Annotated in this window: 39 protein-coding genes (1 of these 39 cut by a window edge); 15 read left to right on the top strand and 24 right to left on the bottom strand. The window is 69.3% G+C overall.

What is annotated here, in order from left to right:
• Nucleotides 1–69: 69 nt before the first annotated feature.
• The 4 genes from SBI80_RS21730 to SBI80_RS21715 are packed head-to-tail and all read right to left on the bottom strand — an operon-like array spanning nt 70 to nt 26613.
• The gene (locus tag SBI80_RS21730) at nt 70–22839 is read right to left on the bottom strand and encodes a non-ribosomal peptide synthase/polyketide synthase (protein WP_318976897.1); all 22770 of its coding nucleotides are present in this window, start codon (nt 22837–22839) and stop codon (nt 70–72) included.
• Nucleotides 22836–24617, bottom strand: a complete 1782-nt coding sequence (locus tag SBI80_RS21725) for an ABC transporter ATP-binding protein (protein WP_318976896.1) — start codon at nt 24615–24617, stop codon at nt 22836–22838. The genes SBI80_RS21730 and SBI80_RS21725 overlap by 4 nt, the downstream gene beginning before the upstream one ends.
• On the bottom strand, nt 24614–26347 hold the full coding sequence (locus SBI80_RS21720) for an ABC transporter ATP-binding protein (RefSeq protein WP_318976895.1): 1734 nt from the start codon (nt 26345–26347) through the stop codon (nt 24614–24616). The genes SBI80_RS21725 and SBI80_RS21720 overlap by 4 nt, the downstream gene beginning before the upstream one ends.
• Before the next feature lie 11 nt (nt 26348–26358).
• Complete coding sequence (locus tag SBI80_RS21715; RefSeq protein WP_318976894.1) at nt 26359–26613, bottom strand: MbtH family protein; 255 nt, start codon at nt 26611–26613, stop codon at nt 26359–26361.
• Nucleotides 26614–26739: 126 nt separating this feature from the next.
• On the opposite strand from SBI80_RS21715, the gene SBI80_RS21710 reads away from it, so the two are divergent.
• On the top strand, nt 26740–27684 hold the full coding sequence (locus tag SBI80_RS21710) for a methionyl-tRNA formyltransferase (RefSeq protein ID WP_318976893.1): 945 nt from the start codon (nt 26740–26742) through the stop codon (nt 27682–27684).
• Here the strand turns inward: SBI80_RS21710 and SBI80_RS21705 are convergent.
• From SBI80_RS21705 to SBI80_RS21680, 6 genes are read right to left on the bottom strand one after another with little or no spacing between them, the layout of a single operon-like run.
• Nucleotides 27681–29006 carry a lysine N(6)-hydroxylase/L-ornithine N(5)-oxygenase family protein gene (locus SBI80_RS21705; RefSeq protein WP_318976892.1) on the bottom strand — a complete coding sequence of 442 codons (1326 nt, stop codon included), beginning with the start codon at nt 29004–29006 and terminating at the stop codon, nt 27681–27683. The genes SBI80_RS21710 and SBI80_RS21705 overlap by 4 nt on opposite strands.
• Complete coding sequence (panD, locus tag SBI80_RS21700; RefSeq protein WP_318976891.1) at nt 29003–29410, bottom strand: aspartate 1-decarboxylase; 408 nt, start codon at nt 29408–29410, stop codon at nt 29003–29005. The genes SBI80_RS21705 and panD overlap by 4 nt, the downstream gene beginning before the upstream one ends.
• A 58-nt stretch (nt 29411–29468) precedes the next feature.
• Nucleotides 29469–30341, bottom strand: coding sequence for an ABC transporter ATP-binding protein (locus SBI80_RS21695; protein WP_318976890.1), 873 nt, complete (start codon nt 30339–30341; stop codon nt 29469–29471).
• An 11-nt stretch (nt 30342–30352) separates the two neighbouring features.
• Nucleotides 30353–31411, bottom strand: a complete 1059-nt coding sequence (locus tag SBI80_RS21690; protein WP_318976889.1) for a FecCD family ABC transporter permease — start codon at nt 31409–31411, stop codon at nt 30353–30355.
• A complete protein-coding gene (locus SBI80_RS21685; protein ID WP_413232780.1) occupies nt 31408–32430 on the bottom strand; it encodes an iron chelate uptake ABC transporter family permease subunit in 1023 nt (340 codons plus the stop codon). The genes SBI80_RS21690 and SBI80_RS21685 overlap by 4 nt, the downstream gene beginning before the upstream one ends.
• Before the next feature lie 40 nt (nt 32431–32470).
• On the bottom strand, nt 32471–33292 hold the full coding sequence (locus SBI80_RS21680) for a siderophore-interacting protein (protein ID WP_318976887.1): 822 nt from the start codon (nt 33290–33292) through the stop codon (nt 32471–32473).
• 81 nt (nt 33293–33373) lie between these two features.
• Here SBI80_RS21680 and SBI80_RS21675 point away from each other — a divergent pair, with 81 nt between their 5' ends.
• The 5 genes from SBI80_RS21675 to SBI80_RS21655 all read left to right on the top strand — a co-directional run bounded on the left by SBI80_RS21675 (nt 33374) and on the right by SBI80_RS21655 (nt 36993).
• Complete coding sequence (locus SBI80_RS21675) at nt 33374–34306, top strand: TIGR03619 family F420-dependent LLM class oxidoreductase (protein ID WP_318976886.1); 933 nt, start codon at nt 33374–33376, stop codon at nt 34304–34306.
• Between the two features lie 44 nt (nt 34307–34350).
• Nucleotides 34351–35271 (top strand): NADP-dependent oxidoreductase, encoded by a 921-nt coding sequence (locus tag SBI80_RS21670; protein ID WP_318976885.1) that lies wholly within the window; start codon nt 34351–34353, stop codon nt 35269–35271.
• A gap of 155 nt (nt 35272–35426) precedes the next feature.
• On the top strand, nt 35427–35726 hold the full coding sequence (locus tag SBI80_RS21665; protein WP_318976884.1) for a hypothetical protein: 300 nt from the start codon (nt 35427–35429) through the stop codon (nt 35724–35726).
• Between the two features lie 52 nt (nt 35727–35778).
• Nucleotides 35779–36135 (top strand): heme-binding protein, encoded by a 357-nt coding sequence (locus SBI80_RS21660; RefSeq protein WP_318976883.1) that lies wholly within the window; start codon nt 35779–35781, stop codon nt 36133–36135.
• Nucleotides 36136–36216: 81 nt separating this feature from the next.
• A complete protein-coding gene (locus SBI80_RS21655) occupies nt 36217–36993 on the top strand; it encodes a class I SAM-dependent methyltransferase (RefSeq protein ID WP_318976882.1) in 777 nt (258 codons plus the stop codon).
• Here SBI80_RS21655 and SBI80_RS21650 read toward each other — a convergent pair.
• From SBI80_RS21650 to SBI80_RS21640, 3 genes are all read right to left on the bottom strand, one after another.
• Entirely contained in the window at nt 36990–37127 is a 138-nt protein-coding gene (locus SBI80_RS21650; protein ID WP_318976881.1) for a hypothetical protein, read from the bottom strand. The genes SBI80_RS21655 and SBI80_RS21650 overlap by 4 nt on opposite strands.
• A 73-nt stretch (nt 37128–37200) precedes the next feature.
• Nucleotides 37201–37659: a hypothetical protein gene (locus SBI80_RS21645; RefSeq protein WP_318976880.1), complete on the bottom strand. Its 459-nt coding sequence runs from the start codon at nt 37657–37659 to the stop codon at nt 37201–37203.
• Between the two features lie 32 nt (nt 37660–37691).
• The gene (locus SBI80_RS21640) at nt 37692–38402 is read right to left on the bottom strand and encodes a potassium channel family protein (RefSeq protein ID WP_318977030.1); all 711 of its coding nucleotides are present in this window, start codon (nt 38400–38402) and stop codon (nt 37692–37694) included.
• Between the two features lie 92 nt (nt 38403–38494).
• On the opposite strand from SBI80_RS21640, the gene SBI80_RS21635 reads away from it, so the two are divergent.
• Nucleotides 38495–39991: a potassium/proton antiporter gene (locus SBI80_RS21635; RefSeq protein WP_318976879.1), complete on the top strand. Its 1497-nt coding sequence runs from the start codon at nt 38495–38497 to the stop codon at nt 39989–39991.
• A 78-nt stretch (nt 39992–40069) separates the two neighbouring features.
• Here SBI80_RS21635 and SBI80_RS21630 read toward each other — a convergent pair whose 3' ends face one another.
• The gene (locus SBI80_RS21630; protein ID WP_318976878.1) at nt 40070–40852 is read right to left on the bottom strand and encodes a CDP-diacylglycerol diphosphatase; all 783 of its coding nucleotides are present in this window, start codon (nt 40850–40852) and stop codon (nt 40070–40072) included.
• Nucleotides 40853–41012: 160 nt separating this feature from the next.
• On the opposite strand from SBI80_RS21630, the gene SBI80_RS21625 reads away from it, so the two are divergent.
• Nucleotides 41013–42305, top strand: coding sequence for a cytochrome P450 (locus SBI80_RS21625; RefSeq protein WP_318976877.1), 1293 nt, complete (start codon nt 41013–41015; stop codon nt 42303–42305).
• Here the strand turns inward: SBI80_RS21625 and SBI80_RS21620 are convergent.
• Entirely contained in the window at nt 42280–42897 is a 618-nt protein-coding gene (locus SBI80_RS21620; protein WP_318976876.1) for a DJ-1/PfpI family protein, read from the bottom strand. The genes SBI80_RS21625 and SBI80_RS21620 overlap by 26 nt on opposite strands.
• A 62-nt stretch (nt 42898–42959) precedes the next feature.
• Between SBI80_RS21620 and SBI80_RS21615 the strand changes: the two genes are divergently transcribed.
• Entirely contained in the window at nt 42960–44423 is a 1464-nt protein-coding gene (locus SBI80_RS21615; protein WP_318976875.1) for an aminotransferase-like domain-containing protein, read from the top strand.
• On the opposite strand, the gene SBI80_RS21610 is transcribed toward SBI80_RS21615, so the two are convergent.
• The 6 genes from SBI80_RS21610 to SBI80_RS21585 all read right to left on the bottom strand — a co-directional run bounded on the left by SBI80_RS21610 (nt 44363) and on the right by SBI80_RS21585 (nt 51073).
• A complete protein-coding gene (locus SBI80_RS21610) occupies nt 44363–45064 on the bottom strand; it encodes a TetR/AcrR family transcriptional regulator (RefSeq protein WP_318976874.1) in 702 nt (233 codons plus the stop codon). The genes SBI80_RS21615 and SBI80_RS21610 overlap by 61 nt on opposite strands.
• A 104-nt stretch (nt 45065–45168) precedes the next feature.
• A complete protein-coding gene (locus SBI80_RS21605; RefSeq protein ID WP_318976873.1) occupies nt 45169–45843 on the bottom strand; it encodes a creatininase family protein in 675 nt (224 codons plus the stop codon).
• Nucleotides 45843–47228: a type III glutamate--ammonia ligase gene (glnT, locus tag SBI80_RS21600; protein ID WP_318976872.1), complete on the bottom strand. Its 1386-nt coding sequence runs from the start codon at nt 47226–47228 to the stop codon at nt 45843–45845. The genes SBI80_RS21605 and glnT overlap by 1 nt, the downstream gene beginning before the upstream one ends.
• 13 nt (nt 47229–47241) lie before the next feature.
• Nucleotides 47242–48405, bottom strand: coding sequence for an aromatic ring-hydroxylating oxygenase subunit alpha (locus SBI80_RS21595; RefSeq protein WP_318976871.1), 1164 nt, complete (start codon nt 48403–48405; stop codon nt 47242–47244).
• 31 nt (nt 48406–48436) lie between these two features.
• Nucleotides 48437–49840, bottom strand: coding sequence for a purine-cytosine permease family protein (locus SBI80_RS21590; RefSeq protein ID WP_318976870.1), 1404 nt, complete (start codon nt 49838–49840; stop codon nt 48437–48439).
• A gap of 204 nt (nt 49841–50044) precedes the next feature.
• A complete protein-coding gene (locus tag SBI80_RS21585) occupies nt 50045–51073 on the bottom strand; it encodes an alcohol dehydrogenase catalytic domain-containing protein (protein ID WP_318976869.1) in 1029 nt (342 codons plus the stop codon).
• A 103-nt stretch (nt 51074–51176) separates the two neighbouring features.
• Between SBI80_RS21585 and SBI80_RS21580 the strand changes: the two genes are divergently transcribed.
• Nucleotides 51177–52643 (top strand): protein adenylyltransferase SelO, encoded by a 1467-nt coding sequence (locus tag SBI80_RS21580; RefSeq protein ID WP_318976868.1) that lies wholly within the window; start codon nt 51177–51179, stop codon nt 52641–52643.
• A gap of 53 nt (nt 52644–52696) precedes the next feature.
• Nucleotides 52697–53413, top strand: coding sequence for a cutinase family protein (locus SBI80_RS21575; protein ID WP_318976867.1), 717 nt, complete (start codon nt 52697–52699; stop codon nt 53411–53413).
• On the opposite strand, the gene SBI80_RS21570 is transcribed toward SBI80_RS21575, so the two are convergent.
• The 3 genes from SBI80_RS21570 to SBI80_RS21560 are packed head-to-tail and all read right to left on the bottom strand — an operon-like array spanning nt 53410 to nt 55481.
• On the bottom strand, nt 53410–54414 hold the full coding sequence (locus tag SBI80_RS21570; protein WP_318976866.1) for an acetamidase/formamidase family protein: 1005 nt from the start codon (nt 54412–54414) through the stop codon (nt 53410–53412). The genes SBI80_RS21575 and SBI80_RS21570 overlap by 4 nt on opposite strands.
• A 13-nt stretch (nt 54415–54427) precedes the next feature.
• Nucleotides 54428–55237, bottom strand: a complete 810-nt coding sequence (locus SBI80_RS21565) for a CbtA family protein (RefSeq protein ID WP_318976865.1) — start codon at nt 55235–55237, stop codon at nt 54428–54430.
• 13 nt (nt 55238–55250) lie between these two features.
• Complete coding sequence (locus SBI80_RS21560) at nt 55251–55481, bottom strand: CbtB domain-containing protein (RefSeq protein ID WP_318976864.1); 231 nt, start codon at nt 55479–55481, stop codon at nt 55251–55253.
• A gap of 280 nt (nt 55482–55761) precedes the next feature.
• Here SBI80_RS21560 and nthB point away from each other — a divergent pair, with 280 nt between their 5' ends.
• The 4 genes in view from nthB to SBI80_RS21540 are tightly spaced (at most 18 nt apart) and all read left to right on the top strand, a layout consistent with a single transcriptional unit that may run on beyond the window.
• Nucleotides 55762–56460, top strand: a complete 699-nt coding sequence (gene nthB, locus SBI80_RS21555) for a nitrile hydratase subunit beta (RefSeq protein ID WP_318976863.1) — start codon at nt 55762–55764, stop codon at nt 56458–56460.
• A gap of 18 nt (nt 56461–56478) precedes the next feature.
• Nucleotides 56479–57075, top strand: a complete 597-nt coding sequence (gene nthA, locus SBI80_RS21550; protein WP_318976862.1) for a nitrile hydratase subunit alpha — start codon at nt 56479–56481, stop codon at nt 57073–57075.
• Nucleotides 57075–57485 carry a nitrile hydratase accessory protein gene (locus SBI80_RS21545; protein WP_318976861.1) on the top strand — a complete coding sequence of 137 codons (411 nt, stop codon included), beginning with the start codon at nt 57075–57077 and terminating at the stop codon, nt 57483–57485. The genes nthA and SBI80_RS21545 overlap by 1 nt, the downstream gene beginning before the upstream one ends.
• Before the next feature lie 15 nt (nt 57486–57500).
• Nucleotides 57501–57671, top strand: partial view of a DUF1097 domain-containing protein gene (locus tag SBI80_RS21540; protein WP_318976860.1) — the 5' portion only. Its footprint extends 348 nt past the window's final position; the window shows 171 of its 519 coding nt (coding positions 1–171); the start codon lies at nt 57501–57503; its stop codon lies beyond the right edge, outside the window.

Genomic DNA, 57671 nt, shown 5'->3' with positions numbered 1-57671 from the left:
CTGCGCGAGCAGACGCAACGGGCCCTCATTCCGCGCGAATGAGGGCCCCTTGCGTCTGCTCGCCTCGGGTTAGCGGGACAGCTCGGCGGCGATGAGCGGGCCGAGCTGATCCAGTACCTCGGCGTCCATCAGCTCGGAGTGCCGGCACGGCAGCGTCACGACCCTCAGCTCGCCGCCCACGTGCTCGCGCCAGCCCTGTGAGGCCACCCCCTCGAGATCCATCTCCAAGATCGCGGCGTCGACGAAGAACACGTCGCCGTGGTAGCGGCCGTAGTCCGCACTGGCCGTCAATCTCTCTGCGGCGACGTAGTTCTCGACGACCCGGCCGATCTGGACGTCGTCGAGGATGGCGATCGCGTCGCCGCTGGCGCGCACCAGCGCCACGGCGTCCTCGATGGTGGTCCTGGCCCCCGCCTCGACGGGGAAGCCCATCTCGCGCAGCAAGCCGCCCAGCACCGCGGCGGGGTCGAAGTCTTCGTCCGGGTCGACGTCGGTGCGCGCGTCGAGCATCCCGACGAAGGTCACGTCCCGGCCGCGACGGGTCAGCTCGTCGGCGACGAGCAGGGCCAGCGACCCCCCGAAGGACCAGCCCAGCAGCCGGATCGGGCCGTTCGGCGCGACCTCGTCGACCAGGTCGGCGTACGTCGTGGCGAGCTCGGCGATGGTCGCGGGCAGCGCTGAACCGGAAAACCTGGGCGACTGCAGACCGTATAGCGGAACATTTTGCGGCAGATGACGTTTCAGCCCAGCGAACTGCCAGCTGAGACCGCTGGCAGGAGGCAGGCAGAACAGCGGCGGTTCGGTCCCCTCCGCGCGCAGTGGCAGCAGCGGCGCCAAACCGGCGCCGGCCGACTCGTCCCCGTGGCCGGCCAGCACGGTCTCGACAGCGGCCACCGTTGGCGCCGCCATCAGATCCGCGACCCCGACGTCGACGCCGAACGCGCGCCGCAGCACCGAGGCCAGCCGCACCAGCAGCAGGGAATGGCCACCGAGGGTGAAGAAGTCGTCGTCGATGCTCGTCACCCGGACGCCGAGCACCTCGGAGAACAGCTCGGCGAGCCGCTGCTGGCGCGGTGTCACGGCGGGCCTGCCCGTGCCCCCGGTCGTCTCGGGGTCGGGCAGGGCCCGGCGGTTCAGCTTGCCGCTGGGAGTCAGTGGGAACTCGGCGAGCTCGACGTAGGCCGACGGCACCATGTGGATCGGGAGCGCAGCCGATGCGTGCTGCCGCAACTCCTCGGCCGACGCGGCCTCGGCGCCCGGCGCGGGCAGGTAGTACGCGACCAGCCGGTCGGCGCGCACGACGACCCGCGCCGACGACACCGACGGATGCCGGGCCAGCACGGTCTCGATCTCACCGGGCTCGATCCGCACGCCACGCAGCTTGATCTGTTCGTCGGTGCGGCCGAGGTACTCCAGTTGCCCGTCGGCCCGCCAGCGCACCAGGTCTCCGGTGCGGTACATGCGCGCAGCCGCCTCGAACGGACTGGCGACGAAGCGTTGCGCCGTGAGGCCGTGGCGGTGCAGATAGCCGTCGGCCAGCTGCACACCTGCCAGATACAGCTCGCCGGGCGCTCCGATGGGTACCGGGTCGAGGTACCCGTCGAGCACGTAGACCCGGACGTTCCACCCGGGCACGCCCAGTGCGACGGGGCCGCCGTCGGCCGTCCAGCCGAGGACGTCCACTGCAGCCTCGGTGGGCCCATAGAGGTTGTGCAGCGGCACGCCGACGGTCTCGGCGAACCGCGCGGCGACGTCGGTGGGCAACGCCTCCCCGCCGACGGTGACCCTGGTCAGCGAGGCACAGTCGGCCGCTGCTGGTTCCTCCAGGAACGGCTCGAGCATCGACGGCACGAAGTCCACGGCTGTAATGCCCTGCGAGACCATGGTTTCGGCGAGGTAGCGAGGGTCGCGGTGACCACCCGGCCTGGCCACCACCAGCGTCGCCCCGACGGCCAGCGGCCAGAACACCTCCCACACCGACGTGTCGAAGCTGATCGGGGTCTTCACCAGCATGCGGTCCTCGGGCCCCAGCGGATAGGCGTGTTGCAGCCAGGCGATGCGGTTGACGATTCCGGCGTGCGGCACCGCGACACCCTTGGGTCGACCCGTCGTGCCCGAGGTGTAGAGCACGTAGGCCCAGCCCGACGGGTCGACCGCCCCCAGCCGTGCCGTCCCCTGCCCGTGGCGCACCGTCCGCACCCAGTTCGCGTCGTCGAGCACTACGGCGGGACTGGCATCGGATGTCATGTACTGCAGGCGATCCGGTGGATAATCCGGGTCCAACGGCAGGAACGCCGCGCCGGACTTCGCCACCGCGACCAGGGCCACGACCAACTCGACCGAGCGTGGCAGGGATACCCCGACGATGGCCCCCGGTCCTGCGCAGGCTGCGACGAGTTCGGCGGCGACCCGGTCCGACCAGACGTCCAGTTCAGCGTAATCGAGCGCATCGCCGTCGAAGACCACCGCGAGGGCGTTCGGCGTTCGCGCGGCCTGCCGTGCCACCAGGGCCCCCAGCCCGACGTCGTCGACGTCGTGGGTGGTGGCGTTGCGCTCGATTAGCAATGCCTCGCGCTCGCCGTCGCTCAGCACGTCGACCGCCCCGATCGCGGTGGCACCATCGGTGGCGATGCGGCCGAGCAGGGTGATCAGCCGGTGCGTCAAGGACCGCACCGTCGATGCGTCGAACAGGTCGGCGCCGTACTCCGCCATGATCGTCGCCCCACCCGTGCGATCGTCGACGAGGGTGAAGCTGAGATCGAACATGGCTGCAGTCGAATCGGTTTCGCGCCATTGGGTGGGCAGACCGAGCATCTCGGCCTCGTCACCATCGCGCAGCTGGTAGCCGACGAAGACACCGAACAGCGGGTTGCGGCCCGCCACCCGCGGCGGGTTCAGCGCCTCGACCAGCCGCTCGAACGGTAGATCCTGATGCGCGAATGCGGAGAGGTCGGCCTCCCGCACGCGTGCCAGCAGTTCGTCGAAGGACGGGTTGCCCGACGCGTCGACCCGCAGCACGACGGTGTTGACGAAGAAGCCGATCAGTTCGTCGAGGGCGGAATCGTCCCGCCCCGCGACCGGGGTGCCGACGACGATGTCGTCACCGGCACCCATCCGGTGCAGCAGCGTGGCCACCCCGGCGTGCAGCAGCATCAGCATGCTGACCTGACGATGGGCCGCCAGGGTGCGCAGCGCCTCGGCGGTGTCGGCAGGCACCGCGACGGCCATGGTGCCGCCGGCACCGCTGGGCCGCAGCGGCCGCGGACGGTCGGTGGGCAACGTCAGCTCGTCAGGCGCGCCGGCGAGCGCTTCGCGCCAGAACGCCAGCCGCGCCTCCTCGATCTCGGCCAGCCGATCACGCTGCCACAGCGCGTAATCCGGGTACTGCACCGGCAATTCGGGCAGTGCCGCGCGCTCACCGCGCCGGCGCGCCGCGTACGCCCGGTTGAGGTCGGCGACCAACGGTGCGTCCGACCACTCGTCGGTGGCGATGTGGTGCAGGATGATCGCCACCGTGTGAACTTCGGGCGCGACCCGAATCACGCTGACGCGCAACGGAATCTCGGTGCTCAGCTCGAACCGGCGCCACGCCGCCTCGTCGACCCTGGCCTGGACCTGATCCTCGTGGCAGTCCACCACCTGCAGCGGGACCGGGGTGCCGACGGGCAGGATCCGCTGGAACGGCACGCCGTCGTGCTCGTCGAACACCGTCCGCAGTGCTTCGTGCCGGTCCACGACGTCGCCGAGTGCCGCGCCGAGGGCAGCCACGTCGAGCGGGCCGCGCACCTCGAACACCAGAGGATAGTTGTAGGCCACCGCCGCGTCACCGAATTGGTCGAGGATCAGCAACCGCTCCTGGGCGGGCGAGGTCGGGATCCGAGTCGGGCGCGTCACCGCGGCCAGTTCCGCTCGCGGGCCGGCCCCGGACGGCCGGTGCTCACCGAGGATCGCCGCGAGCGCCGCGACGGTCGGTGCGTCGAAGACGTCGCGCAGCGACATCTCCACGCCGAGCACGGACCGCACCAGCCCGATCAGCCGAATGCTCAGCAGCGAATGCCCTCCGAGATCGAAGAAGTCATCGTCGGCGCCGACGCCGTCCACCCCAAGGACCTGGCCGAAGAGTCGGCACAGTACTTCCTCGGTCGGGGTCTGCGGGGGTCGGCCACTGGCGCGCCGTACGACCGGATCGACCTCGGGCAGCGCCCTGACGTTCAGCTTGCCGTTGTCGGTCAGCGGGAGCTCGGCGAGCACCGCGATCGCCGACGGCACCATGTACCCGGGCAGGACGTTCTTGAGCTGAGCGCGGACTTGCCCGACGAGAGCGTCCTCGTCGAACGTGTCACCGACTGCGACCCCCGCCGCGACGACGTAGCCGACGAGGCGGTGCGATCCGGAGGCGTTCGGGTCGGGCTTGGCGATCACCGCGGCCCGGGCCACCCCCGGGTGTGCGGCCAGCGCGGCCTCGATGTCCCCGAGTTCGACGCGATAGCCGCGAATCTTCACTTGATCGTCGGTGCGGCCCAGGAAGTCCAGGTTGCCCGCCCGGTCCTCGGTGGCCCGCCGGCGGGCCACCAGGTCGCCGGTGCGATACATCCTGCCGCCCGGCTCGTCGGGGTTGGCCACGAAACGGCCTGCACTCAGGGCGGGTTGACCCAAATAGCCGCGGGCCAGCCCGGCCCCGGCGATGTACAGCTCACCCGCGACACCGTCGGGCACCGGGCGCAGCCAAGCATCCAGGACGTGGGCGCGGGTGTTCCAGATCGGCACGCCGACCGTGGAGGTGGCGCTGTCGTCGGTGCCGCCACCGAGGGTGTTGATGGTGTACTCGGTCGGACCGTAGAGGTTGTAACCGTAGCTGGTCTCGCTGTCGCGCAGGCGATCCCACACCGCCGTCGAGACGGCTTCCCCGCCGAGCAACACGAGGACTGGCGGATGACCAGAGCCAGTGTCGAGCAACCCCTGGTCGAACAGCAGCTGGGCATAGCTCGGTGTCACGTTCACGACGTCGATCCGATGCTGGTGGCAGTACGCCACCAGCGCGGTCGCGTCCCGCCGCAGGTCCTCGTCGCACACGTGCACCTCGTGGCCCTCGATCAGCCACAGCAGTTCCTCCCACGACATGTCGAAGGAGAACGACACCGTGTGCGCGATGCGCAGTCGCCGGCCACCGGCCTTGGCGATGGCAGGGGCGAAGATGGCCTCGCGGTGATTCAGGTGCATGTTCGTCAGACCGCGGTGCGGGGTGACGACACCCTTGGGCTTGCCCGTTGATCCGGACGTGTAGATCACGTAGGCCGGATGGTCCAGAGAGGGCGCATAGCCGTCCCAGTCCAACCGGCTGGCCACCAATTCCCTTCGCGCCGAGGCAGCGTCGAGCACGACGGCCGCGCACGATTCGGGTGTCAGCAGGCCGATGCGCGTGGCCACCGCCGAGGTGGTCAGCAGACAGACGGGAGCGGCATCGGCGAGCATGACGGCCAGCCGCTCGTCGGGGTAGTCGAGTTCCAGCGCAAGGTAGGCCGCACCGGCCCGCAACACCGCGAATAGTGCCACGACCGCGTCGATGGAACGCGGAATCGCCAGCGCCACGGTCTGTTCCGGCCCGATGCCACGGTGGCGCAGTACCCAGGCCAGCTGGTTGACGCGAGCGTCCAACAGCCCGTAGTCGATGCGTTCACCACCGCACACCAGGGCCGTCTCACTCGGGGTACGCGCGCTGCGTTCGGCCAGCAGATCCATCACGGTGGCCTCGGGCAACGGGTGGCGGGTCGCCTCGGCGCGGGCGACCAGCTCGGCCTGCTCCTCGTGGAGCTGCATCGGAACGGCGGCCAGGACGTCCTCGCCGTGCTCGCCGATGTGCAGCAACACCCGCTGCAACCGGTGCAGCAGCCGCTGCGCGTGGGGCCGTTGAACCACGTCGGGCCGGTACTCCAGCTTCACCCAGAGCCGCCGCCCTGGTGAGGCCACCCAGGTGAGCGGGTAGTGCGACGCGTCGACGGAATCATGGCCGACGATGCCGTATTCGGACTCCATGTCGGTGAAGGTGTCGTCGTCCAGGAAGTTCTGCAGCACGTAGAGGCTGTCGAAGAGCGGCCCGTTGACGCCCGCGGCGCGTTGAATCTCGCCCAGGCCCAGGTATTCGTGGTCCATCAGCTCGAGCCGCTCGGACTGGACTGCGCGCATGGTGTCGGTGACCGTGCGGTCGGGCCGCAACCGCACGCGTGTCGGGACCGTGTTCAGGAACAGCCCGACGACGTCCTCGATGCCGTCGAGTTCGGTCGGACGGCCGGCCACCGTCGAGCCGAAGACCACGTCGTCAGTGCCGGATTCGTACCCGAGCACCATGGCCAGCGCGGTGCTGACCGCCGCGTTCAGGGTGACGCCGGCGGCCCGGGTGACGCCCACCAGCGCAGCGGTCTGGGACTCGGTCAAGGTGAAGTCCAGTCGCAGCGCCAGGGTGGGTTCGGTGCCGACGGCGGCAGGCACCAGAAGCGTCGGTGCGGGCAGTTCGGCCAGTGCCGCGGCCCACCGATCGGCGGCGGCTTGGCCGTCCCGATCGGCCAGCCACCGCAGGTAGTCGGTGAACCGGGCCCGTGGTACGGGGCGATCGGCGACGGATCGCCCGGTCGCCGCGGCATATTCGGCGAAGAGGTCGTTCAGCAGCCCTTCCCGGGACCAGCCGTCGAGCAGCAGGAAGTGGTAGCTGAGAATGAGCCGGTCGCGGTCGGTCGCGCGGATGATCGTCATTCGTGTCAGCGGTGGAGAACCGAGGTCGAAGGTGCGCAGGCGATCGGCAGCGGTCAGCTCGGCGATGCGATCCGCGAGGTGCTCGGGGGCCACGTCGGTGAGGTCGACGAGTTCGGGCTCGCAAACCGGATCGACCATGATCGCAGCCACCGGGCCCGGCAGGTCGTCGGCGAGGAACGCCGAGCGCAGCACGGGATGTCGTCGCATCACCGCCGAGTAGGCGGTCCGCAGCGCGGTGGCGTCGATGGGTTCGGTGAAGTCGAACACGTTCTGGACGATGTAGACCGCCGCCTGCGCGTACCGCGCCTGGAAGTAGACACCCTCCTGCAACGGTGAAAGTGGCCAGATATCCTCGACCGCAGTCGAACTCGTAGCCTCGATTTGATCGATCTGAGCCTGGGTCAGCTGCACCAGCGGCAGGTCCGACGGCGTCAGCCCGCCGCGCGGAAAAGCTCCTCCGCCGGCGTCGTCGGCCAGCCGGCTCAGCTCGCGCAACACGGTCGACCACTGCTTTGCCAACGACTCGGCTGCGTCGGGAGTCATCTCCCCGTCGGCGTAGGTGAGCGTGGCGCGCAGCACCGGACCATCGGCGGTGTCCTCGCAGAACGCGTTGACCTCCAGCAGATATGGCGTGCCCAGATCGGGGTTGGGCGCAGCGCGCAGCGCGTCGGCCTCCGGTGCGGTGGTCCAATCGCCGGTGTCGCCGGCCGACCCCCTGCCGAGGTAGTTGAACAACAATTGCGGGGCGGGCAGCCGGCCGAGCGCGGCGGCCGTGCGCGGATTGCAGTAGCGCAACTGACCGAAGCCAAGACCCGATACCGCCCGGAGCCTCTCCTTGACCTCCTTGAGCACGGCAACGTGATCCGTTCCGGCGCGCGACGGCAGCCGTACGGGTGCGATGGCGGTGAACCAGCCCACGGTGCGGGACAGGTCGACCTCCTCGCCCCAGCCGTCGCGGCCATGACGCTCCAGGTCGAGCACCAGCGGCCGGTCGGGGATCCCCCGCGCGTCCCGCCAGCGCCCGACTGCGAGATACAGCCCCGCCAAGAGTGTTTCGGTGACGTCGGCATTGGCCATCGCGGGCACCGTGGTCAGCAGCGGCAGCGTCTCGGCGGCCGTGAGGCGCAGCTCGTGGTCGCGGGTGGCCCCGACTGTCAGCCCGACGGTGTCGGCTCCTGGATCGAGTTCGCCGCCCGGTGCCAGCGTCGACGTCCAGTGCTCGAACTCGGCGAGGCGTGCCGCCTGCTGGGCGCCTTCGTTGACGATCCTGGCGTGCGAGCGAATCGACGTCGCGACGGCGGGCAGCACCGGGGTGCGGCCACCCCGGACCTGCTCGAACGCCTCGGCGAGGTCGTCGAGCACGATGCGCCAGGACACGCCGTCGATGGCGAGGTGGTGCACGGTGAGCAGCAACCGGCCCCGTCGCTGCGGGCCGCGGTCGAACCACACCGCAGCCACCAGGGTGCCGCTGTCCGGGCGCAACCGGTCGGCTGCCGCGTCGGACTGCGCGGCGATCGCCGCCCGCAACCCGTCCTCGTCGAAACCTTCGGCGTCGACCCGCAGGATCGAGACACGCTCGGCAGCAGCCGTTTCCAATGACCACAGCATCGGCACCGGCCGGTGCAACCGCAGCCCGAACGCGTCGTGCCGATGGGTGACCGCGTTCAGCGCCGCCTCGAGCTCGGCCAGCGTCGCGCCGGTCGGGGTGACCGTCACCTCGGACTGGTTGAGTCGATCGATGGTGCCGCCGAGCTCGGCCAAACGCTGCACGATCGGCGTCAGCATGACCTCGCCGAGGTCGGGTCCGGAGTCGTCGGCATCGGCGACGGGCGGTGCCGCCGGGACGGCCGCCTCGGCCAGCGCCCCGGGCGTACGGCAGACGAACACCTGCTGCGGCGTGATCTGCACGCCCTTCTTGCGCGCGCGGTTCACCAGCTGGATGGCCACGATGCTGTCCCCACCCATGGTGAAGAAGTCGTCGTCGACACCCACTGCGGCACCGAGGATCTCCGAGCACAGCGCGGCCAGCAGCTCGGCGGCGGTTCCCGGCGCGGCCGGCACGGGTGCCGCCGGATCGGGTGCCGCCGGATCGGGTGCCGCTGGGCGGTCGGCGGGCGCGGGCAGCGCCGCACGGTTCAGCTTGCCGTTCACCGTCAGCGGCAGGGCATCGAGCGCCACCAGCGCGGAGGGCACCATGTAGCTCGGCAGCCGTTCGGTGAGGCGGTTCCGGACGTCGGTGACGTCGACGGCATCGCGTCCGACGAGGTACCCGATCAGCCTGGCGCGGCCGGTCTCGTCGTGGTGGACCGCCGCCGCGGCATTGACCACGCCGGGCTGTGCCGACAGCGCCGACTCCACTTCGCCGAGCTCGATGCGGTAGCCGCGCACCTTGACCTGCTGGTCGGAGCGCCCGACGTACACCAGCTCCCCGCTTTCGGTCCACATCGCGGTGTCCCCGCTGCGGTACAGCCGCTCGCCGGCCGCGTCGAACGGGTTGGCCACGAACCGGGTCGCCGTGAGGCCGGAAAGCCCGACGTACCCGCGGGCGAGTTGTCCTCCGGCGACGTACATCTCACCGACCACACCAACCGGCACCGGTTGCAATGCTGCGTCGAGGAGGTGGATCCGCAGACCGGGAATCGGTCCGCCGATGCCTCTCTCGGGTGTTGCGGACTGCATCCGTCGATGCGACACGTGCACGCAGGTCTCGGTGATGCCGTACATGTTGACCAGCTGCGGCGACCGGGCGTCGTGACGTCGGTACCACTCGGCGAGGCGGCTCGGATCCAGGGCCTCACCGCCGAAGACCACGTAGCGCAACGCCATCGGCAACCGAAGCCGCCGATCGGCCTCGATCAGAGGGTAGAAGGCCGAGGGGGTCTGGTTGAGCACCGTGACCCCCTCGGTGGACAGCAGTTCGACGAAGCGGTCGGGGTCGCGGGCCACCACGGTGTCGACGACCACCAGGCGCCCACCGCGCAGCAGCGGCCCCCACAATTCCCACACCGAGAAGTCGAACGCCGCGGAGTGGAACATCGTCCACACGTCGTCGGGGCCGACGTCGAATAGCGTCGACGTGCCGTCGAAGAGTGCTGCCACGTTGCGGTGGGTGATGGTGACGCCCTTGGGCACACCCGTCGAACCGGAGGTGTAGATCACGTAGGCGGCGTGGTCGGGTTCGAGGCGGGGCGGCGTGACAGGACCGTCGACTCGGTGGCCGGCCGCCTCGGCCAGCACGATCGTCGACGTCGCGGTCGTCACGGCATCGGCTGGCAGCCGGTCGGCGCGGTCGACGAGGACGCACACCGGGTCCGAGTCGGTGACGATGTGGTGCAGCCGGGCCGCCGGCGAGTCGACGTCCAGCGGGACGTACGTGCCACCCGCCTTGACCACGGCCACCAGGCCGACGACGAGATCCAGTGAACGGGGCAGTGCCACGGCCACTCTGGACTCCGGGCCCACTCCGAGCTCGATCAGGGTGGCGGCGACGGCGGTGGCCCGCTCGTCGAGTTCGCCATAGGTCATTCGCGCGCCGCCGCAGGTGACCGCGACGTCGTCGGTGTGCCGGCGGGCGATGCCGGTGAACCACGCGGCCAGGGTGCGATCGGGACCAACCCGGGTCTCGGCGTCGGACCCGAGTCGGCGTTCGGCATCGGTGCGCACGTCGATGTCGCAGATCGGCGCGTCGGGCCGCTCGGCGAATGCGGTCAGGATCCGTTCGACGTGTTCGGCGTACCGGTCGGCGCTGGCTGCGGTGACCTTGCCTGCGTCGTACTTGATCTCTACCGTCAGCCGGTCGTCGAGGTAGGCGACCAGGGACACCGGATAGTGCGGAGCGTCGGTGCCGGTGAAGCCTTGGAAGGCAAGGGCACGAGCGTCATTCGGTCGCTCGTCGGCGACGGTTGGGAAGTTCTCGACGACCACCATGGTGTCGAACAGATCGCGCGCACCAGCCAGTCGGGACGTCTCGGTCAGGCCAACGTATTGCGCGTCGAGGACCGCACTCTGGGTGTCCTGCAGCTCTGCCATCGCCGTCTCGATCGGGGTGTCGTGGTCCCACGACATCGGCACCGGGATCGTGTTGATCAGCAGCCCGACGATCGACTCGGTGCCCGCGAGTGCACCACCGCGCCCGGAGACCGTGGACCCGAACACCACCCGGCGGCGGCCCAGCAGCCGGCCGAGGAGCAACCCCCACGCGCCGTGCAGCACCGCACCCGCCGTGACGCCGCGCGAGCGCGCCGTCTCGACCAACGCGCGGGTGAGTTCCGGCGTCAGGTGCCGCACCGAACTGCGGTGTTCCCCGACGGTGTCGGGTTCTGGAGTTCCGCTCTCCGGCGGCGGGACCAGCGTCGTGGCTTCGACGTCGGCCAGCACCCCCGACCACGCCTGGCGGGCAGCCTCGGTGCTGGTGGCAAGGACCGCTTCGACGTGGTCGCGCAGCGTCGCGGCGAGCGGCGCTGGCGCCGGTCCGATGCCGAGCCGGGCGTGGTAGTACGCCACGACGTCACCGAAGATCACGGGGTAGGACCATCCGTCGGCGACGATGTGGTGCAAGGTTTGGATCAGCCTGTGCTCACCCGCGCCGACGGACACCAGCACGTAGCGCACCAGCGGCGCGGTGGCCAAGTCGAATGGCCGCGAGAGCTGTTCGCGGGCAATGTCCTCGACACTACGATCGGCCGCGTCGACGTAGGTGAACTCGACGGGCACGGCAGCCCAGATGATCTGGGCGAGCCGGCCGTCGTGGAGCTCGCGGAAGCTGGCACGCAACGCCTGGTGGCGCGTGACGACGTCGATCACGCTGGCGCGCAACGCATCGACGTCGACCGGGCCGGTCAGCACGGCGATCTGCTGTACGCGGTAGGTGTCGGTGTGTCCTTCGAGTCCCTGGCCGAAGGTGCCGTGGAAGTACATGCCCTCCTGCAGCGGGAGCAGCGGAAGTACGTCCTCGACGGGCCCGGTCCGCTGCCAGTCGTCGAGGTCGGCCTGAGACACCTCGATCAGCGGGAAGTCCGACGGCGTGTGACCGGCCAGCGCCTCGCACCGGGACAGCGCCGTCAGAGCGTCGGTCCAGCGGTCCGCCAGCTCGGCGATGTCCGCATCGTCGAGCAGGCCGCCCGGCCAGGCCAAGCTGACCGTCAGCACGGTGCCGTCGGGACCATCCTCGGCGAGTGCGTTGATTTCCAGTGTCACCGCGGGATTGGTGGGGTCCACGCCTTCGCGCAGCGCGCCGAACCCGGCGACCGGCTCCCAGGCCCGGCCGGAACCCCCGGAGAAGCGGCCAAGGTAGTTGAACAGGATCTGCGGTGCGGCGCCGCGCAGCGGCCGGGTCTCGTCGAGGTGGCGCAGCACGCCATAGCCCAGCCCACGACTGGGCACCGAGCGCAGTTGCTCCTTGACCGACTTGGTCGCCGCGGCCAACGCCGGCCCGGCCGCCAGCACGTCGCTCCACTCCAGCCGACCCGGATCGACCCGGACGGGGTAGATCGCGGTGAACCAGCCGATGGTGCGGGACAGGTCGAGATCGCCGGGGACGAGGTCGGCCTCGCGTCCGTGCCCCTCGAGGTTGACCAGCGCGGCGGTGCCCCCGTCGTGACCACGCTCGGCCCGCCATCGGGCCAGCGCCAGCGAGAAGGCGGTCAGCAGCACGTCGTCGACGCCGCCGTGGATGGCCGCCGGCACCGATGACAGCAGGGCCGCGCTGGTCGTCGATGGCAGCGAGAAGGCGTGACTCCGCACGGTTTCCGCGGTGTCGACGGCAGGGTCGATCGCGCGGCGCCCCAGGTCGGGATCCGGGGTGGACAGCACCTCGTTCCAGTACGGCACCTCGGTGTCGAAGCGGGCCGTCGCGATGGTCTCGGACCACGTGCGGAACGACGTCGGGACGGGATCGAGGGTCGGCGGGTCGCGGCGGTCGTCCCCTTCGGCGAGTTCGGCCCAGGCTCTGGTGAGGTCGTCACCGAGGATTCGCCATGACACGCCGTCGATCACCAGGTGGTGCACGACGACCAGCAGCTGGCCCGGCTCCCCCTTGGCGTCGTACCAGACGGCCCGGATCATCACTCCGTCCTGCGGGGCGAGCTGCGTTGCCGCTGCGGCCGTGGCGGCCTCGACCTCCGCCGAATTCAGCGCCCCGGTGCGGACGGTGAGTAGGCGCGAGACCGCGAGCCGATCCTCGGGGACCGAGAGACGCCAACCGCCGCCGTCGATCTCGAGGCGGGCGCGCAACATGTCGTGGGCGTCGACCACTGCCTGCAGGACGAGTTCGAGGCGGCGGCTGGTCATTCCCGGTGGCGTCGCCAGCACCATCGACTGGTGGAAGTTGGCCAGCGGGGTCTGCTCGCGGGCGGTCTCGGCGAGCATCGGCGTCGCCGAGATGGCACCGACTCCACTGTCGGGCGCGAAGTCGAGAGGCACGTGGTGCTCGGCGGTGGCGGCGGCGAGGGCAGCCACCGTCCTGCGGCGGAACACGTCGCGTGGCGTGATCACCAGGCCGGCCTTGCGGGCCCTGCCCGCCACGGCGATCGAGGAGATGCTGTCACCTCCGAGGGTGAAGAAGTCGTCGTCGACGCCGATGTCGGGAATTCCGAGGACGTCACCGAAGATGCTCGCCAGCAGCCCTTCTCGATCGTCCCGCGGTGCCCGCGTCGCTCCGGTGGCCGGCGCCACCGGTGTGGGAAGGGCACGGACGTCCAGCTTGCCGTTGACCGTCAGCGGGATCGTCTCGACCACCCCGTACAGTGCCGGCACCATGTAGTCCGGAAGCGCCTTGGCCAACTGCGAACGCAGATCCGTGGCGAGGGCCGCGGGGTCCTCTACCGGAGCGTCGGGCACCACGTAGCCGACGAGCTGCTTGACCGACGGCGTCGGGCCCGGCCGCGCGATCGCGACCGCCTGACGAATCCCCGCCAAGGCCGACAAAGCAGCCGCGACCTCACCCAGCTCCACCCGGTAGCCGCGGATCTTCACCTGGTCGTCGCTGCGGCCGAGGAAGTCCAGCGTGCCACCCGCATCCGACCGGCGCGTGACGAGATCACCCGTGCGGTACATCCTGCCGCCAGGGACGAACGGGTCGGCCACGAAGCGATCAGCGGTGAGCGCGGCGCGGTTCAGATATCCGCGGGCCAGCCCAGCGCCGGCGATGTAGAGCTCACCGACCACACCGTCGCCGACCGGCCGCAGCCACGCATCCAGCACGTAGGCCCGAGTGTTCCAGATCGGTTGGCCCACCGTCGGAGTGGCGCTGTCGTCGGTACCGGCGCCCAGCGTGTTGATCGTGTACTCGGTGGGGCCGTACAGGTTGTACCCGGTGCCGGCGGGCAGCTCGCGCAGCCGGCGCCACACCTCCTCGGAAACCGCCTCGCCCCCGAGCAGCACCAGGGTGGGCGGGTGACCGGATCCCGGGGCGAGCGAAGCGACGGGGGAAGACCCCGGGGCGACGGGGGACGATCCGTCCTCGAGCAGACCCTGCTCGAAGAGGTGGTGGGCATAGCTGGGCGTCACGTTGATCACGTCGATGCGGTGCTCCCGGCAATAGGCCACCAAAGCGGTTGCATCCCTGCGCAATTCCTCGTCGCAGACATGTACTTCGTGACCCTCGACGAGCCACAGCAGTTCCTCCCACGACATGTCGAAGGAGAACGACACCGTGTGCGCCACCCGCATCCGCCGCCCGCCCGCCTTGGCGACCGCCGGATCGAAGATCGCCGTCCGATGGTTGAGCTGCATGTTCGTCAGGCCGCGGTGCGGTGTCACCACGCCCTTGGGGCGGCCGGTGGACCCGGAGGTGAAGATGACGTAGGCCGGGTGGTCGAGCCGGTGCGTTCCACCGCTGCGTGCGAACGCGCCGAGCTCGGCGTCGGACAGCTCACCGGCCGGCGTCTGCGATAGCCCCCGGGCCACCGCCGGGTCGTCGAGTAGCAGTACGTCGTTGCCCAGTGCCCTTTGGTGCGTCGCCAGTTCGGCGCTCGCGCCGCGGCAGACCAACAGCACCGGTGTCGCGTCGTCCAGCATGCCGGTGAGGCGCGCGGTCGGGTAGTCCAGCTCCAGCGGCAGATACGCCGCACCCGTGCGAAGGGTGGCGAACAGTGCCACGACCATGTCGATCGACCGCGGCAGGGCGAGCGCGACGATGCACTCGGTTCCGGCGCCCCGGGCCAGCAGCTGGCGCGCCAGCTGATTGATCCGGCCGTCGAGTTCGGCATAGGTCAACCGTTGCGCCCCGAACACGAGCGCCGTCTCGTTCGGGCACCGCTGCGTCCGTTCGGCGAGCAGGTCGGCGATGGTAGCGTCGCCGATCTCGTGCTCGGTCGCGTGCCAGCGCCTCGTCAGCGCCGCCCGTTCCCCGGGCAGGGTCAGGTCGAGATCTCCGATCTGCATGTCGGGTCGGGCCAGCAGAGTCTCCGCGGCCAGCCGGAACCGGCTGACCATAGCCAGGGCGCGGTCACCGTCGATGACGTCGGGCCGGTGCTCCAGTTTGACGGTCAGGCGCTCACCCGGGGTGAGCACCCACGTCAGCGGGTAGTGCGTGGTGTCGACGAAGTCGACCCCGACGATGCCGTGCTCGCGTTCGAAGTCGGTGAAGGTGCCGTCGTCGAGGAAATTCTGCAGGACGTACAGCGAGTCGAACAGGGGCTGGAATCCGGTGCTTCGGGTGATGTCCCCGAGACCGAGGTACTCGTGGGCCATCAGGTTCAACCGGAAGTCCTCGACCCGCCGCAGCAGACCGGTCACGGTGGTCTGCGGCGTGGCTTCGACCCGTACCGGCACGGTGTTGAGGAATTGCCCGATGACGTTCTCGATGCCGGGCAGCTCCGGTGGCCTGCCGGCCACAGTGGTGCCGAACACCACGTCAGCACTCCCGGTTTCGTAGCCGAGCACCAGCCCCAGCGCAGCAGTCAGGACGGTGTTCGCGGTGGTCTGCGCGGTGCGGGTGTGCTCGGCAAGGCGTGCGGTCACCTCGGCGGAGAGCTCACCGTAGACCCGCTGGGGCAGCGTCGACTCCCCACCGACGGCCTCCGGGGCGACCAGCGTGGCCTCCGACAAGCCCGCCAGTGCGCCCGCCCAGGCGTCCGCCGAGGCGGTGCGGTCGCGACCATCTACCCACCGCAAGTAGTCGGCGTAGGTGGTGCGCGCCGCGGGCAGTGCGCCCTTGAGTCCGCCGGAACGATACAGCGCGAACAACTCTCGGAGCACCAGCTCGCGGGACCAACCGTCCCACAGCAGGAAGTGACACGTCAGCAGCAGGCGGTCACCCCGGTCGGGGAGTCGGATCACGGTGAGCCGGAACAGCGGTGGCATCCGCAGATCGAAGGGCCGTTCGGCGTCCTCGCGCATTACCTCGGCCAGCCGAGCCGCGACGACGTCCACCGCCAGATCGCTCAGGTCGACGAGGGCGACGGTGGCCGGGACGAATCGGCCGACGTACTGCACGGGGCGCGGCAGGTCCTCACCGGCGAATCCCACCCGCAAGTTGTCGTGCCGGGACAGCAACGCGCCGAACGCCGTTCGCATGGCCTCGACGTCGAGTCGGTGGTCGAAGTCGAAGACGTTCTGCGCCAGGTAGGTGTTGACCTCGTCGGTGTAGGTCGACTGGTAGTACACCCCGGCCTGCAGCGGCGAGAGCGGCCACACGTCCTGGACCTCGACGGGACATTCGTACGCGAGCCGGTCGAGATCGTCGTCGGACAGCCCGTGCCACGCCGCGGGAGCGACCTCGGGTTCGGGCTCCGGCACGCTCGGGACGGAGTCACCGAGGGCATCCTCGAGTGCCCGGGGCGTCCGCAGGGTGAACAGCTCGCGGGTCTGCATCGGCAGGCCGGCACCGGTGAGCCGGTTGACCACCCGCAGTGCGAGCAGGCTGTCGCCACCGAGGGCGAAGAAGTCGTCGTCGATGCCAATCGGAGAGGACGGGTCGAGTCCCAGAACGGCCTGGAACGTCCGGCAGATCAGGGCTTCCCGCTCGGTGCGGGCTACGGTATTCGACGTCGCGAGTGCGGGTTGGGGCAACGCCCGGCGATCCCGTTTGCCGTTGGGCAGCAGGGGAAGTCGTGGCATCGGGGTGATCGTCGCGGGAACGAGGTGCGCGGGCAGGCGCTGCGCCAGCGCCGACCGGACCACGGCGGGGTCGATTGCCCCCTGGGTAGCGGTGACCACGTAGGCATCCAGGCGCGCGGCGCCGGCGGCACCGTGATGCACGGTGACGACCGCCTCGGCGATGGTGGGGAGTTCGGTCAGTGCGGTCTCGACCTCACCGAGCTCTACCCGGAAGCCATTGATCTTCACCTGCTCGTCGGCGCGGCCGACGAACTCCAGGGTCCAGTCCGGGGTCCACCGAGCGAGGTCACCGGTGCGGTAGAGGCGCTCACCGGCACCGGTGAACGGATCGGCGACGAAGCGTGACGCGGTCGTGGCAGGGTGCCCGAGATAGCCCAGGGCCAACTGGACTCCGCCGACGTAGACCTCACCGGTGGCCCCGGGCAGCACGGGATCCAGGTCGGGTCCGAGTACGTAGACCCGGGTGCCAGGGACCGGGCGGCCCATGGTCACGGCGCCGGAGTCGGCCACCGGCCCGGCCACGACGTCACCGGCGACCTCCGAGGAGCCGTACGAGTTGACGATCTCGGCGCGCGGCGAGGCCAGCCTCAGCGCGGTGACGGTCGCGGCGTCGAGGGGCTCACCGCTGCAGATCCAGCGTCGCACCGCAGACAACCGTTCCGGTGCGACGTCGGCCATCGCGGCGGCCAGGCTCGGCACGACGAGCACCTGCGCGGCCGACACCTCGTCGATCAGGGTGGCCAGTGCCGCGCCGTCGCGCGCGGTGTCCTCGTCGGCGACGACGGTGGTGGCGCCGGCGACCAGCGCGCCGAGCAGTTCGGTGGTGCCGTCCACGAAGCTCATCGAGCTCTTGGCGATCCGCACGTCACCGTCCTCGTGCGACCACTGCTGCGCCGCCCACCTGAGCCGGTTGCCCAGCGCGGCATGGCTTCCCACAGTGCCACGGGGTCGCCCGGTGCTTCCCGAGGTGTAGACGATGGATGCGGCGTCGCCCGGTTCGGGGACGGAGGCGCCGTCCCACGGCGAGGTGCCCGCAGCCACGGCCACGGTCGGCAGCGAATGCTCTGGCAGGGGCCGAGCGTCGATGACGACGACCGTCGGCTTGGCGTCGGCGAGCATGAAGGCGATGCGGGCGGCGGGGTACCCGGGGTCGACGGGCAGGTACGCGGCTCCCGCGCGCAGGACGGCCAACAGCGCCACGGCCATGTCGACGGTGCGACCGGTGGCCACGGCGACCACGTCTGCGCGCCGCACACCCGCGTCGAACAGCGCCCGCGCCAGGCGTCCGGCATTCTGGTCCAGTTCACCGTAGGTCAACCGACGGTTGCGATCGGCGAGCGCCAACGCAGTGGGATCGCGCCGAACCCGCTCGTCGAACAGGTCGAGGACGGTGCCGTGCCACGCCGGACCACCAGCACCGGCGGCGAGCACCCGATGCCGCTGCGCCGCGGTCATGACTTCGACCTGGCTGCAGGGGGTTTGGTCCGCCGCGACGATGGTCGCCAGCACCCGGCGGTAGAGCTCGAGCACCCGTTCGGCCGTCGCGGTGTCGCAGACGGTGCGGTCGTGGGTCAGCACGAGGCGGAACGATTCGGCTGGCCTGACCATCAGGGTCACGGGGTAGTGCGGCGCCTCGACCACGTCGACCGACTCGACGCGAATCGACCCGGACCGGTCATCGGTCGCGGCGCGGCCGTCGATCACGACCAGCGTGTCGAACGGGTCCGTCAGGCCGACGGCGTGCTGGACATCGGCCAGCGCCACGTGGTGATGCTCGAAGGTCGCCGACTGCGCGTCGGCGAAGCGCCGGACCACCGTCGCCAAGGATTCCATCGGCGCCCAACGGGTTCGGGCCACGACGGTGTTGATCAGCAACCCGACCATGTCGTCGATGCCCAAGACCTCGATACCGCGACCGGAGACCGTCGAGCCGAATGCGACGTCGGTGCGCCCAACCAGCCGCCCGAGCGTCACACCCCACGCGGCGCCGATGACGGCACCGAGGGTGACGCCCTGGCCGGCCGCCCATTCGGCAAGGCCGTCGGCCACCTCGGTCGGCAGGTCGACCTCGACCGTGCCGAAACCGCCTTCTGCCGAACGGCTTCGCGGTAGCGCCTCGGCCAACCGGGTCGGCTGGTCGAATCCCGCGAGTTCGGTGCGCCACGCGTGCAGGGCTGCGTCCAACGGTTCGGCGGCGATCCACTCCAGGTAGTCGCGGAAGCGCGGCGCGGCGGGCAACGCGGCACCCGGGTCGTCGTGCAGCGCCACCAGCTCGGCGAGTATGACCGGCACCGACCAGCCGTCGGCCACGATGTGGTGCACGGTCTGGATCAGGACGTGCCTGCGACCGGAGAGGCGCACCAGCGCGTAGCGCATCAACGGAGGGTCGGCCAGGTCGAACGGCCGCTGCCGCTGCTCCTCGGCGATGGTCTCGAGGCGGATGCGGGCGGCGTCGGCCTCGGCACCCGCGAGATCGTATTGACTCCAGGGCATCTCGAGGCCGCCGGTGAGCACCGAGACGACGGTGCCATCGGCGATGGGCCGGAACGCGGCACCCAGCTGCGGATGACGCACCAGGAGCTGGTCGGCGGCGGAGCGAAGGCGCTCCGGGTCCACCGGCCCGGACAACTCGACGATCTGCTGCACCACGTACGGATCGGCGTCGGCATAGGTGGAGTGGAAGTAGATCCCGGCCTGCAGCGGTGTCGGGGGCAGCACGTCGAGCGCCCCGGCGAGCTCGCCGTCGAGGTCGGCCTGCGTGACGGTGACGAGGGGGAAGTCCGACGGCGTCGGGCCCGTGACGGCGGCGCTGGAGGCGATCGCGGTCAACGCGTCGGTCCACAGCGCGGCCAGCGCCGAGACCTCGGCGCGCGCGAGCACACCGGCGGGCCAGCTGAAGGTCGCCTTTAGACGGGTGCCGTCGTCACCGTCGACGGCGATGGCATTGACCTCGATGGCGCGCGGCAGCGGCATGGTGGGGTCGCGATCCTCCGTCACGGCGGAGTCCGCGAGCGTCCACGGCCGGTCGTCGGCTCCGGTGAACCGGCCCAGATAGTTGAACAGCACCTGGGGCCGAACCACCAGGTCGGGCCGCGGCTCGTCCGAGAGATGGCGCAGGGCTCCGTAACTCAGGCCATTGCGGGGAACCTCCCGCAACTGCTCCTTGACGGTCTTGATGGCCGCGCCGAGTGCTGCTCCACCGGACATCAGGTCGGCCCACTGCGCCGACCCCGGATCGACGAGGACGGGGAACAGGGTGGTGAACCAGCCAACCGTCCTGGACAGGTCGAGGGGCGCGGTCGCACCACCGAGGTGTTCGGCCTCGCGGCCGTGACCCTCCAGTTCGAGCAGACACGCCGACGTCGTGGCATCGTCACGCCACTCGGCGAGCGCCAACGCCAAGGCGCCGACGAGGACGTCGTTCACCCCGCCGCGGATCGCGCTCGGCACGGGACCAAGCAGCCGCGACGTCACCTCGTCGTCGAGGTGAACGGTCAGGGAGTCCTCGGTGGCGACGACGTCGACCGCGGGATCCACGGGCCGGCTACCGATCAGGGGATCGCACCGACCGCCGGCATCGACGACCCGCCGCCAATACTCCTCGTCGCCGGTGAATTCGCCGCGTCGGGTCGCGGTGCGCAATTCGTCGGACCACTGCCGAAATGGGCTGTCCGCCCTGGCGAGCGCGATGGGCCGCCCGGCCCGGACGTCGGCCCACGCCGCGGCTAGATCGTCGGCGAGCAGGCGCAGTGACACCCCGTCCACCACGACGTGATGGACCACCAGAATCAACCGACCCGGCCGCTCCGTCCCGGCATCCAACCACACCGCCTCGACCATCCGCCCGGCGGCAGGGTCGAGCCGGCCCACCGCGCGGGTGCGTTCGGTGGCGGCGCGCTCGTCGAGGTCACCGTCGGCCTCGACAATGGTGAGTGCCGTTGCGGCGGTGATCTTTCCAGCCGGCGGCACGGTGAGGCCACCCGCCGCGACATCGCTGGGGCTGGCCCGCAGGACGTCGTGGCAGTCGAGCAGCGCGTCGATCATCATGGCCAACACCGACGCCGTCAGACCAACGGGCGTGTGCACGGTGACGGCTTGGAAGAACCCGTTCATGCCGTGCCCGAGCTCGTCGAGCCACGCCAGGATCGGGGTGGGCGCGATCTCGCCGACCGGGTCGACGGCCGCGCTCGCGGCATGCCGTCCAATGTCGGTGGCCGCGCTCGCCAGGGCACCCGGGGTGCGCAGCGTGAAGACGTCGCGCGGACGAATCCGCATGCCCAGCTTCCGGCTTCGACTGATCAGACCCATCGCGACGATGCTGTCGCCACCGAGGGCGAAGAAGTCGGCGTCGGGTCCGACGGCGGGCACGCCGAGCAGGTCGGCGAAGATCTCGCACATCGCCCGCTCTCGCGCGTCGGTCGGCTGGGACGACTCGGCGACCACCACTGATGCGACCGGTGGAGCCGGCAGCGCCCGCCGGTCGAGCTTGCCATTGGCAGTGACGGGGAACTCGTCGAGCACCAGGAAGGCGCCGGGCACCATGTGTTCGGGCAGTTTCGCCGCACACCACGAACGCAGCTCGGCAGCGTCGACGTCGTCGTTGGACACGACGTAGCCCGTCAACTGCACGGCTCCCGAAGGGGCTTGGCGCAGCACCACGGCGGCGTGCCGCACCTTCGGGTGGGCCGCCAGGGTGACCTCGATCTCCTCGAGTTCCACCCGCATTCCGCGGATCTTGACCTGGTTGTCGGCGCGCCCGAGGAATTCGAGGACGCCGTCGGCAGTCCAGCGGGCGAGGTCGCCGGTCCGGTACATCCTCGACCCGTCGACGTCGAACGGGTTGGCGACGAAGCGTGACCCGGTCAACCCCGGTGCATGAATGTAGCCGCGGCCCAGGAGGAAGCCAGCGGCGTACAACTCACCACCGACGCCGACGGGTACGGGGTTCAGGTCCTCGTCGAGGACGTAGAGCTGAGTGTGCGGATTGGGCCGGCCGATCGAGGTCTCGATGCGCTCGGCGCTGTCGCGATAGATGACGTGCGAGACGCCGATGGTCGCCTCGGCCGGGCCGTAGCCGTGGTAGAGCGTCGTGCTCAACTGCGAGCGGAAACGTTCGAACAGTGCGGGGGTCAGCACCTCTCCCCCGCACCAGACGTGCTTGAGCCCCGACAGGAGGGTGGTGCACTCGGCCAGGTCCAACAGCACGTCGAGCATCGAGGACACCAGGTAGACGAACGTGACCTTCTCGCGGGCGATCAGGTCCAGCAGGTACTGGGGATCGCGCTCGCCACCGGGGTCGGCGACCACTACGTAACCGCCCGACACCAGGGGCAGCAGGATCTCGTTGATCGAGATGTCGAAGGACAGCGGCGCCTTGAACAGTGACGCGTCGCCGAGGCCGAAGCCGAGGACCTGTTCGACCTGCCAGTTGAGGCGTTCGCAGATCGCCTCGTGCCGGATCATGGCGCCCTTGGGCTTACCGGTCGATCCCGAGGTGAAGATGACGTACGCGAGCTGATCGCCATCGACGTCCACGTCCGGGGCGCAGGCCGGTTCGCCATCGAAGGTCCAGTCCTCGAGCGCGAGCGCGATGGGCCGGGGGTCCTCGACGCTAGCGGCGCCCGGCGCCACCAGTACCGAGGTGGCCCTGGTGTCGGCCAGCACCCGACGACGCCGTTCGTCCGGCCACTGCGGGTCGACGGGCACGAAGGCCGCACCGGTGGCCAGCACCGCCAGCACCGCCACGACCATCTCCGCCGAGCGAGGTACCGCGATCGCGACGGTCTGTTCGGCCTGAACACCCTGATTGAGAAGGTGATTGGCCAGCTGGTAGGCACGCGTCGCGAGCTCACCGTAGGTCAACCGCGTCTCGCCGGCGACCAGCGCCAGTGCGTCGGGCACCAACGTCGCCTGCCTGGCGAACGCAGCGGGCACCGTGGTGGTCGAGGTCGGCCAGCTCTGATCGTTCCACTGCCGCAACAGTTCCAGCCGGTCGTCGGCGGTCAGTCCATCGTCGAGATCGGTCGTCGTCACGTTGGGGTCTCCGTTGCATACATGTGGCGTGCCGCCCAGGCACGCCAGAGCTGGGCATAGCGGCCGCCCGCGGTGGAAAGGGCGTCGTGGCTGCCCTCTTCGACGATCTCGCCGCGGTCCATGACCACGATGCGATCCGCCGTGGCGGCCTGGGTCAACCGGTGGGCGATGACCAGCGTCGTCCGGCCGGCCGTGGCCGCCGCAGCGGCGCGCTCTAGCACCCGCGCGCCCTGGCTGCCCGCCTCCGCCGTCGCCTCGTCGAGGATCACGACCGCCGGATCGGCCAGTACCACCCGGGCGAGCGCAAGCTGTTGAGCCTGAGCTGAATTCAACTGATGACCGCCCTCACCGACGACGGTCTGCAAGCCCTCGGGAAGACGGTCGGCCCACTCGTCGGCACCCACCACCCGGAGTGCGTCGCGCACCTCGGCCTCGGTGGCGCCGGGCCTTGCCAACCGCAGGTCGTCGACGAGCGGGCCGGCGAAGACGTGCACCTCTTGGCTGACGGTGCCGACGTGGCGGCGGCGCTGTTCGCGGGTCAGGGAGGACAGGTCGACGCCTCCGATGCTCGCGGTGCCCCGCTGCGGGGTCAGCGCACCCGCCACGATGCCCGCGACCGTCGACTTGCCCGCCCCAGTCGAACCGACCAGCGCTACCCGCTCGCCCGGCGCGAGTCGCAGGGTGAGCGCGCGAACCACGGGATGGCGTCCGTCGTAACTGAACTCGACGTCGTCGAGGGCCAGCTCGGCATCCTGCGGTTCGGTGCCGCAGCCCGAGTCGGGTGCCCGCTCGATGGGGGTGGTCACCAACCCGACGAGACGCGCAAGGCTGGCGCCTGCGTCCTGGGCCTCGTCGAAGGTGAACAGCAGCATGCTGATCGGGCTGAACAGTCGATGAAAGAGCAGTGCGGCCGCGGTGGTCTGCCCCACCGACACCTCACCGTGCTTCACCAGCCAGAAGCCCATCACCAGAATGGTTGCCAGGCCGATGAATTCGGCCCGGTTGATCCGGCCGACGAACCGGGTGAACAGGGTGAACACACCGATCGAGATGTCCCGGACCTTCGCCGAGGCCGCCTCGATCGTCTGCTGGTGCGGCACGTGCACGTCATAGGCGTGGACCGTGGCGACGCCGATCATGCTCTCCATCAGGACCTGGGAGCGTTCGGCGATGGCCCGCCGTTCCTCGGCGTAGCGCGGCGCCGAACGCGGGAGGTACCACCGCAGTGCCAGCACGTAGAAGGGCACCGCGAGCGCTCCGCAGAGCCCAAGCCGCCAATCCAGGCCGACCATCGCGACCAGCGACAGCACACCAAGCAGGATCGAGGCGAACATGGTCGGAACGACGTCGGAGACGGCCTTGGCGATGGTGGCGACGTCGGTGCTGACCCGCGAGAGCACGTCACCGCGTCCGACGCGTTCGATGGTGGTGGTCGGTAGCGACAGTGCCCGTTCGACACCTCGTTCCCGCAGGTCGGCAAGCGCGACGGCGCCCAGGCGACCGATCAGGTAGGCCGAGGAGCCGAGCGCCAGGCCACCGAGGACCGCGGCCACCGCGACGACGATGGCGATCGTGACGATCACCGACGTCGGCGACCCCTCGACGATCCGGTCCACCAGCACGCCAAGCACGTAGACCGGGCCCACCGACATCGCGGCGGCCGTCACCCCGGCGAGCAGCACCAGCACGACGGAGCCAGCGCGGGAACGCATTTCGTGGCACAGCCAGGCCCGGGTCTGGCTGCCCGTTGCCACCGGAAGGATCGTGTCGTCACTCATCGCAGCACCGCCTCCTGGTAGTCCGAGCGCACCATCAGATCCGGGTGCGTGCCCGATGCGGTGATTCGGCCCCCGTCGATCAGCAGCACGCGGTCGGTCACGGCCAGCAGTGCCGGACTGCACGTGACGACCACGGTCGTGAAGCGGCGTTCGGCGTCCACGTGCCGCAGTCCGGCGATGCCCTGCGCGACGGCGCTCTCGGTGACCGCGTCGACCGCGGTCGTGGGTTCGTGCAGCACCAGCACCGGAGCCCGTCGCAGCAGCGCGCGGGCGAGGGTCAGGCGTTGCCGCTGGCCCCCCGACAGACTGGCTCCGCGTTCGGCGACGGTGTGGTCGAGTCCCCGATCGTGAACCTCGGCGACGTCGATGGCGCACGACGCCCGCAGGGCGGCCGCGACCGCCGAGTCATCCGAATCCGATTCCCCCAATCGAAGATTGGAACGCAGCGACCCCGTGAACAGGTCGGCAGTGTGGGGCTCCACCAGGAGTACGCGGCGCGCCGCACCGAGGTCCAGGTCGGGTAGTGGGACGCCACCGACCTTCACGGTCCCGCGGTACTCGTCGGCGGCCAGCCGGCCGGACAGCACGTCGACAAGGGCGTCGGCGTCGGCCGGGCGGGTCGCCACCACCCCGACCATCTCGCCGGCCTCGACCGACACGGTCACGTCCTCGAGGGTGCCGTGGCCGACGTGCTCGAGTTCGAGGCGGTGCGGGCCAGCCCCGAGTCGCGCCGCGCCCGGTGTCAGTGCGACGGGAGCGTCCTCGACCCAGCCGACGCGTTCGGCCGACGCGCGGGCCTCGGCGATCCAGCTCGGCACCTCCGCCATGGTGCTGAAGGGTTCGAGCAGGAACTGCGCCAATCCGATGACCGTGACCAGCTCTCCGATGGAGATGTCACCGCGCAGGGCGAACCAGCCCGCGGTGACCGCGACGCCGACCGCGAGCAGCGAGCTCATCGCATTCGAGAACCCGACGTACACGCTCTGGGACCGGGTCGCCCGCAGAGTCGCCGTCAGTGCCTCCCGGCTCACCGCGCGGTAGCGGTCCGCGGCGGCATCCTGTGCTCCGATGCCCCGCAGCGGCCGAAGGCCGGCCATCAGGTCGGCCGACATCGCCGTGGCGCGCCCGGCCAGCTCCTGCTGGTCGGCGACCCGGCGGGTGATGACGGGGCCGCCGAACTGCAACGCGCACAGGATCAGCGGGGTGCCGATCAACACGACCAGGCCCAGTGGCACGTCGATGGTGAAGAGCACCACGGCACACACCACGATGGCGGTGACGGCGCCTGCGATGCGGGGCACGTAGTCCAACAGGTACGACGTGTCGTCGGCGTCGGTGCTCGCGATCGACAACAGCTCGCCACTGCGCAACCGGGTACGCAGCCGCCACGGGTGCAAGATCTTCGTCGAGAGATCGACCCGGAGCTGGTGGCCCTCGGTGGCGATGGCTCGCATCAGGTGCCGCGCGCCCATGCGGTAACAGGTGCTCAGCACGACGAACAACGCCGCGAGGGCGGCCACCCAGAGCGCGAGCTGGCCCGCGTCACCGGCTTCGACGGCGCGCCCGATGACCAGCCCGATCAGCACGGGCACCATGGCCTCACACAGCTGGTGACCGCAGATGAGCAGGGAGCCGATGGTCAGCAGTCTGCCGTTGCGGGTGACGGTGCGTCGCAGGATCGCCGCACCGGTAGGCGTCTTTGCGGTGCCTTCCGTCTCGGCGGGTGACACTGCGTCGGTGGCTACGATGACGCGTCGACCCCCGAGGCGCGCTGCGCGGCGGCCATGCGATCTCGCAGGCTCTTCGGCCGCATGTCGATCCAGGTCTGCTCGACGTAGTCCAGGCAGGCCTGCCGCGTCGCGTCACCCCCGGCACCGAACACGATCTCCCAGCCACCGGGAACCTGCTTGAACGTCGGCCACAGCGAGTACTGCTCCTCGGCGTTGACCAGGACGTAGAAGGTGGCCGACTCGTCGTCAAAGGGGTTGCCCGACATGCGCTCTCCTCGTCATCGACTTGATGTGCGTCGTCGTTCCCTTGGCGAGCACTAGGCATGCCCGCCGGAACCTGGTAACCCTATCAAAGGTTAGGCTTGCCAAACCTCGGCACATAGGAGACGGACATGCGAGTAGCGACCTTCGGATACCAGACGTGGGGGCACGAGACCCTGAAGACGCTGATCAAGTCGTCTCACGACGTGGTCCTGGCGGTCACGCATCCGCCCAGTGATCAACCCTACGAGTCGATTTGGGCCGACTCGGTCGAGGACCTCGCGCGCGATCACGGCATTCCCGTGCACCTGGCCCAGCGGCCCGATGCCGAACTCCTCGAACGGGTCAGGGCGGCCCAGCCCGACATCATCGTCGCCAACAACTGGCGGACCTGGCTGCCGCGCGAGCTGTTCGACCTGCCCCCGCACGGCACCCTCAATCTGCACGACTCGCTGCTGCCGAAGTTCACCGGGTTCTCCCCGGTGATCTGGGCGATGATCAGTGGCGCAACGGAAGTGGGGCTGACTGCACATCGGATGAACGACGAGCTGGACACCGGTGACGTCGTCCTGCAGCGGAGCATCCCGATCGGTCCGCACGACACCGGGACCACCCTGGTGCAGGCCACCATCGACCTGATCCCCGACGTGCTGCTGGAGGCGCTCGACCAGATCGAACGGGGCACCGCCGTCTGGACCCCGCAGAACCTCGACGAGCGGACGTTCTTCCACAAGCGGGTGGCGCGGGACAGCATCATCGACTGGCGTTGGACCGCAGAGGATCTGGATCGCTTCGTGCGTGCCCTGTCCGATCCGTACCCGAACGCGGTGACCTACTACCGCGGTCAGCGGATCCGCGTGCTGCGGGCGTCGGTGTCGCGCTGCCGGTACGGTGGCACGCCCGGGCGGGTGTTCATCGCGGAGGGTGCCGGCATGGTGATCGTCGCCGGGCCGCACGCACACCGCGGTGACGGGCACGGGCTCGTCATCGAAGTGGTGCGGCTCGACGACGGCACCGAGCTGCCCGCCCTGGAGTTCTTCGGCCGCGGTGGCGGTTACCTCACCGACGCGCCCTAACCGGCGCTGCGGCTCCCCACCGCGACCTCGCTCGCGGAGCCGAATTCGGCTTCGCGAGCGATGGATTCGACGATCTCGCCGCAGCGAACCGCAACGTTGGACAGCAGCGAGGAACTCAACCCGTGGGTGTGTTCGGTCCCGCCCTGCAGGTAGATCGCCCCAGAGATCTCCCGCGACGTCCGCAGCCGGTAGTCGCGATCCACGCCAGGTCCGCCCGCGGCATACCCGGCCGGATCGCAGAGGTCGCCGAGGATGTTCGGTAGCGGCATCGGGATGAAACCCGTCGCGTAGACGACCGCGTCGCAATCGAACGTCTCGATCGTCTTGGTCGGATGGTGTTCGATGCTCACGCGCACGCCGTCGGGATGTTCGGTCGCCGACTGCACACCGGAGGCGCCATGGAAGAACAGCCGCCGCCGGCCGGCCACCCGCTCGGCGTACTCGCGCGCATAGAGCGCCTCGATCAGCGGAAGGTCGACGCAGGAGTAGTTGGTCGCGCGGTGATAGTCGAGTAGGCGCTGGCGCACTGCGTGTTCGGCGGAGTAGAAGTCGTCGACCGCGGCCGGATCGAAGACCCGGTTGGCATACGGGCTGTCGTCGGCCGGACTGTAACCGTACTTGGCGAACACACCGTGGACCTCTGCGTCCGGATACGTGGTGTGCAGGTAGTCGGTCACCTCCGCAGCGCTCTGCCCGGCGCCCACGACGACGAAGCGCCCGTGCTGGTGTGACGGCAACCGCGGAATCTTGTCCAGCAGTTGGTGATTGTGGAACTGGCGGGCCGTCTCGACGACGCCGGCGGGCAATTGCGGCTGAAGACCACCGGCCAGGACGACCGCCCGGGCCCGCAGCGTCCTGGGGCGGGCTCCCGCGACGTCGACGGCAAGCCAGCCACCATCGTCACGGACGGCGACCGCCCGTGACCCGTAGTGCACGGTGGCCGACACCCGCGCCGCCGCCCACTCGAGGTAGTCGTGAAACTCCAGCCGAGTGGGGAAGAAGGTTTGGTAGTTGATGAAGTCGTTCAACCGCCCTCGGTCGGTGAGGTAGTTCAGGAACGTGTAGCGGCTACGCACGTTGCGCTGGCTCGCGAGATCCTTCAGGAACGAGATCTGCATGGTGGTGCCAGGAATCAGCATGCCGCCGTGCCAACTGAATTCGGGCTTGGCCTCGACGAACTCGGCCGTGATGACCTGCGTCGGCTCGCACGTCTCGTTGTGTTCCTCGATGGCGATCGCCAGGCCGAGATTGGACGGGCCGAAGCCGATGCCGACGACGCCGAGTACCTCGTCGGCGACCGGGTGGCCGTTGCCGGCGCTCATCGGCTGGCCAACTGGTCGAGTGCTCCGGGAACCGGCTGAGCGGGGTCGTGGCCGAGCGCCACGATCCGGTTGTGCTCGTCGACGTGCACCACCCGCGGTGCATGATCGGTGATCTCGCGCTCGTCGAGCGTCCGGAAGGACATGATGATGACCAGATCGCCTGGGTGGACCAGATGGGCCGCGGCACCGTTGATTCCGATGACTCCCGAGCCCGCCGCACCGGTGATGGCATAGGTGCTCAACCGCGCTCCGTTGGTGATGTCGACGACGTCGACCCGTTCACCTTCGAGAATGTCGGCCGCCCGCATGAGGTCTTCGTCGATGGTGATCGATCCGACGTAGTGCAGGTCGGCCTGAGTGACCGTGGCGCGATGCACCTTGCCACCCAGCATCGTTCGCAGCATGTGCCCTCCAGCATCTTTGCGTAAGTGGCCAACGACCGCATCGTTAGCAGAGGCTATCCTAACCCAGCACTCTCTCAGGATGACGGCCACCTGGTTCGCCCGCCTCGGGACCCTCCTGCCGTCTGGCCCGTAACCGACGCGATGCACGCGGTATCACCAGCGGCGTTCCGGTCTCGGGGTCGTCGATCACCTGACACCGCAGCCCGTAGACTTCCTCCACCAGGGTGGAGTTGATCACGTCGCGCGGATTGCCCTGAGCGACAATTCTTCCCGACTTCATCGCAATGATCTGGTCGGCGAACCGGCAGGCGTGGTTGAGATCGTGCAGCACCGCCACGATCGTGCGCCCCTGGTCGGCGTTGAGCTCGGCGAACAGTTCGAGCAACTCGATCTGGTGGGCGATGTCGAGGAACGTCGTCGGCTCGTCGAGCAGTATCAACGGGGTCTGCTGGGCCAGCACCATCGCGATCCACACGCGCTGACGCTGGCCACCCGACAGCTCGTCTACGGGCCGTCCGGCGATCGGGGTGACGCCCGTAGCGGCCATCGCCTCGGCGACGGCCCGCTGATCTTCGCGGGAGAACTGGCGCAGCATGGTCTGGTGGGGGAACCGCCCGCGGGTCACCAGGTCGGCGACGGTGATGCCCTCGGGAGCGATGGACGACTGCGGGAGCAGACCCAGCTTGCGGGCTACGTCCCTGGTGCGCAGCTGGGAGATGTCGGTGCCGTCGAGCACCACCTGGCCCGCCGACGGGCTGAGCAGACGCGCAAGCCCCCGCAGCAGCGTCGACTTCCCGCAGGCGTTCGGGCCCACGATCGCGGTGACCGCGCCCGCCGCGATGTCGACGGTGAGGCCGTCGACGATCGGAGTGGCGCCATATCCAAGCGACAGATCGGACGCACCAAGGCGCACATGGTCATTCGCCGACACTGGGCTCCCTCCTACCTACGCCGAGCCTGCATCACCAGCAGGTAGATCAGATACAACCCACCAAGCGTGACCGTGACCGCACCTACCGGCAGTTCGGCGGGCGCGAAGATCTTCAGTGCGATCAGGTCGCTGGCCAGGAGCAGGAACGCCCCCATCACGGCGGCAGAGATCAGATTGACGCCCCCAGCACCCGTGAGCCGTCTAGCCAACTGGGGCGCGGCCAGGGCGACGAACGAGATCGGGCCTGCCGCCGCCGCGGCCACGGCGATCAGCAGTACACCGATCACGAAGTACGCCAACCGAACTCGCTCCGGTCGAACACCGAGCGCACCGGCGGCGTCGTCACCCATCTGGAGGATCGCAAGCTGGGGCCCGACGGCCATCAGCATCACCACCGCAATCGCGAGACCACCCACCACCGGAAGCACCTGGGCCCACTCCAACCCGCTGAGCGACCCCTGCTGCCAGATCGAGGCGGTGATGGCCTGGTGCAATCTGATCTTGAGGATGATCCACTGGCACACCGAGCTCAACACCGCGCTGACCGCGATGCCGACGATGATGAGTCGGAAGCCGGCGAGCCCGTTGCGGTAGGACAGCAGGTACACGACGACGGCGGTGAGCAGCCCGCCGATCACGGCACAGACCGCGGTCGTGTAGTAACCGCCGCCGAGCGCGGCGATCGCAATCAACGCACCCGTGTAGGCACCGAAGTCGAACCCGATTACATCCGGACTACCCAGGGGGTTCCTGGTCAACGCCTGGAAGATGGCACCCGAGACACCTAGGGCGGCACCGATCAGGAGCGCCAACAGGATTCGTGGCATCCGCCACTGGAGCACCAGCGTGCTGGCGAAGGTACCGTCCCGGCCGAGCAGGATCGCGACGATCTGGCCGGGCGGCACGGGGTACTGCCCAACGCCAAGCGCAAGGACGGCTAGCACCAGCGCGCTGGCGCCGAGGACCGTCAGCGCCACGATACTGCGCCAGGGCGCCCGCAACGCCACCGCCGGCTCGCGGCGCAGGATCACCTGGCGCCGGCCGAAGTCCACGGTGTCGGGTGGTGTCACGGGGCCGCCGCCTCCCGGCGGCGCACCAGCCAGATCAGTACCGGTGCGCCGACGAAGGCGGTCACGATGCCGGCGGGTAGCTCACCCGGTCTGGTGACGACGCGGCCAACGACGTCGGCCGCCAATAGCAGCGCCGGGGACGCGACGACGCAGTAGGCGCAGACCCAGCGCCAGTCCGGGCCGGTGAACCAGCGCACCGCATGCGGGACCATCAGTCCGACGAAGCCGATCGGTCCAGCGCCCGCAGTGGCGGCACCGGCGAGCAGCGTAACGGCGACCAATGCCACGGCCCTGGTGCGAACCACGTTGCCGCCCATTGCCACCGCGAGATCGTCACCGAGTGCGACGGCGTTCAACCCGCGGCTGACGTACAGGCACATCAGCGCGCCCACCACGACGAACGGCGTGACCACGGCGACGACGGCCAGGGAGTGCCCGTCGAGGGCACCGGCGTCCCAGTACCGCATGTCGTCGAAGGCCCGCGGGTTGCGCAGCCGGATGGCGTACGACAAGCCCTCCATGACCGCGCCGGCCGCAACGCCTGCAAGCAGCATGCGCACCGGGGTCGCGACGGCGCGGCCCGTCATGCCAATGAGGTACACCAGCAGCATCGCGACCAACGCGCCGAGGAACGCGAACCAGACGTAGGTCCACACCGAGCGCAGGCCCAGGAAGGCGATGGCCGCCACGACAAAGAGCCCGGCGCCGGAGTTGATGCCCAGAATCTGCGAGTCGGCCAAGGGGTTTCGCGTCACCCCCTGGATGAGCGCACCACTCAATCCGAGCGCGATGCCGACCACGATGCCGAGCAGCGTGCGAGGGAGCCGCAGATCGCGCACGATCCATTGGTTTCCGCTGTCGGTGTAGTCGGTGAGCGCCCGCCACACCGTCGCCGGGTCGACGTTCTCGGTGCCGATCGCCAGGCTCAGTACGCAGGCCATTAGGAGCATCGCCACCGCGACCAGCAAACCAGCCAGGCGACGCCGATCGCCCGGCACGGGTACCGCCGCCGTCGGCACGTCGGGGCGGTCGGTGGCGGTCGCGTTGGCGTTCAACGGCTTACAGGCCTGCCTGTTCGAGCGCGACGTCGAACTCCTCGGCGGCCAGCTTGTCGCCCTTGCCCTCGGCGAGCGCCCGCAGGTAGACGGCCATCATCTCCTCGCTGACCGCCTCGAACCGCCGGTCCCAGATCTCGGAGTCGAAACGCCAATACCCGACGATGTCGTATTGGCTTGTCGCCCAGCCCTGCTCGCCGCGCAGATACTTGCGCACCTCGCGGGTGGCCTGCGCCTCGCCGGCGAACCAGCAGTAGCCCCGTCCGGCGGGCAGTGTGCGGTTGCGGACCAGCTCGGTCAGCCGACTGGGGGCGCGGCCGTTTCCGGTGCCCACGGTGGTGACGATCGGTACGTCCGGGCGGTTCGGCAGATACTCGAGGTCGGCGGCGTCGGCCACCTCGACGATCACCTCGGCGGCCATCCCGTCGGGCAGCTCCTCGAGGATGCGCGCCAGCGCGGGCAGACCGGAGAGATCGGCGATCAACAGCTGCCAGGCGGTGCTCGACTCCGGTTGGTACCAGCTGCGGGCATGGTCGAGGGTGAGACGATCACCGGCCGTGGCCGTCCTGACCCAGTCACTGGCCACGCCGCGCCGGTGCAGGACGAAGTCGCACGTCAGCTGGTTCACTCCGGGGCCACGGTGCCGAATCGTGTAGTTGCGGCCGTCGGGGTCGCCCGCACCGTCGACCGGGAAGTAGATGCCGACGGCCTCGTCGCCGACGCCAGGCAATGCCAGCTGGGCAAGCTCCGGAACGTCGAGGACGACGCGTCGCATCCGGGGCCCGGCGTCACCGACTGCGGCAACGGTGGCGGAGATGGTAGCCATGTAGTGCAGGCTAACCTAAGCTGTCGCAGCCGTGGCAGCCGACGTCGATCGCACCCGTGCCGACGGGGTTAGCATCCAGCGATGGCGTTCCCGCAGGTCTCGTTGCAGCTGCGCACCTTCACCGACGACCCCGGCCACGATTGGTCCGCGACCCTCGGACTCGCCAGCGCCATGGACGAAGCGGGCATCGACCGCGTGGTGGTGAGCGACCACGTCGTCTTCGGTGAGACGCCCCAGGCATACGCCGACCCCTCCCTCGGCGGCATCGCCGGCGGTCGCCAGCCCACCGGGCCCGACGGTCAGTGGCTGGAACCCCTGACCGTCCTGACGGCGATCTCCGCCACCACCAAGAGGATTCGGCTCGGAACCGCCGTCCTGCTCGCCGCCCTGCGCCGACCCGCCGTGCTGGCGAAGCAGGTCGCGACCCTCGACGTGCTGTCCGGTGGCCGCGTGGACCTCGGCGTCGGCGTTGGCTGGCAGCGCGAGGAGTACGAGGCTGCCGGGTTGCCGTTCGAGCGGCGCGGCCGCCTGCTGGACCACACGCTGGAGGTGTGCCAGACGCTGTGGACGCAGCGGCGCGCGACTCTGCACAGTGCCGAGTTGTCCTTCGACGGCATTCACCAGATGCCCAAACCCGTTCAGCCGGGCGGTGTTCCGATCTGGGTCAGCGGTACCGTCAACCCAGCGGTGGTGCGCCGGATCAGCCGCTTCGGCTGCGGCTGGATTCCGTGGGGTGCCGATCGCGACCGACCGGACACCGCGATCGCTCGGATGAAGGACGCCATCGTCGACGCCGGGGGCGACCCCAGCGGGCTGCAGGTGCAGGGCAATGCGGCGACGGCCAAGCGCGCGGACGGCTCGCTCGACGTGGCGGCCACCGTGGCATCGGCACCGGCGCTCGTCGCGGCGGGCGTCACCGACGTCCGTTTCACGCTGTCGATCCCCAAGCACCGCGGGCACGCCGTCGACCTGCTCTCGGAGCTGGTCGCGGCCTTTCACGCCGTCACCCGGTAGAGGTTTCCGTTTACCGTCGGGCCGCGCCGGGGTAAGCGCCAAGGATGGTCAAGGCATTCGGATACAACGCGCACGGTGGACCCGACGTTCAGGAATTCTTCGACCTGGAGGCGCCCTCGCCGTTGCCCGGCGAGCTGTTGGTGGAGGTCCGTTCGGCCGGAGTGAACCCCGTCGACTGGAAGATCCGATCCGGGCTGTTCACCAGCGGCGACTCCGGCGGCTTTCCCGCCATCCTCGGCAGCGAGGTCTCCGGCGTGGTGCGCGAGGTGGGCAAGGACGTCGACGGCTTCGCCGTGAACGACGAGGTGTTCGGCTCGACGGCGCCGGGTTCCGGCGGATTCACCGAGTATGCGCTGGTGACCGCCGGCGCGGCTGCGCACAAGCCGGCCCAGGTGTCGTTCGACGACGCCGCAACCCTGCCGGTGGCCGCGGCCACCGCGTACGACGGAGTGACCCAACTCGGGCTGGCCGAGGGCCAGACCCTTCTCGTCAACGGCATCGGCGGAGGGGTCGGGGTCGCCGCGGCGCAGATAGCCAGGGACTTCGGCATCAACGTCATCGGAACGGCCAGCGAGGACAAGCGCGCCCTGGTCGAGACACTGGGTGCGACCATGATCGCCTCCGGGGACGACGTCGCCGAGCGCATCCGCCAGATCCTGCCCGACGGTGTCGACGCCATCTTCGACCTGGCCGGCGGCGACAGCCTCCGCGCCGTGGCCGAACTCGTCACCGACCGCAGCAAACTGATCAGCGCGGGCGACCCCGTGGCCGCCGAACTCGGCGGCCACATGATCGAGCGGGACCGTACCCACCGGGTGCTCGAGATCGTCGGAGCCATGGTCGCCGAGGGCAAGCTGGATCCGCACGTCGAGGACGTCCGGCCGCTCGAGGAAGCAGCCGATGCCGTCGCGGCGGTGGAGATCGGCCACGCCAGGGGCAAGGTCGTCGTGCGGGTGAGCACTTAGGCACCAGGGTGCGGGTGAGCACTTAGGCACCAGGGTGCGGGTGAGCACTTAGGCACCAGCCTCTTCACAGGCGCGAAACCCGGCGAGCAGCGCCGGTGCGGCCTACTATTCACGCTCCAGACAATTCCGTCTGCGTAGGTGCGAAGGGGACCGTCATGAGGACCAGGAACGTTGGCGTCGCGGCGATCTTCGCGTTGGCGAGCATGGCGGGCGGTGCGGCGGTTGCCCCGCTAGCGCTGGCGGATACGTGCGATCCCGCGGTGACCGTCTGCCAGGGCGGCGACGTCGCGCCAAGCGACTCCGCGTCGTCCGGCAACGAGTTCTCGCCCCAGACCACGGCCAGCGACGACCAGTATCCGTTCGACGGCGACTGGTACTTCAACCCCGCAGGCGGCAGCACCGAGTTGCAACCCTCGCACACGTCGGGTGGCGGTGGCGGCGGCGGCCATCACTAGGCACCGGAACGCATCAATTCCGTTCAGCCCCACCAACATAGGAGATCAGTCGATGCCGTCTTCAGCCAGTTCTGCGCGACGATTCGCGGCAGCCGTGATCGGTGGAGGTGCGATCGCCGCAGCGATGCTCTTCGGCAGCGCGGCCTCGGCGCTGGCCGACCCGCCACCGCCCCCGCCAGGTTGCTCGGCGGCCGACTTCGAACAGGTCACCTCGCAGGTCGCCGCGGCGACGTCGGACTACTTCTTCACCCACCCAGACGTCAACGCCTTCTTCTCCAGTCTCCGAGGCCAGCCGCGCGACCAGATGCGGGCCAACATCCGCACCTATCTCGACGCCAATCCGCAGGCGAAGTCCGATCTCGAGGGCATCCGCCAGCCGATGCACGACCTGAAGACCCGCTGCGCGTAAGTCGGGCCGCTTCGGCGAGAAGTGGTCGACGAGCGGACGGTCGACAGATCTCCCGAAGTGTTCACTGCGCATGCTGAATGCATGTCCGAACCGCCCGCCCCGCACGCCGACCGCCGCCGCGCCGAGTCCTTCGGTGCCGCGGCCGACGCGTACGACCGCCACCGCCCGCGTTATCCACGGCAGCTGATCGAGGCATTGGTCACCCGCCCAGGGACCGCGACGCTGGACGTGGGCGCCGGAACGGGCATCTCCTCCGTGCAGCTGACCGACGCCGGCGCCCGGGTCCTCGCCGTCGAACCCGATCCACGGATGGCACAGGTGACGATCGCCAAGGGCATCGACGTCGAGGTGGCGACCTTCGAGCAGTGGGCGCCCGCCGGGCGGTCGTTCGACCTCGTCGTGTTCGCCCAGTCGTTCCACTGGGTACAGCCCGAGCCCGCGCTGGCGAAGGTCGCGTCGATCCTGACGCCGGGCGGGCGCCTCGCCCTGATCTGGAACAGGATCGTGCCCACCTCACCCACCAGTGACGAGCTGAACGAGGTCTATCGCGACTACCTCGACGAGGTGAAGCGGCCGTCCATCGCGGCCGAGGCGAACACCGTGGCGATCCTGCAGGACAGCGGTTTCACGGTGCAGCAGCGCCACATCGCCGAAGACCGTCACTACCCGGGAGAGGAATGGCTGGACCTCGTCTTCACCTACTCCAACCACCTTGGGCTGCCGCCTGATTCGCGTGTCGAGCTGCGGTCGCGGCTGGCGCGCAGGATAGGTGACGCCGGGGTGCGCGCGCACAACGACGCGCTGGCGCTGATCGCCACGCCGCGGGCCCGGGTGTCGTCCCAAGTGTCGTCGTCCTAGGTGTCGTCGTCCTCGCGCGGCTCGGGCGGCAGTTCGGGTTGCGGCTTGTCCAAGTAGGCCTTCATGCGCATCAGCTGACTCAGCGCCAGCCCCACTCCGAGGAGCGCGACCACGACGACGATGGCGATGGTCATGGCGGCCTCCTCGGTCGTACCCCACCTTAGGGGCGAGCGATGCGACCGGCGGCCGGATCCCACGATCCCGCGGTCATCCGTGCAGCCCTTCCTCGTGTCGAAGCCGGTCGTAAGCCTCCGCCCAGGTGGGCGGCACGCCCGTCGACGCAGGAGCGGTCCAGGAGGCGAACCGCGAGCCCGCCATCCGCGGGCCGAAACGCGTCATGGTCTCGACGTGCGGCCGGCGCCCGACCGCGGCGTCGAGCGCATCCCGGTCCTGCCAGGCGGACAACGTGTAGAAGGTGCGCTGCGTCGGCCGGGCGATGAGCGAGACCCCGACCGCTCCCGTCGAGTTCAGCATCTGGCGGCGAATCCGGAAGGCCGCCAAGAGGAATGGCAAGACGTCGCGCCAGGAGCGCAGATCGAAGCGCGATGCCATCACGATCACGTCGGTGCCACGAGGCACTCCGGCCTTGGCCGCCGTCCAGGGCAGTGTCGGCATGGCTGGCTCCTCGTCGTCGATCCACCGGCGCCGATAGTACACAACTGACATGTCAGGTGTGTACTATCGGCGGCCACGCCAGGTCAGAAGCCGTACTTGTCCTTGATCGCCCGGATGGGCTCGGCCCCGTGGATCGCGGCCCGCATCGAACTCTCCGCCGAGCTGTCCGAGACGAACAGCATCTCGTCACCCGCCTCGAGTACCTCATTGGGCGTCGGAAGGATCACCGCACCAGCGCGGACCAGCGTGACCATGGCGGTGTTGGCGGGCAGGTCCAGTTCGCCGACTCGCTGCCCGACGAGTGGATTGTCCTCGGGCAGCGTCAGTTTCGCCAGATCTGCCTGGCCTTGCCGCAGCCCCATCAGCCGCACCAGGTGGCCGATGTCGATGGCGCCCTCGACGCCAGCCACCATCGCCCCCGGCGTCGACACGGCGACGTCGATGCCCCACGCCTGGGTGAACAGCCACTCGTTGCTGATCTCGTTGATCCTGGCCACCACCCGCGGCACCCCGAACTCGGACTTGGCCAGCAGTCCCACCACGAGGTTGGCCTTGTCGTCACCGGTCGCGGCGATCAGCACGTCGCACGTCTCGGCGCCGGCCTCCTCCAGTGTGGTCACTTCGCAGGCGTCGGCGAACAACCAGTCCGCCTCCGGCACGACGTGTGGCTCGAACTTGCGGCGTTCGCGTTCGATCAGCAGCACCTTGTGGCCGTTGTCGAGCAGTTCCCGCGCGACGGACCGGCCGACGTTGCCGGCGCCGGCGATCCCGATGCGTGTCTTGCGTTCGGCCATGCCGTCATCTTCGCCCATCGGGCGAGGGGACGCCGCCGACTTCTCGTCCGACCGCGACCGGCGGTCACCGTCGGTGAAATACTGACGGCACTTTGAGCCTGCACGAGCTGTACCTGACCTTGCTGATCGGGGGCTTCGTGCTGCTCGCCAGCATCGTCGGCACCCGGGTCGCCACCCGGGTGGGCTTCCCCAGCCTGCTGCTGTTCCTGTTCGTCGGCGTCGCCATCGGCGAGGACGGTCTCGGACTGCAGTTCGACGACGTCGAGGTCGCCCGCAACGTCGGAACCGCCGCACTGGCCATCATCCTCGTCGAGGGCGGTCTGACCACGCGGTTCGCCGACATCCGCAAGGTGCTGGCGCCCGCAGGCGCGTTGGCGACCATCGGAGTGGTCATCAGCATGCTGATCACCGCCGTCGGTGCGCACGTGCTGCTACGGATGGACTGGCAGCTGGCGCTGTTGTTGGGCGCCATCGTCTCCTCGACCGACGCGGCAGCGGTGTTCTCCGTGCTGCGGGTGCTGCCACTGCCCCGAAGGGTGGCCGGACTGCTCGAGGCCGAGTCCGGCTTCAACGACGCGCCCGCGGTGATCCTGGTGCTGATGTTCAGCGCGGTGCCCTTCGTGTTCGAACCCGAGAGCGCCGTCGCCGACCTGGTCTACGAGCTCCTCGCCGGAACCGCCATCGGTCTGGGTTTCGGCTTCCTCGGCGCGTGGGTGCTGCGCCGCGTCGCGCTGCCCGCGTCGGGGCTCTATCCGATCGGCATCTTCGGCATCGGCATCGTGGCCTTCGCGGCCGCGGGCACCGTGCACGCCAGCGGTTTCATCGCCGCCTATCTGGCCGCCGTCGTGCTGGCGAACTCCGGACTCCCCCACCGGTCGGCGACCCGGTCGTTCGCCGAGGGGTTGGGCTGGCTGGCGCAGATCGGCCTGTTCGTCCTGCTCGGCCTGCTGGTCGACCCCAGCGAGCTGGCCGCCGACGTGGTGCCCGCGATCGTGGTCGGCCTGGTGCTGCTGCTGGTCGCGAGGCCGCTGTCGGTGATCGGCTCACTCGCCGGGTTCAACGTGCCGCTGCGCGAACAGGTCTTCCTGTCCTGGGCCGGCTTGCGGGGCGCCGTGCCGATCGTGCTGGCGACGTTCCCCATCGTCGCGGGGGTGCCCGACAGCAATCGGCTGCTCAACGTCGTGTTCCTGCTGGTGGTCGTCTTCACGCTGGTGCAGGGGCCCAGCCTGCGTCCGCTGGCGCACGCGCTGCGGTTGATTCCCCGAGACGCCCCGCGCGAGATCCAGGTCGAGTCGGCCCCGCTGGACGTGCTGGAAGCCGAGCTGCTGACGCTGACAGTGCGTCCCACCTCTCGCCTGCACGACGTCACCGTGCTGGAGCTGCGGCTGCCCGACCCCAGCGTGATCACCCTGATCATCCGCGACGGCCACACCTTCGTTCCCCTGCCCGACACACGCATCGAGGCCGGCGACGAACTGCTGATCGTCACCACCACCAAGACCCGCGCCGCCGCCGAGCGCCGGCTGCGGGCGGTCAGCCGCCGGGGCAAGCTCGCCTACTGGTTCGACGAGTACGGCGAACCGGACTAGAGCCGCGCCCGTCGTGAATCCTCTGCGGGTTTCGGGCCCGATCGCCGCAGAGGATTCACGAGCGGCGAGGGTGCTCGCCTACTTGCCAGGCATGGCCGCTGCCACCAGGGGGCAGAGGTCGTGATCCTGCAGCTCCTCGGCTGCGGCCTCGTCTCCGGTGACGGCATCGGCCCGGTCGGTCAGCAGCACGAACCCCGGGTTGCCAGCAGCGCCAACCGTACCCACCACCGCCATCGTCCTGGCGGCCATGTCGTCACGCGCACCGGGCACCCCGTCGGCCAGCAGCACGAACGGGTCCACGTCGAGTTCGTCGCCGCCGACGGCCATCGCGTCGTATTGGTGGCCGGCCAGCGGCACCGGGAACGGTGCCCAGACCGGGCCCACCGCGTCGGCGTGTGCACGCAACGCGTCGTGCACGTCGGCGCGCACGCAGTCGACGTGGATGTGCAGCTGATCCTGCGACCGCGCGAATGCCGAGTTGATCGTCAGGCCGATCCAGTCACGCGGCAGGTCCGCGCCTGCCCGTTCGTCGACGAACGAGCGCGCGCGCCACGCGGCGGCGAAGTAGTTCGGCGCCGCGCCGTCCAGGAGCGCGGGATCGTCGATGCCCGAGGCCCGCTGGGTCGGAATGAGCAGGAACTGCGTCGGGCCGACGAGGTCCTTGAGCACCGCCCAGCCGCCGCGTAGATCCACCCGAGCACACGGCGCGGGGTCGCCGCGGTCCGCCTGGTCGGGCACGCACTGCTCGTGCACGATGCGCCAGAGTGCACTCGGGTCCGCCGCGTGCGCCGGGCTGGCCGTGACGATCGCCGTCAGCAGCGCCAGCAGCAACGCGCCCCAACGAATCCGGTGAGAAGACACGCGAAGACCCTACTGGCCGCGAACTCCGATTGTTCATCCGTCGCCCCAAGACCGTTCGCCCGTTCCGTCGCTACCGTGTCGATGAACCCGGGGCAGCCGGGACGCCGAGCGGAGGCCGCAGATCACGACCACGAGCGCAGAGGCAAGCATCGGTGCACCGGTGCTGCCGCCGGGGCCGGCCCTGCCGCGCAGCATCCAGGGCGCCGTCGCGCTCGTCGACCGGCGAGCAGCGTTGACGGCGATGCGTCGCCGCCATGGGCCCGACTTCACCGTCGACGTGCCGATCTTCGGTGAGGTGGTGGTGATCGGCGATCCCGCCCACGTGCAGCAGATCTTCCGTTCGGCGCCCGAGGAATTGGACACCGTCGAGGGCAGCCTGGGCCGGGTGCTTGGCGCAGGTTCACTGTTCGCGCTGAAGGGCGAGCGGCACCGGGTGCAGCGCCGGCTGCTGACACCGCCGTTCCACGGCAACAGCCTGCGGTCCTACCGCGGGGTCATCCTCGAGGAGAGCCGGCACGAGTTCGCCGGCTGGCCCGAGGACCGCGAGTTCGCCACCCTGCCAGCGATGATGCGCATCACCCTTGCCGCCATCCTGCGAGCGGTGTTCGGGGCACGCGGCGCGCAGTTCACCCGGCTGCAGAGCCTGCTGCCGCCGGCGGTGGCGCTGGGTTCTCGCCTGTCGATCGTGCCGGTGCCGCAATGGGATTGGGGACGACTCAGCCCGTGGGGCCGCTTCTTCGCGGCGCGGCGTGAGTACGACGCCATCGTCGACGAGCTCATCGCGATTGCCACCGCCGATCCGGCGCTCGACGATCGCACCGACGCGCTGGCAGTGCTGCTGCGCAGCCGCTACGCCGACGGCACGGCGATGAGCCGCGACGAGATCGCCGATCAGCTGCTCACCCTGCTCACCGCCGGATACGAGACCACCGCTACGACCCTGGCCTGGTCGGTCGAGCGGCTTCGCCGCCACCCGCAGATCCTGGCGCGCCTGGTCGCCGAACTCGATGACGGGGGCGAGGAGCTGCTGGACGCCACCATCGCGGAGGTGCAACGGTGCCGACCCGTCGTCGACACCACGTTCCGCGAAGTCGCCGCACCGTCCTACCGGCTCGGTCCATGGACGCTGCCGCACGGACAGACGGTGATGGTGGCAATCGGCCTGGTGCACGATGGATCTGGACTAGACGACCGCCCGGGCTTCGATCCGGACCGGTTCCTCGGTGGCCGGCCCGACCCCGCCGGCTGGATTCCCTTCGGCGGCGGTGCGCGACGGTGCATCGGCGCGGCGTTCGCCACCATGGAGCTCAAGGTCGTTCTGCGCGAACTGCTCTCGCAATTCACCCTGCACCCCACAGCCGAGCGCGACGAGCCCATGCGCTCGCGCGGGGTGGCCATGGCGCCCGGCCGGGGCGGCCGGGCGGTCGTCACGAGACGACGAGCTGCCGGCTGAGGTAGGGGCTGACGTTGCGCATGGCCCGCGCCACGTAGTCGTCCTTCTCGCCGATCGGCGCCACGTAGTGCAGGGCACTCTCGGCGGCCGCCACGTCGACCAGCCGGGCGATCAGCCAGGCCGCCAGATACTGCGACGCCAAGCACCCGCCCGCGGTCGCCACGTTGCCCCTGGCGAAGAACGGTTGCTCGAGGACGTCGACACCGGCCGCCTGAACCCACGGCTTGGTGATCGAATCCGTGCATGCGGGGACGTCGTCGAGGAGGCCCAGCTTGGCCAGCACCAGCGTACCCGAACACTGGCCGGCCAGCAGCTGGCGCGACGGGTCCAGGCGCAATCGCGACATCAGCTCGCCGTTGGCGACGACCTCGCGGGTCTGCATGCCGCTGCCCACGATCACCGCGTCGGCCGCGCCGGCCTCCTCCAGGGTGGCCATCGATTCGACGACGACGCCGTTCATCGATCGCACCCGGTCGGTCGGGCTGGCGATCGACACCCGCCAGCCGGGCAGCTGCACGCGGTTGAGGACACCGAGTGCGATGAGCGAGTCGAGTTCGTTGTATCCCTCGAAGGTCAAGATGGCGATGTGCATGGGGCGATCGTAGGATCGCGTCATCGTGACAATCAAAGAATTGTCATGCATACAATGCCCTGGTGGCGGTGTCGCGATACAAGGTGGTGGTCGACGCGATCGCCGCCGACATCCGCTCGGGCCGACTGCGCGCGGGCACCCGGCTGCCGACCCATCGCGCACTCGCGGCCCAAGAGGGCCTCGGCCTGGTCACCGCGTCCCGGGTGTACGCCGAACTCGAGGCGATGGGTCTGGTCAGCGGGGAGCGTGGCCGTGGCACCTTCGTCAGGGACACCACGCTCGCGCCCGGGCACGGCATCGACCAGCAGGCCGTGGCTGCCGGCGTCGCGGATCTCAACTTCAACTACCCGGCCCTGTCCGATCAGTCCGACCTGCTCCGTACCGCACTGCGGGAACTGGCTGCCGGCGGGGACCTCGACGCCCTGCTCCGCTACCAGCCGCACGGCGGTCGGCCACACGAACGAGCCTCGGTCGCAGAGCATTTGGGCCGCCGCGGACTGAGCGTACTCGCCAACCGCGTGCTGATCGTCAACGGCGGCCAGCACGGCTTGGCCGTCACCGCGATGGCCACTCTGCAACCCGGCGACGTCGTCGCGGTGGATGCGCTGACCTACCCGGGCTTCAAGGTCCTCGCCAAGACGTTGCGTCTGGAGCTGGTGCCCGTCCCCGCCGCCGACGGTGCCACCGATCTGGACGCCCTCGCCCACGTGTGCGCGACGCGGCCCGTCCGCGCGGTGTACGCGATGCCGACCCTGCACAACCCGCTGGGGTGGGTGACCTCCGAGCAGCACCGCGAACGACTGGTCGAGATCGCCCGCGCACACGGCCTTCTCATCGTCGAGGACGCCGCCTATGCGTACCTCGCCGATCGTCCACCAGTGCCGCTCGCCGCGCGCGCCCCCGAGCGCACCGTCTACGTCTCGGGCCTATCCAAGAGCGTCGCGACGGGGCTGCGGATCGGATTCATCTCGGCTCCAATGGAATTGGTGCCATCGCTGGAACGTGCCATCCGCGCCACCACCTGGAACGCCCCGGCCCTGCTGACGGCGATCGCCTGCCGCTGGCTCGACGACGGCACCGTCGACCGACTGGAGGCCGGCAAGCGCACCGACGCGGCTATGCGCCAGGCGATCGCGCGCGAGGCGCTGGCGGAGTTTCCGACTGTCGGCCATCCCAGCTCGTACTTCCTATGGCTGTCCCTTCCCGAGGAGGTGCGGGCCGAGGCCGTCACCGCCGCCCTTCTCGCCGAACGGGTGTCGGTGTCGACGGCCGAACCGTTCGCCACCACGACGCACGTCCCCCACGCCCTCCGACTGGCCCTCGGCTCGGTCGACCCACACACCCTGCGCACCGCCCTGGGCACCGTCCGCGACGTCGTGGCCGTCCACGCATTCGCCTCAAGGGTTCAGCCGCCACTGCAACCCCGCGCTAGTAGTTTGCCCGACCCAAGGAGTGGAAGTGAGCATCAGGACGTCTCGGGTAGGCGGCCGTTGACGCGTAGCGCGCGCTCCACGTCGTCGAACTGAGCCGCCTGGGCGGTGACACGGGCGATGTCACTGGGCCGCTTCAGCAGACTGCGCACGGCGATGACGGCGACCTGTTCGGCGACGCGGATGGCCTCGTCGGCGCGGTCGCCCTCGTCGGTGTGCAATCGCGTCCGCTTCTGCGCGCCCTCGTCGAAGTTCAGCAACAGCCCCGCCGTCTCGTCGGTGTCGCAGTCGACGAACCGGCCCTCGGCGATCGCCGCGGCGATGAGGTCCGCGACCCATTGCTTGAGCCGTTCGTAGTCGGTCCAGAACTGAGCGAACTCGGCGCGCTGATCGTGCGCGATCCGCTGGATCTCGTTGAAGTCGATGGGCGAGAGTGCCAGTTGCAGGGTGTCGAAGCGCAGCAGCCGGTACAGCTTCACCGCGGGTGAGCCGGAGCCCGCGCCGACGGCCGCGATGAAGTCCAACGGCGCCCGGTTGACCAGCAGCGTCTCCTGGAGCAGGCCCTCCTTGTTGCGGAACCAGTAGTAGAGCGAGGATTGCTGCAGCCCGCAGGCACGGGCGATGTCGCTCATCGTGGTCTGCGCATAGCCCCGCTGCGAGAACAGCTTGGTCGCGGCGTTGACGATCCGCGCCCGTGGGGAATCGTTCTGCGCGGGATCGGCTTCCGGTGACGGCACGCCACGAATGCTACGGCGCGCATTGATCGCCACTACCTCGACAATGGCGGTACCTCGTCATGCGCACGCGACACCACGTCCCTGGCCGCGGCGACCACGTCGGTCTAGAGCTCGAGTCCGAACGTCTTCGACGCCCGCGAGGGGTGGCCGGTGACGCCGTTGGTGGAGACGCGCTGCACCGGGTACCGGAACACCGTGCCGGCCGTGCGGTCGGGGTCGTCGGCGGTGTGCATCCGGTCGACGTCGACCAGTTCCGGCCGCAGCACCAGCATCAGCGAGGTCTCGGCGGCGTTCGCGTGCCAGTCGACGGCATCTGCGGTGGCGCGGCGGGCGATGTCGGGGGTCAGGTCCCACCACTGCACGACGCCGACGCCACCGTCGGGGAATCGGCGTCGGAACTCGTCGCAGGCGATCCACAGCGGGGCGGCGTTGCCGACGTGGCCGTTGACGAACAGCACCCGGCGCGCGCCGGATTCGGTGCAGGCAGCCGCGGTGCGGAACGCCGCGCGTGCGGTCTGCTCACCCGTGCTGGCGATGGTGCCGGCCAGTTCGGTGCCGTGGAACTGACTGGCACCGAATGCCAAGGGCGGCAGCACCAGTGCGTTCTCCCCGGCGGCCGCGTCGGCGAGCGCCGCGGCGACGATGGTGTCCGTGCCGACCGGCAAGTGCGGGCCGTGCTGCTCGGTGGCCCCCACCGGGATGAGGACCACCGTGTCCGGATCGGTCGCGAAGCGTTCGGCGAGCTGGGCCGACGTCAGCTCGGCCCAGTGCTGGCTCATCAGAAGAACCGCAGGTAGCGGTCGGTCTCCCACGCCGACACGTGGGCGGTGTAGGAGTTCCACTCGAGGCGCTTCTCCGCGACGAACGAGTCGAACATCGCCTCACCGAACACCCTCCGCGCCAACGGGTCCGCCTCGAGGGCATCGATCGCGGCATCCAGCGAGCGCGGCAGCCAACCGATTCCGCGTGCCGCAAGGTCGTCCTCGGACAGCCGGTAGAGGTTGTCGCGGTTGGGCTCCCCCGGGTCGAGGTTCTCCCGGATCCCCTCCAACCCGGCCGCCAGCATCAGCGCGGCACCGAGGTAGGGGTTGTTGGCGCTATCGGCCGCCCGGCATTCGACCCGGCCACCACCGCGCGGGATTCGCAACATGTTGGTCCGATTGTTGTCGCCGTAGCAGGCGAAGATCGGCGCCCAGGTGAGCCCGGACATGCTGCCCTGCTTGACCAGTCGCTTGTAGCTGTTGACGGTTGGCGCGATGACGGCGCAGATCGCCGGTGCGTGCCGCAACACGCCGGCGATGAACTGGTAGCCCAGCGTCGAAAGCCCGCAGCTGCGCGGGTCCTCGGCCGCTTCGAACAGATTGGTGCCGTCCTCACCGGCCAGCGACATGTTGTAGTGCGCACCGCTGCCGGTGCGATCGGCGAACGGCTTGGGCATCCAGGACGCGAACAATCCGTGCTTGCGGGCGAGCTCCCCGACCATCATTCGGAAGAACGTGAACCGGTCCGACATCGCTACGGCGTCGGTGTAGGTGAAGTCGGTCTCGAACTGCCCGTTGCCGTCCTCGTGGTCGAACGAGTAGACGTCCCAGCCGAGTTCGTTCATCGCCGAGACGATCTCGTCGACGATTCCGTAGTTGTGCAGCAGTCCACGCAGGTCGTAGCACGGTTTGTCGAGGTCGTCGTCGAGACTGGCCGGCGCCGGCGTGCCGACGCGGTCGTCGGTCAGCAGGAAGAACTCCGTCTCGATCCCGAGGTTGAAGGTGTAACCCAGCGCGGCGGCCTCGGCGGTGACGCGCTTGAGGATCTGGCGACTGCACGCCTCGAAGGGCGCGTCACCGATCCACAGGTCACCGGGAAACCAGGCGACCTCCCGGTTGAACGGCGTGATGATGGCGGCGTCCAGATCGGGGTGCGGGGCCACCTCGTCGTCGTTGACGTCCTGCGGCACACCGTCCAGTGCCGCGCCGGTGAACATCTCCGAGCCCTTCGCCGCCTGTACCAGGTGGTTCAGCGGCACCATCTTCGCCTTCGGCTTGCCATGCATGTCGACGAAGCTGATCGCCGCGTACTTGACGCCGGACTCGGCCAACCGGGCCGCGACGTCGCGCGCCTTGGCCGCGACGCCCGACTGGGCGCTCTGTCCGTTCAACACCGTGGTCATCTGAAGACCCCTCCTATCCCGTGGATGCGAGCTTGGCCGAGTGGCCGGTGAGTCCGAGTTCTCGCCCCAGATACCGGTAGAACTCCCAGAGCGGGCGCTCCAGGTGTGACAGCCGGCCGACGCCGGTGACGCCTGCCTTGATGGCGCGCTGCACCGACGCGCAGACGTCGAGGTCCTCGCGGTGGATGTCGCAGATCGACTTGACGAGCTGATTGCGCCTTTCCTCGAGCTCGGGTGCCGCCAGCGCCGCGGGCGACATGGCGATGTCGAGGTGGACCTCGATGCGTCCGGCACCGAGCGGTAGGACCTTGAGCCAGTACATGTAGCCGGGACCCATCGCGATCTGCAGCAGCGGGTATGCGATGAAGATCAGCGACTTGCGACTGTGTTCGGGGGTGAGCGTGTCGGCGCCGGGCGTCATGAACGGGGCCGTCACGGGGTAGCCCGGTGCCTGCGCCGACCACATCGTGGTGAAGTAGGGGCCGACCTCTCCGGTGGAGCTCAGGTGCGCCGGGAACTCGTCCTCCAGCGTGCCGCGGTGCGGTCCCATGTGGTGGTAGCACTCCATGAAGTTGTCCACCATGATCTTCCAGTCCCATTCGCACTCACCCCATTCGGTGTGCTCGACGGTCTGGTAGTTCTCGAAGTCGTACGGGTCGACCACTGCGGACAGCTCGGCCAGCTGTTCGGCGAGCGGTGACGCCTGCCCGTCCAGGTTGACGAAGACGAAGCCCTTCCACAGCTCGTGGCGAAACTGCTTGAGCCCGAAGTCGGCGCGGTTGAAACCGTCGGTCTGCTTCATCTCCGGTGCGCCGGCGAGGTGCCCGTCGAGTCCGAACGACCACAGGTGGTAGGGGCACTGCAGCACCTTGGCCGCGCCGGCACCGCTGCAGAGCTCCATCCACCGGTGCGTGCAGTTGCGCGAGAGCACCCGGATCTCCGAGTGCCGGTCGCGGGTGACCACGAGCGGGGTACCGAGGATGTCGATGCTGTAGTAGCTCCCGTCGGTGGGAATCTGCTCCAGACGGCACAGCGGGATCCAGCCGCGTTTGAAGATGCGGTCCACTTCGTCGGCGTACAGCTCGTCGCTGCCGTAGGCCTCCGGTGGAAGCGTGACGGCGTTGGCGGGTGAGTCGACGGCACAGGTGGCGGTCATCCGCGAGTAGTCGAAGGCCATGGGATTCTCCTTGCCCGTGAGGTGGTGGGGGTCAGACGGCCGTGGTGGACGGCACGCTCGCGTCGGCCGGGAGACTGTCGCCGTGCTCCTCGGCCGCGGTATTGCGATTCAGTGCATAGTGCAGCCCGCCGGCGACGAATAGTCCGACCAGCCAGGCGATGTCGACGCCACCGAGGGCGGTGGCGAACGGCCCGACGAACAGCGGGCAGCTCATGAAGGGCACCTCGGCCAGCACGGCGACGGCATAGGTCCCGATCGCCTTCCAGTTCACCAGCCCGTAGCGACCACGCATCGACAGGATGCTCGAGACGTCGTAGTGACCGCGGTGGATGACGTAGAAGTCGACCAGGTTGATCGCCGTCCAGGGCACGAGCATGTAGAGCAGGAACAGGATGAGATTGGACAGGTTGGTCAGGAAGTCCCCCGAGAGGAAGATGCCGATTGCGGTCCCGATCAGGCCGAAACCGCCTGTCACGCAACCCCGTACCAGCCGCGACACGTGCGGCGGCCCACCTGCCTGCGTCACCGTCGACAACCCGGCCATGTACGGGCCGTAGAGGTTGTCGCAGTTGGCCCCGATCATGCCGAGCACCAGCACGACGGCGATGACGGGAGCACCCATCGGCGCCAGGCTCGACAGGTAGACCAGGGCGTCGCTGTTGAGACTGTCGAGGGCGTACACGGCCACCACCGCGCCGAGGGCCATGAACAGGATGGCCCCGGCGCAGCTGCCGATCAGCGTGTACCAGAACGTCTTCGCGCCACCCTGGGACGTCGGAAGGTAGCGCGAGTAGTCCGAGACGTACGGCGCGAAGGTGATCTGCCAGCTGGCGCAGATGGACAGGATGAGGAAGAAGTTCGCGAACGTGGGCTGCGACGGCGCGGCGGGGGCCGAGCCGTAGTGGGCCACCGCGGCGACGAAGAGCAACGCCAGGACCAGCACCGACACCACGGCCATCGCCCGGTCGAAGAGGTGGATGGCGCGGTACCCCGCGAAGGCGATCAGCCAGGTGATCGCGTTGCACACGATGATGCCGGTCCAGGTGGGAATGCCGGCGATGCTGGCGATGGCCTGCCCGCCGATGACGCCGGCGCCGGCGAAGTAGCCGACGTACATGATGATGGCCAGCAGGTTGGGCAGCGCAGCGCCGAAGAACCCGAATTGTGCGCGGCTCTGGATCATTTGGGGCAGACCAAGCTGAGGACCCTGCGCCGAGTGGTAGGCCATGAAGACCGCGCCGACGAGGTTGCCAATGACGATCGCCAGCAGAGTCGGCACCAGTCCGGCGCCGACGCTGATGCCGATGGCGCCCGTGGTGGCCGCCATCACCGTCGCGTTGAGGGAGAACCACAGCGGCAGCAGGTGCCAGGCCTTGCCGTGGCGTTCGTTCTCCGGGATCGCACCGATGGTGCGCTGTTCGATGAGTGTTGCCATGTGTCGTTCCTGGTGACCTCGAGGTGGCGGACCCACCGTGGCTGATCAGGGCAGTCACCGACGTTGTGACGACCCGAATCTAAGCGCGGTCCATTTCGAGGTTGTTTCGCCGCAGTGAATGACTTATTGATGAATTCGCCGCCGCGACCTGCTGTGCATTGCCTTCGAGCTGCCGCCACCGGAATTTCATCAATAGGTTATCGACTACTCCGGGTGCAGGATCACCTTCACGCACTCCGGGCTGCGCGCCGCGACGGCGGCGTAGGCCCTGGCCGCGTCGGCCAGCGGGAACCGGTGGGTGAAGATGCCGTCGGTCCGCAGCGAGCCGTCGGACACCAGCGGAACCAGCTCGGTCCAGGTCTGCTGGATGGGGGCGGTGGTCATGCGCAGCGTGAGGCTGCGGACCAGCGCCATCAGGATCGGCAGCGGGTAGGGGTTCAGGTCGTGCACGCCCAGCACCGACACCGTGCCGTCGGCGCGCACACAGGCCAGTGCGTCGTCCAGCGTGACGTCGAGGGCCACGGTATCCATCACGGCATCCGCACCGCGACCATGGGTGTGCTCGAGAACCGCTGCGGCCGTTGGCCCCTCGATGGCGATCGCCCCCGAATCGACGGCCAGGGCGCGGCGGCCAGCCACGGGATCGGCGGCAAGGACGGTACCCGCGCCCTGGGCGAACGCGGCCCGCACCGCGCACAGCCCGACCGCGCCGAGCCCGAGGACGACGACGGTGCCGCCCGGCGGGATGTCGGCCTTCTTGGCACCGATCCAACCGGTCGACAGGTTGTCGGTTAGCAGCAGCGCCGCCTCGTCGTCCACGCCGTCGGGAATCCGGAGCAGCTGAAAGTCCGCGCTCGGCACGGCGACCGCCGTCGCCTGCCCGCCACCCAAGACTCCCGAACCGAAGATCTGCATGCCCCGCGCGCACGTGACGGGATTGCCCGTGGCGCAACCATCGCACCGGCCGCACCCCGTGACCGACGCGGCCAGCACGCGATCGCCGACCCGGACGTCGCGCACGTCCGGACCGACCTCGAGCACCGTCCCGATGAATTCGTGCCCGACCGCGACTCCGTCCCCCACCGGCAGGTCACCGTCGTAGAAGTGCAGATCCGAACCGCAGATGGCGGCCGATTCCACGCCCACCACGGCGCCGTCGGCCCCTGGGGGCACTGGATCGGGCGCCTCCCGCACCTCGACGGCGCCGGGGCCGGTGATGACGACGTTGTCCATCTGGTGTTCCTCGCGGCCGGCCGGCCTCGTCGCCGGCGTCTGAGCCGACGCTACCCGTTCGACCCGGAGCCGAACCGGCGCCGACCTCCGTACCCTGGAAGGGGTGAATTCCGCACCCCAGACCACCGTCGTCCTCGACGACCGCTTCGCCAGGGAGCTGCCGGAGCTGGCCGTCGCCTGGCAGGCCGCCACGGCGCCCCAACCGCGGCTGCTCGAGCTCAACGTCGCACTGGCGAGCGAGCTCGGCCTCGACGTGGCGTGGCTGCGTAGCCCGCAGGGGTTGGCCTTCCTGGTCGGCGCGGCGGTACCGCCCGGGGCCAGTCCGGTGGCGCAGGCGTACGCCGGGCATCAGTTCGGCGGGTTCGTCCCGCGCCTCGGTGACGGGCGCGCCCTGTTGCTCGGCGAGCTCGTCGACGACGGCGGGCGGCTGCGCGATCTGCATCTCAAGGGGTCCGGGCGCACGCCGTTCGCCCGAGGTGGCGACGGCCTCGCGGCCGTCGGTCCGATGCTGCGCGAGTACGTCGTCAGCGAATCCATGCACGCCCTTGGCATCCCGACCACCCGGTCACTGGCCGTGGTGGCGACGGGCCAGGCCGTGCACCGCGATACGGCGCTGCCAGGGGCCGTGCTCGCCCGCATCGCGAGCAGCCATCTGCGCGTCGGCAGCTTCCAGTACGCCGCCGCCACGGGCAACGGCGACCTGTTGCGGCGGCTGGCCGACCACGCCATTGCCAGGCACTACCCCGACGCCGCCACCGCCGACGAGCCCTACCTGGCGCTCTTCGCCGCGGTGGTGGCCCGGCAGGCGGCGCTGGTCGCCAAGTGGATGCTCGTCGGTTTCATCCACGGCGTGATGAACACCGACAACATGACGATCTCGGGCGAGACCATCGACTACGGGCCATGCGCCTTCATGGACGCCTTCGACCCGGCGACGGTGTTCAGCTCGATCGACCACGCCGGGCGCTACGCCTACGCCAACCAGCCGATCGTCGCGCAGTGGAACCTGGCCCGGTTCGCCGAGGCCCTTCTCCCGCTGCTGGCCAACGACCAGCAGCGGGAGGCCATCGATCGCGCCGTCGAGGTGCTCGGCACGTTCGGCGGGAGCTACGCCGCCGCATGGACATCCGGCATGCGCGCCAAGCTCGGCCTGCCCTCCTCGGTCGACGACGCGACCATCGCTCAGCTGGCAGGAGACCTTCTCGCCCACCTGCAGCAGAGCCGGGTCGACTACACCCTTTTCTTCCGGCAGCTCGCGACGGCCGCCCGCGGTGACGCCGAACCCGCCCGTGGCTGGTTCGTCGACCTGGCCGCGTTCGACGGCTGGCTTGCCAGGTGGCAGAATCTGCAACCCGATGCCGCAGCGATGGACCACGTCAACCCGGTCTACGTACCGCGCAACCATCTGGTCGAGGAGGCGCTCGCCGCCGCCACCGCAGGCGACCTCGATCCACTCGGTCGGCTGCTGCACGCGACGGCCGACCCGTACCTCGAACGTCCGGGCCTGGAGTCCTACGCCGCCGCGGCGCCGGACGACTTCGGGCCGTATCAAACGTTTTGTGGCACCTGAGGACTACCGAGCGCGAGGTTTGTCGACCGAGGAAGTCGGCAATCCGCACCGACATGATCTCCCCTCACCTCGTTCGGCTCCTCGGCGTCGCAGTCGCGGCGGCGTGGGCCCTGGCGGGCGCGCCCGCTGCCTCCGCCGAACCCGCCCCCGGTGCTGCGGCGCCCGCCTGTCCCGACGTCGAGGTGGTCTTCGCCCGCGGGACCGGTGAACCGCCCGGGGTCGGCGGCGTCGGTCAGGCCTTCGTCGACTCGTTGCGCTCCAAGGTGGGGACGAAGACCGTCGGGGTGTACGCCGTCCAGTACCCGGCGAGCCTGGACTTTCCGCGGGCCGTCGACGGAATCAACGACGCCGCGGGCCACATCCAGCAGACCGCGGCCACGTGCCCGCAGACCAAGGTCGTGTTGGGCGGCTTCTCGCAGGGCGCCGCGGTCGCGGGCTTCGTCACCTCCGACGTCGTGCCGCCGGGAGCGGCGGACTCCGGGGTGACCGGTCCGCTACCGCCCGCGGTCGCCGACCACGTCGCGGCGGTGACGCTGTTCGGCAAGCCCGACGGCCAATTCATGAACATGATCAGTCAGCCGCAGGTGGCCGTCGGCCCGCTCTACGCGGGCAAGACGCTCGACTCCTGCGTTCCCGGCGATCCGATCTGCTCGACGGGCGGTGACTACGCCCTCCACAATGCCTACATCTCGGACGGCCTGGTCGATCAGGCTGCGACGTACGCGGCGGGGCGGCTCGAGCCCACTCCGACCCCGGCCCCCGAACGCTAGCCCGTGAGGTCCTGCGCATTGCGGCGCAGTCGCTGGTGGATGCCACCGAACGGACTCACCTCGGGCAGCAGGTCTCTGGGGATCTTGGTCACCGCGCTGTAGTTGACGTCGACCACGTTGGCCAGCGGAGACAGGCACAACTGACTGCACAGTTGGTAGGCATCCATGTGCCCGATGTCATACAGATCGCCCATCCACTTGACCATCTCGACCTGACTGCACCGCCAGGCGTCCTCGAGGGGGCGAGCCGACCCGACGGCGATCAAGGCGTCGTCGTGTTCGAATCGCGGCCAGGCGGGAGCGCCTCCCTTGATCAGGTCGACGATCAAGGTCACGTTCATGGCTCCCTCCAACGCCGTCCCACAGGTCTCACCCTCCCCCTGCCGGTAGTGGCCGTCGCCGATCGAGAAGAGCGCTCCCTCCACGTTCACCCCGAGATACACGGTCGTGCCGGCCCGCAACTCCGGGGTGTCCATGTTGCCGCCAAAGTAGTCCGGCACCAACGTCGTTCGCACTTCACGCAACGCCGGGGCGACGCCGACGGTGCCCAGCATTGGCGCCAGCGGCAACGCCACGGTGAAGTCGCCCTCCTGCGCGACGAAGGTGGCAGTGCCCGCGGCAGCGTCGACCGAGTAGATCCACGTCAGCTCCGGCAACGCCGGTTGCAAACCCGCCGTGCGATCGGTGCCGGTGAGGGCGCCGAACAACGGGATCGTCGTGGATGCAGCCCAGTCGCGGGCCGGTTCGATCGAGACGAAGTGTAGAACCAGCGTGTCCCCCGGTTCCGCGCCGGTGACGTAGAACGGGCCCGTCTGCGGGTTGAGTTCCTTGGGGTTGAGCACCTCACTCGGCTTGTCGGCCTGCGAAGTGACCCGGCCCGCGAACGCATCCTCGGTCCAGAGGCGCATCGCCGAACCGGGCCGCACTTCGAGGACGGGCTCCACCCCGCCGAACGTCCACGCGTACTGCTCCTTCGACGGTGTGAAGTCGAGGATCTCCATGTCTTGGTCCTGTCTAGGTGGTGGCGACGGTGGCCAGGCCGGCGGTACTCGGCCGGTTGGCGAGAACGCGCGGGACGAAGGCGGCGAAGGTGGCCCCGATCACCGTCCACATCACCGCCGACGCGAGCACCGAGTACAGCCGGAAGTCGGCGAGGACCTCGGCGGGGAAGCCCGGATAGAGCTCGGCGCCTTGGGAATCGGCGAGCGGCCCCGGCGTCTCGGCGTAGGTTGGCATGGCCAGGAGCACCAGGCTGATCGCCAGCACGTAGCCTGCTGCACCGAGCACCGCCGTCGTGAATCCGCCGAACTTCGGCAACAGCCGTCCCGCCGCTGCGTACGCGGTGATCGCGAGCCCGACCGATAGCACCACCAAGATGAGGTACGCACTGGTACGGCCGCCGATGGTCGCCGCGTCCCCGACCCCGGGCGGGTTGGCCGGATACCCGAGGAAGGGAACCAGATACAACACCACGAAACCCGCGCCCGCCAGCGCAGTCGCGAGCGTTCGCGGTGAGACCGCCGGATGCCTGCGCCGTAGCCGGGCCCACAGCACCGAGAACGCCACGGCGAATAGGGCTCCCAGCACGATGCCGAAGACCACGGTCGCCACGCCCGCACCCACGTTGGCCTGCAACGCGCGGCTGAACACCTCGTGCCCGTGTTCGCGTTCCCCGGACAACGCCGCTTCGGCCGCCGACCGTCCGTCCTCGTAGTCGATGGCAGCCGCGATCAACGGCGTGACCTGGGTGCGCGCTACGGCGAACGAGGCAATCCCGCCGACGCACCCGGCCGCGACGCCGAGACCGATGAACTTCTTCTCCACGATGCGGCCCTTCCTAGTGGCAGGGGAAGCCGAGCAGATGCCGGGCGTCGTGAACGAATTCGTGCACGTGGGTGTCGGCGCCGAAGACCGACACCGCGCCCTGGTCGATTCCAATGAAGTAGTACGCGAGCAGTGCCAGCACCGTCGTCACGGTGAGCCACATCGCGGCGCCGATGGCGGCCTCCCCGGGCAGTGCGGCCGCCGCTGCGGCTCCGCGGGACGATTCCCTTGCTGTTGACGTCATAGGTCTTCCCTTCCGGTTTGACGGCGTCGTTCCTGAACGTGTCCAAGGAATTACTTCCGTCTGACAACTTTTTCGTACGAGGACAGTTACCCACCGACGCAACGCCCGGTCAAACGACGAACGAGCTTCGGGGCGTTTTGAAACCCAGGTTTAACAAAGTCGCGGCCACCTGTTAACCGTGTGTAACGGCTGGTCTCGAGCGATTGCACGCTCGCGGGGTGGGATGCATAGTTCCATTTGAAAGTATTGCTCGACAAAACTACTGAAGGGAGATGATCACATGCACGGTCCCCACGACCTCGGTGGCCGCGATGGCATCGGCGCCATCGATCCCGAATTCCTCGAACCAGGAATTCCGGACTGGCGCTATCCGTTCGAGGGACGGATGCACGCGGTCACCGCGATGGCGATCAAGAAGGGCGCCTTCAACCTCGACGAACAACGCCACGGCATCGAGTTGATGAAGTGGAGCGAGTACCTGGACTCGACCTACTACGCCCACTGGCTGTTCTCAGTGGAGAAGTTGCTCAACGACAAGGGATTCATCACCCACCAGGAGATCGACGAGAGAATGGCCGAACTCGGCGCCCCGTCGATGACGCCGCACCCGGCGAAACCGGAGACGCTGTCACCGTTCGCCCAGGAGATGATCGACATCCTCTGGAAGGGAACGCCCCACGACGTACCTGCGGACGCGCCACCCGCGTTCGAGGTTGGCGACGCGGTCGTCGTCCGAAACCTCAACGAGGCAACGCACAACCGGCTCCCCGGTTACCTCAAGAAGACCCCCGGCGTGATCGCCCGCCAATACGGCGCATTCCACGATCCCGCAGCCAGTGCCCACCAGCAGATCGACCGCCCGCACCAGATGTACATGGTGCGATTCACCGCCACCGACCTGTGGGGCCCCGACGCAGCCGAGCAGTTCGACCTGTACGCAGACCTGTTCGAGGACTACCTCGAACCCGCCAACGGCTAGATCAAGGAGATGACCGAAATGGATTGGCTTTCATTGTCCGACGTCGAGGCGCGCGTGAACGCACTCGAGTCGCTGATGGTCGAGAAGGGCCTCGCCGAGCACGAGGCCGTCGACGCCGTCGTGGCATCCTTCGAGAACGACATGGGTCCGGTCAACGGCGCCAAGGTCGTCGCACGCGCCTGGACGGACCCGCAATACCGGGAGTGGCTACTGTCCGACGCGACGGCGGCCATCGCCGACATGGGGTTCACCGGGCTGCAGACCGAACACATGGTGGCCGTGGAGAACACGAAGGATCGGCACAACGTGGTGGTGTGCACCCTGTGCTCCTGCTACCCGTGGACCCTGCTCGGCATTCCGCCCGCGTGGTTCAAGTATCCGCAGTACCGCGCCAGGGTCGTCAAGGAACCGCGCAGCGTGCTGGCCGAGTTCGGGGTCACCCTCGCCGACGACGTGCACGTCGACGTCTGGGACAGCAGCGCAGAGATTCGGTACCTGGTGATCCCGCAGCGGCCCCCAGGAACCGACGGGATGACGGCAGACGAACTCGTCCCGCTCATCAACCGCGACTCGATGGTCGGGACGGCGTTCGCCGACAGTCCGGCAGGCTCGTGATGACCACTCTCACAGTCGAACTCGACACCTACGACGATCCCGGCGGGCTCGGTGCGTTGCCACGGTCCAACGGCGAGTTGGTCTTCGATGCACCGTGGCAGGGCAGGCTGTTCGGCTTGGTCGTGCACCTCTGCGAGTCCGGCGCGTTCGCCTGGGACGAGTTCAAGGCCCACCTCATCGCCGCGATCGAGGAGTCCGGGATCGATGACACCTGTGACCCAGCGATCTACTACCGCCAGTTCGGCGAGGCGTTCTGTCGGCTCGCCGCAGACAAGCACTTCCTCGATGCCGCTGCGCTGGAGCAGCAAACCGCGGTGGAACTCGGACGGCTATCGCACTCCGACCACGACCACGACCACGACCACGACCACGACCACGACCACGACCATCACCATGGCCACGAGCACTGAGACGGAGAACTCGCCATGTCCAAGGTGACCGCACTATCGATCAGCGTCGGGGTGTTCGGCATGCTCTCGACACTGCTGACGGCCACGATCTGGCCGCTCCCCGTGTGGGTTCTGTTCCTGGCCTGGGCGTCGTTCTTCTTCGTCGGCTCGGGCTGGTCCGGGCTGGTCAAGTCGGTGGCATGCAAC

The sequence above is a fragment of the Mycolicibacterium sichuanense genome (assembly GCF_033741125.1).
Taxonomy (GTDB): Bacteria; Actinomycetota; Actinomycetes; order Mycobacteriales; family Mycobacteriaceae; genus Mycobacterium.
This window is presented reverse-complemented; position numbering and strand designations above follow the sequence as displayed.

Excerpts from the sequence above, each read along its gene's own strand:
- SBI80_RS21725 (WP_318976896.1), bottom strand. The coding sequence starts at position 24,617 with ATGAGTGACGACACGATCCTTCCGGTGGCAACGGGCAGCCAGACCCGG.
- SBI80_RS21715 (WP_318976894.1), bottom strand. The coding sequence starts at position 26,613 with ATGTCGGGCAACCCCTTTGACGACGAGTCGGCCACCTTCTACGTCCTG.
- SBI80_RS21710 (WP_318976893.1), top strand. The coding sequence starts at position 26,740 with ATGCGAGTAGCGACCTTCGGATACCAGACGTGGGGGCACGAGACCCTG.
- SBI80_RS21705 (WP_318976892.1), bottom strand. The coding sequence starts at position 29,006 with ATGAGCGCCGGCAACGGCCACCCGGTCGCCGACGAGGTACTCGGCGTC.
- panD (WP_318976891.1), bottom strand. The coding sequence starts at position 29,410 with ATGCTGCGAACGATGCTGGGTGGCAAGGTGCATCGCGCCACGGTCACT.
- SBI80_RS21680 (WP_318976887.1), bottom strand. The coding sequence starts at position 33,292 with ATGGCTACCATCTCCGCCACCGTTGCCGCAGTCGGTGACGCCGGGCCC.
- SBI80_RS21675 (WP_318976886.1), top strand. The coding sequence starts at position 33,374 with ATGGCGTTCCCGCAGGTCTCGTTGCAGCTGCGCACCTTCACCGACGAC.
- SBI80_RS21670 (WP_318976885.1), top strand. The coding sequence starts at position 34,351 with ATGGTCAAGGCATTCGGATACAACGCGCACGGTGGACCCGACGTTCAG.
- SBI80_RS21665 (WP_318976884.1), top strand. The coding sequence starts at position 35,427 with ATGAGGACCAGGAACGTTGGCGTCGCGGCGATCTTCGCGTTGGCGAGC.
- SBI80_RS21660 (WP_318976883.1), top strand. The coding sequence starts at position 35,779 with ATGCCGTCTTCAGCCAGTTCTGCGCGACGATTCGCGGCAGCCGTGATC.
- SBI80_RS21655 (WP_318976882.1), top strand. The coding sequence starts at position 36,217 with ATGTCCGAACCGCCCGCCCCGCACGCCGACCGCCGCCGCGCCGAGTCC.
- SBI80_RS21650 (WP_318976881.1), bottom strand. The coding sequence starts at position 37,127 with ATGACCATCGCCATCGTCGTCGTGGTCGCGCTCCTCGGAGTGGGGCTG.
- SBI80_RS21645 (WP_318976880.1), bottom strand. The coding sequence starts at position 37,659 with ATGTCAGTTGTGTACTATCGGCGCCGGTGGATCGACGACGAGGAGCCA.
- SBI80_RS21640 (WP_318977030.1), bottom strand. The coding sequence starts at position 38,402 with ATGGCCGAACGCAAGACACGCATCGGGATCGCCGGCGCCGGCAACGTC.
- SBI80_RS21620 (WP_318976876.1), bottom strand. The coding sequence starts at position 42,897 with ATGCACATCGCCATCTTGACCTTCGAGGGATACAACGAACTCGACTCG.
- SBI80_RS21605 (WP_318976873.1), bottom strand. The coding sequence starts at position 45,843 with ATGAGCCAGCACTGGGCCGAGCTGACGTCGGCCCAGCTCGCCGAACGC.
- glnT (WP_318976872.1), bottom strand. The coding sequence starts at position 47,228 with ATGACCACGGTGTTGAACGGACAGAGCGCCCAGTCGGGCGTCGCGGCC.
- SBI80_RS21595 (WP_318976871.1), bottom strand. The coding sequence starts at position 48,405 with ATGGCCTTCGACTACTCGCGGATGACCGCCACCTGTGCCGTCGACTCA.
- SBI80_RS21590 (WP_318976870.1), bottom strand. The coding sequence starts at position 49,840 with ATGGCAACACTCATCGAACAGCGCACCATCGGTGCGATCCCGGAGAAC.
- SBI80_RS21585 (WP_318976869.1), bottom strand. The coding sequence starts at position 51,073 with ATGGACAACGTCGTCATCACCGGCCCCGGCGCCGTCGAGGTGCGGGAG.
- SBI80_RS21575 (WP_318976867.1), top strand. The coding sequence starts at position 52,697 with ATGATCTCCCCTCACCTCGTTCGGCTCCTCGGCGTCGCAGTCGCGGCG.
- SBI80_RS21570 (WP_318976866.1), bottom strand. The coding sequence starts at position 54,414 with ATGGAGATCCTCGACTTCACACCGTCGAAGGAGCAGTACGCGTGGACG.
- SBI80_RS21560 (WP_318976864.1), bottom strand. The coding sequence starts at position 55,481 with ATGACGTCAACAGCAAGGGAATCGTCCCGCGGAGCCGCAGCGGCGGCC.
- nthB (WP_318976863.1), top strand. The coding sequence starts at position 55,762 with ATGCACGGTCCCCACGACCTCGGTGGCCGCGATGGCATCGGCGCCATC.
- nthA (WP_318976862.1), top strand. The coding sequence starts at position 56,479 with ATGGATTGGCTTTCATTGTCCGACGTCGAGGCGCGCGTGAACGCACTC.
- SBI80_RS21545 (WP_318976861.1), top strand. The coding sequence starts at position 57,075 with ATGACCACTCTCACAGTCGAACTCGACACCTACGACGATCCCGGCGGG.